Raw genomic sequence first — 56,036 nt, 5'->3', positions numbered from 1 at the left:
TGGCGACGAAGCCTGTCACGGGGCCGGTCGCGGTCTCGCCCGCATCGCCCGATACGGTGACGGTGGGCAGCGCCCTGCGGGGCTCGCCGGCTTCGTCCTTTTCTTCGGCATAGGCCGCTGGTACGGCGGCGCTCAGCGCCACGGCGGTGGCCGCGAGCGTGGCGCGGCGGGTGTGCGAAAGGCGCCACGTCGGGCGGTGATGCTTCTTCAATGTCATGTGCAGCTTCTCCTGGTCCTGCAGTAAGGGGAGTGGCTGCGGCACGCGGCGGGGGCGTGCCATGGCTTCTCGGATTCGGTTCAATCCGGACGAGCGCAACCGGCGGCTCGCTCAATTCAGGCTGGCGGCCGGTGGGTGTTGTGGATTTTTCTTGCGTCGTCGGGGGCAGCCGTTGCGGCTGCGGTCTTCGTTCCTTCGAAGACGGCTGGCGCGCCCGTGGCGGGCGGCTGGCTGAGCGGCGGAATTATAGGAAGAAAGACATCAGCGCCCCGCGAGAAACTGCGTCATGCGCTGCAGTTCATCGTCGAGCGCCTCGCGGAAAGTCGCGTCGCGCGGCTTCTTGTCGGCATAGCCGAAGGCTGGTTGCAGTCGGCCCTCGGGCGCACTGACGTTGGCCCAGCCGATCACGCGGTCGTGCCACAGCATCGGCAGCGCGTAGTAGCCGAACTGGCGCTTGGGCGCGGGGGTGTAGGCCTCGAACTTGTACGTCCAGTCCCAGAGCAGTTCGAAGCGGCGGCGGTCCCACACGACGGGGTCGAAGGGCGCGAGCAGGCGCACCGCGTCGTCGGGTGCGTGTCGGCGCGAGGCCGGGTTCTCGTCGGCGGGCCAATACCAGGTCGTGCCGTCGATGCGGCAGCTCGCGAGCAGTTCTTCGCGGGCGATGCGCAAGGCGGCTTGCGTCTGCGCGGAGAGATGCGGCGCGCCATAACCGAGCAGGCGCACGAGGTAGGTGAGGCTCGCGGCCGGCAGTGGCGCATATTTGCGCACCACCAGCTCGATCAGCGCGGCGGCGCGTTGCGCGCGGCCGGCGGGGCTGTCGTCGGCGGGCTGGTGCGTCACGGCTTCATAGACGCGCGTGCCGCTGTCGCGCCGCACCACGCGCAGCATGCCGCGGTAATGCATCTCGTCGAGCAGATGCGTGGTCGCGTTGCTCGAGCCACCCCAGTAGTTCTTGATGCGGCCGTGCGCGAAGTGCTGCTCGACCTGTCGTGGATGCACCGGGCCGTGTTCCTGCACGTAGGCGAGCACATCGGCCGCCTTGCGCCGCGTGTCGGCATCCCACGCGCGCTTGGCTTCGCGCGGGTGCATCAGCGTCAGGTGTTCGCGCGGCAGGAAGCCGTAGTTGACGAGGCAGTCTTCCTCGACGGCGAGGCGGGTGTAGCGGCTTTCGAGATCGCCCGCGCGGTAGTCCTTCACGCGGTGGCGCAGCGTGAGGTCTTGCGCGCGAGCGGGGGCGCGGATCGGGTCGGCCTGTACGAAGCCCAGGTGCCGGATCGCGGCGGGCAGCGTCGTGGGCTTGAAAAGGGTGCGCGCCACCGCGTAGCGGCGCAGGTCGTCGAGGGTCGGGGCAGGCATCTGCGGATTGCAGCACAGGCGGCGGACTTTCGCTTTGCTGCGTTGTGCGTTGGGCTCTGTTGTCGTTCAGGGCGCGCTCACGCCGACGGGGTACCTTGCTCCGCGAATGTCCTCCGCCCTTCGGGCTCCCCCTTTATTTCGCTGCGTAAGGCACCCCATCGGCGTGAGCGTTCAGCGCCGCTGCGGAAGCTGTATTTGTTGGCAGTCTCCGCGACTTCGTGCTGTAGCAGCGGCTACTTTGCCGGGTTCTTCTCTAGAGTGAATGCCCCTGTCACTCAACACCCCACCAAGGGGAGAAGAAAGGCGCAACACACCCGAGTCACTCAGATGTTTGAAGGCTGCTTGCCTCGCGGCAGGTCGTCGGTGCGAAAGCAGCGATGCAGATGCGAGGTATCAAAAGGCGACGGCCGAGGTGTTATCAGCACCCCGACCGTCTAACCAAGTTCGTGCACCACCTTGGAAGGAACCGCACAAAAATGGCTACCAAGACTATAGCCCGGCCTCGCACGCCGGTAGCTTCCGAAGACAACGCCCAAGACCCGGCGGATCTTCTCGAAAACACCCTCTCTCAGCTCGAGGCTCTACTGTGGGTCTGCCACGGGGAAGACATCGACTGGTGCAGCGGTGATGGGCCTCGACGGCTGGACAACCTGCTTTGGCTCGCTGCTGAGCTTGCTCGCAAGGCCGGAGAACTGTTTCAGATGAGCGAGAAGGCACGACGTGGGGCGCCTGAGGCCGGCGGCTAGCGGCCGGTCCGCGGGCTGCGGATTTCGCGGCTCGCCCGGGACGGGGCTTTGGAGCGTCCGTCTCCGTGATGGAGCGAATTCGGTTCAGGAGCGCCCAGTACGTCGGCATCCGCTACACCGAGCGGCCGACTGAGGTTGGCATCGAGCCGTCCGTGGGCAGCAAGAGCGAAAGCTATGACAACGCCTTGGCTGAGACCATCAACGGCTTGTACAAGGCCGAGTTGATTCACCGCTGGGCGCTAGGAAATCTAAAGAAGCTCTCGAGTTCACCACGCTCGAATATGTGTTGGGGCTCAACCACCAGCGCCTGTTCGAACCCACCGGCTATATCCGACCTACAGAGGCCGAGGCAAACGACTACCGGCAACTCGCCAATCAGGTCACAGTGGTGGCGAGCTGACTTAGGCCAAGCAGTCTCCGCGAAATCTCGGGTAGTTCACTCCTTTTTACTCAGACCCAGAGATAGCATTGCTCGACGAAACGCGGTCATGTTTATGCTGCTTCGACGATTCGTCGACAATTAAGGAGGAGTGGATGGAAACAAGCATTTTCACGCCAGACATCGAGCGCCTCGGCAAATTGAAAATCCAGGAGGCAACGGAAGTATTTGGACGTCTTCTTTGGTGCGAAGCGGCGCGGCTAGGCCTAGTCAACATCGTTGTTTCGGGCGATGTCAATTCTGCGGACGGCGGCATTGATGCCAAAGCAGAACTGGTTGGCGGCAAGGGCGGTCACTCATTTCACTATCAGATCAAGACAGGCACTTCCTTCAAGCCATGGCAGCCCGCCGCCATCACGAAGGAGCTCTTCGGAGATGCCAGAGCGAGACCTTCACGATCAGGGCTTGGTCCCGCAGTACGGCGCTGCATGAACAATGGCGGGACCTATGTGATGCTCGCGTTGGGTCACGACCTGCTTGCGGAGAATCACTCCCTCGCCGTGGAGTTGATCTCGGAGTCGTTCAAAAAATGCGGGTACAAGAACCCGCGTGTCCAGGTTTGGGGTTCGCGACAAGTGGCAAACATGCTGGAGCGATATCCATCTCTATGTCTTGACCTCGGCGCGATGGGCGACCTTCGGTTTCAGACCGTATCGTCTTGGGCCATGAACGGCGACATGACGCCCAAATTGTCACTTGGCGAGATGCAAGAGCAATTCATTACTAGACTGCAGACCTTACTCACAGGTCCTGACGTCCAGCATGCACGCGTTGTCGGCGAGCCAGGCATCGGAAAGACGCGGCTAGTTCTAGAAGCCATCCAGAAACTGCGTACATTGGCTGCTAAAGCCATCTATGTCCCATCCGCAGAACTGTTTCAAACGAGCAGGTTGTTCTTCGAGTTGCTAAAGGAGGACCGCGAGTATTCCGCTGTTTTGGTCGTTGACGAATGTGATGACGATGAGCGCGCTTCGATATTCAGAGCCTTGAAGGGCAGAACGCGCATCAAACTGGTCACGATCGACCACGGTCCTGAGACTTCAGCTGATTCGCTCATGGAGGTGTTGAAATTCCCGCCGCTTGAAGATGCGCAGATCGAAGCGATTCTTCGTCAGTACATCGGAAAGTCTGTCCATGCACGCAACTGGGTCTCCTGGTGTGAAGGTTCTGCTCGCGTGGCTCATGCCGTCGGCGACAACCTGAAGCGAAATCCGGGTGACATCCTAAAGTCCCCTGCAGTGGTTCCGATCTGGGAACGGTTTGTCCTGGGCTACAGCAAGGCGAGGGGGGAGGCCGCCGATCGACTTATGACGATCGTGAGGCACATTGCCCTCTTTCGCAAGTTCGGCGCCAGGAGGCCTGTTGCTGCCGAAGCAGACTACATCGCACAGCTGGCTGGACGTATCGATCCGGCCATCACCAAGAGCGCGTTTGATCTCGCAGTCGATAAGCTTGCAGAACGCCGCATCCTGCAAGGCAGTCATACCCTGCGGTTGGTCCCGAGAGCCTTACATGTCCACCTCTGGAAGCAATGGTGGCAAATCCATGGTTCCAGAGTCGACCTGGCAGCCCTCATGGACGAGATGCCAGAGACCCTGCGCAAGTGGTTTCTGGACATGATGATTTATTCAAATGGGGTTCCGTCTGCTCAAGCGGCCATCAAAGAAGTACTGAGTGCTAAGGATGGGCCATTTACCTCGATGGAATTCGTCGCTACCAATAGTGGCTCTAGGTTTCTCACAGTCATGGCGGAAGCCGATCCAGCCGCTACTCTGGCGGTACTGCAGCGGACAGTCGGCGCCGCGTCGCGGGCGGAGGTCAGGCGCTTTGGTGACGGCAGACAGAATCTTATTCATGCGCTGGAAAAGATCGCGGTCTGGTCGCAACATTTCGCTCCAGCAGTCAGGTTGCTTGCACATCTGTGCTTTGGCGAATCAACTACCTATTCCAACAATGCAAAAGGAACACTTATTGGCTTGTTCGTCTTAAGAGGTGGCGCCACCCAGGCCAATCCTCTTGACCGCCTTGCCTTCGCGCAGGAGTTAGTCAACGATGCGGATGACTTCAACCGCCGTCTCGGGCTGGAACTTCTCAAAGCCTTCCTGACCGATAAATCGAGAACACGCATCATCGGTGTTGAATACCAAGGGCTTGCTCCCGAGATCGAATTTTGGGAGCCGAAGTTGTGGAGTGACCTTTTCGATCCAAGAAAGATGGCTTTACGCGGGTTGCTTGCCTCCTCCAAGCCAAAGGACCCGGAATGGCAAGCGGCCCTTTCCGAAGTCATCATTGAAGGTGCTGATGACCTCCTTCGATCCAAGGAGGCTTCAGACTGGGCAATATCTGTTCTGCGTGAGCATCTGAACTTCCCCGGTGGCAACCGCGAGGTGCTGACCAGAATGCTCATCAACCGGGTCAAACGTCCTTACAGTGGCACTCCGCCGAATGTCACCGAGGCGTTAAGCGCTATCCTGGATGCGACCGAGACGGGTTCGTTCTCAAGCCGCTTTGATCGCTTTGTCACATACGATATCCACGAGGAGAACTACAGCGTTAGTTCGTCAGGCGAGTACATTGAGTCGGATGTGCCCACCAAGCGCGTAGAGGCACTCGCCAGGGAGTTCGTCGGCTCACCGGCAATTAGGCGCGAGAGCTTAGAGACGGTCATGCGCTCTCCAGGTCCACGCGCCAGTTCATTTGGGCGATTCGTTGCGCAGATGTCCTCTGAGGTAGTCAACCTCGACGATGAGATCTTCACCTGCGCGGAAATCCTGCAAGACGACGTTGGCAACTTCTTCCTGAGCGGTTACCTAGAGGAGATCAAGGGCTCTGACCGTGTGCGGTGGGAAGTTCACGCATTGCGATTGCTCGCAGACGAGAAACCGGCTACATGGAAAATCCGCGCCGTTGTATTCAGCGGTCTGTCGCCGAAAGTTACTGAGAGGTTGCTGGACCTGTTTGCTACTGGCTCAGTCCATGCATTCTATTTCCAGAACATCGGCTGGAATTTCGGTGAGACCGACCTTACCTCTGACCAGGTTCAATCGATCTGCTCTCGCCTTGAGAAGAGTGGCGACCCCGAAGCAGCACGGGCAGCAGTGCAAATCGTCTCGTCACGCTTTGCACGCAAGCAGACAGATTGCTCAGCTGAACTTCTGTGGTCACTGCTGATGAATCCCAAGGTCTTCGAGCGGCACGACGACCATATGACGTCCTACTACTGGAAGACCTTGGCTACAGCGTTCAGGACGCGCCATCCCGAGCGCGATCTTGAGTTATTGGCAGGGATTCTTACAGTTCACTGCAACTCGTACAGCACTCACTCTTACGGTGGCGTCTTCGAGACGGTCGCCGAGATTAGCGAGGCGCGCCCCAAGGATTGTTGGCCACTGGTAGGCCAAGCGCTAGAGACCAGCGAGGCAAGTTGGACGATTGCCCATTGGCTCGGCGAAAACTATCGTAGGGAAAATTCACCTAAAGGGGCGACTCGTCCACTTCTTCCGATTGATGCCTTTGATCCTGAACAGATTCTCTGCTGGCTTTCCGAAAAACCTTCACGCTCCGAACTAATCATGGAGGCGATTCCCAGATCCCTGGAGCCCGGCGCGGGCGGCGAACTGGCGCGGGGCTTCATCGATTTCTTTGGTGCGCGGAGCAAGGAAGCGCGCAGCCTGATGGGGTATTTCGAGAGTGGCACACGCTGGGGCCCAGATTCAGCTTACTACGCCAAACGACGCGACAGCGCTCGTATCTGGATCGAGGCGGCCTCGCCTGCTGTACGTGAGTGGATCGGTGAGTGGATCGACTATCTTTCGAATCGCATTGAACAGGCTCGCATCGCCGAAGAGCGAGAGTTTTGAAGCAATCGATACTTCGGTCTCAAAATTAGGCGGCGCCGAACATTTCGGATTTTGGCCTGAGCTGCCAGTTCTCGACGGCGCCTGGCAGGCGCCCCTCAGCGCGAGTGGGCGCCTCAAGCTGATGGCTGGCAACGGCTGGCGCCCTGACTGCTCGTAAGCCTATCCTGCGAGTCCCCCAACTCAATAGGAGACCATCGTGGAACCACGGGCAATGTTGCTCATCGTGAGCCGCGAAACGAGGGCAAGCTGCGCCGGGCAGCCGCACTCACCGTGCACAGGCCGTCGGGTGCTCCCCGCAGCGAAATAAAGGAGGAGCCCGAAGGGCGGGGGACATTCGCGGAGGGGAGTACCCGATGGCCTGTGCACGCGCCCCGAAACAACGCGAACACAGAGCAGCTCTAGACCGCCTGCTTGTGCCGCTCGATGCAGACGTCCAGCGTCTCAGCGCCAGGCCGCTGCCACCAGTCGAGATTCGAGAAGATCTCCACCTCGCTGAACCCGGCGAAGCCCGCGTCTTCAACCCAGCCTCGGATCTTCTTTAGTTCGACCACGCCATCACCCATCATTCCGCGATCGCTCAGCAGATCGCGTGTGGGCGTGAGCCAGTCACAGACGTGGTACGCCAGCAGGCGCTCGCGGCCGGCGCGGGCAATCTGCTGTTGCAGCTTCGGGTCCCACCACACGTGGTAGATGTCGAGGGCCACGCCGAGCATGCCGCTTCTGCCTGCGTCGAGTTCATCGCAGAGGTCGAGTGCGTGCTCCAGCGTGTTGATGCATGCGCGGTCGGCCGCCTGCATCGGGTGCAGGGGTTCGATGGCGAGCGGCATGCCGACTTCGCGGGCGTATTCGAGCGATGCGGCGATGCCGTCACGCACCTCGCTGCGTGCGCGGCCGATGTCCTTGTAGGCGACCTTGCCTTCGAGCGCGCCGGGCAGGGCGCCGACCACCAGCACGAGGCAAGGTGCATCGAGCGTCTTTGCCTCGTCGATGGCGCGGCGGTTGTCGTCGAGTGCGGCCTTCAGGCCTGCCGCATCGGGCGCGGGGAAGAAGCCGCCTCGGCAGTAGCCCGAGAGGCCGATGCCGTGCGCTTTCAACTGCCTCGCGATCTTGTCGAGGCCTATAGCCGCCACTTGGTCGCGCCAGGGACTGATCGCGCGGATGCCGCGCTCGGCGCACTGATCGATGATGCGGTCGAGCGGCACCTCGACGCCCGACTGCTTGCGCACCGTGGCGGTGTTGATCGACAGCCAGTCGTGGTTCTGCGAGAAGTCGCGCATGAGTTGCTTCAGCCTTCCACGCCGTGCAGGGCCAGAAGGGTCTTCATGCGCTGAACCGCCAGCTCCGGCTGTTCAAGCAGGTTGGCCGCATCAGCCAGTCGGAACAGTTCGGCGAAGTGCTGCAGCGAGCGAGTGCTCTGTTGCCCGCCCACCATCGTGAAATGCTTCTGGTGGCCGTTGAGCCAGGCCATGAACACCACGCCGGTCTTGTAGAAGCGCGTGGGCGCCGCGAAGATGTGACGCGACAGCGGCACCGTGGGGCCGAGGATCGCGTGGAATTTCTCGGTGTTGCCTTGCGCCAGCGCGCCAAGCGCGGCGCTCGCGGCGGGGGCGATGGCGTCGAAGATGCCCAGCAGCGCATCGCTCTTGCCGTGCGTCGGCTCGCTGCCGAAGCCATCACCGGCAATCAGCTCGGCGTAGTTGAAGTCGTCGCCCGTGTACATGCGAACACCCGGCGGCAGGCGGCGCCGCATCGCAATTTCCTTGTCCTTGTCGAGCAGCGAGATCTTGATGCCGTCGACCTTCTCCGGATGCGCCGCGATGATGCCCAGCGCCGTGTCCATGGCCGCATCGACATCCTTCGTTCCCCAGTAGCCCGCCAGCGCTGGGTCGAACATGTCGCCCAGCCAATGCAACACCACCGGCTGCTTCGCCTGGCTCAGGATGCGGTCGTACACGCGCTCGTAGTCGGCCGGGCTCTTCGCCACGCGGGCCAGCGCGCGGCTTGCCATCACGATCAGCTTGCCGCCGAGTGCTTCGATGGCGGCCATCTGTTCTTCGTAGCCGCGGATCACGTCGTCGACGCTCTTCACGCTGTCGATGTCCAGGTGATCGGTGCCGCAGCCCGAGGCGACCAGCGCGCCGGGTACGTCCTTCGCGGCGTCGAGCGAGCGGCGGATCAGCTCCAGCGAGGTCGGCCAGTCCAGCCCCATGCCGCGCTGCGCGGTGTCCATGGCCTCGGCCACGCCCAGTCCCAGCGAGAACAGGTGGCGGCGGTAGGCGATGGTGGTGTCCCAGTCGACCGCGCATTGCAGCCACGGGTCGATGACGGCCAGCGGATCGGCCACGACGTGTGCGGCCGAATAGGCGATGCGGTTGAACTTGACGCCCGCATCGGGCTTCACCGGCGCGGTGCCGCACAGGGCGTAGGGCGCGAGCGTGCCGCTCGCGGTGGGAAGGGTCAGCGAAAGAGCCATGCTGTCTGCCTCAGACCTTCAGCGCAGGCACGTCGACCCAGCGGCGGTCTTTCCACGATTCGAGCGCGGCCTCGACCAGCTGCACACCCTTGGCGCCTTCAGGCAGCGTCCATTTGTACGGCTCGTTCTCAACCACGTGGCGGATGAAGTGCTCCCACTGGATCTTGAAGCCGTTGTCGTAGACCTGCGAGTCCGGAATCTCCTGCCACTGGTCGAAGAAATTCATCATCTGCTTCTCGTCGGGGTTCCACACCGGGCGCGGCGTGGCCACGCGCGACTGGGCGCGGCAGCTCGACAAGCCCGCCACGGCCGAGCCGTCGGTGCCGTCGACGTGGAAGGTCACGAGATCGTCGCGGCGCACGCGCGTGACCCAGCTCATGTTGATCTGCGCGATGACGGGTTCGCCGTTGTGGCCGGTGAGTTCGCAGGTGGCGTAGGCCGCGTCGTCGGCGGTGGCTTCATACGGCTTGCCAGCTTCGTCCCAGCGCTTGGGAATGTGCGTGGCACCGATGCACGACACCGACTTCACCTCGCCGAACAGGTTGTCCAGCACATAGCGCCAGTGGCACATCATGTCGAGGATCATGCCGCCGCCGTCTTCCTTGCGGTAGTTCCAGCTCGGGCGCTGGATGGGCTGCAGGTCACCCTCGAACACCCAGTAGCCGAATTCGAGGCGCACGCTGAGCATGCGGCCGAAGAAACCGGCGCGGCGCAGCATGTCGAGCTTGCGCAGGCCGGGCAGGAAGAGCTTGTCTTGCACGGCGCCGTGCTTCAGGCCAGAGCCCTCGGCCAGGCGGGCGATCTCGACCGCTTCGTTGAGATTGGTGGCAATCGGCTTCTCGCAGTACACGTGCTTGCCGGCGCGGATGGCCTTGGCCAGCAGCGTGGGGCGCATCTGCGTGGTGCCGGCGTCGAAGAAGATGGTGTCGTCCTTGTTCTCCAGCGCCTTGTCGAGGTCGGTGCCCCAGCGCGCGATGTTGTGAGCCTTGGCGAGCGCTTCCATCTTCTCGGCGTTGCGGCCGATGAGGATCGGGTCGGGCATGACCTTGTCGCCATTCGACAGCGTGACGCCGCCTTGCGCGCGGATGGCGCAGATCGAGCGGATCAGATGCTGGTTCATGCCCATGCGGCCGGTGACGCCGTGCATGATGATTCCTAGACGTTGGGTGGCCATCGTTTTCTTCCTTGAGATGCGAGAGAGATTGCAGATCGAAGCGGGGGGCTTCAGTAGACGGAACGCATGGCGTCCCACGAGATGCCGGCGCCGGGTTTGCCGGTGGCAAAGCCGGGCGCGGTGGCGAGCGAGGACAGGTCGAGCTGCCCGTCGCGGATGGCGAGGCGCACGGCGCCGTCGCTCGGTTCGTAAAGGTCCGGATGAGCGTGCAGCAGGGCTTGCTGTTCAGCCTCGGGAGCCGCGGCAAGACCGTTGACGTAATGGTGGCCGTTGCGCTCCACGTGCGAGAGGCCGAGCCACGAGACCAGCGCCAGGTCTTGTTGCACGCCGAGGCCGGCCTGCATGGTGAGGTCTTCGCCGGAGAGGAAGTAGCGCGGTTTTTCCTCGGAGGCATTCCAATGCGCGCAACGCGCCGCATTGATGACCGACTTGTAGAAGCCCTTGCAGCTCTTGCTCGACACGCCGGTATAGCCGAGCGCACGGGCCTGCACGAAGGCGTCGAGCGTGGCGTCGGATTCGTCGATGAGTAGCGGGATGCGCTTGCCCAGCGCGGACACGTCGCGCTGCAGGGCTGCGTCGCGGCGGATCGGCTGTTCCACGAAGACCGTCTTCTGCGCGAGCTTCCACAGCACGGGGGTGGACAGCATGCGGTCAAGGAAGACGCCGAAGTCGTCCGCATCGGCGTATTGCTCGTTGCCGTCGAGCGTCACGAGCTGCGCGTGGCCGTCGATCACGCGGGCGATGTGCTGGAGCCGGTCAATGTCCTGCGTGGTGTTGCCGCACAGCTTGAGCTTGAAGTGTGTGAGACCGTAGCGGCGCACGGCGGCTGCAAGAGTCGTGGGCAGGCCGTCGTTGGGGGCGTCGGGCAGCGTGTCGCTGTCGTCGATGGCATCGGCCAGTCCGACCGTATGGCGCACCGCGATGCGCGTGCGCGGCGACTGCCTCGCCAGGAAGCCGGGCATATCGAAGCCGGCAAGGTCATCGGCCAGACCGCTGCCTGCGATGTCGATGCCGCTCAGGTTGCCGCTCATCGCCGTAGCGAAGCTCACGCCGCTGTGCAGGCACAGCGCGTCGAGCAGGGCACGGTCGATCAGCGCCGGGCCATAGCTGGCCACCAGCGGTTGCAGGCCGTTGGCCTTGGCGCGCGCCTGCAGCGCGGCGTAGTTCGATGCGAAGTGCGTCCAGGCGGTCTGTGCGTCAGGCTCGGCGGAGTAGGCCTCGCGCGCATCGCGCAGGGCGAAGCGCAGTTGCTCGAAGTTCTGTTCGTTGGTGAGGGCCGGGTTCTTGTCGAACCACTTGGGCACCATCATCTCGGCGGCGCAGCCCTCGGCCGTGCGGCCGTCCGCAAAGCGGATGCGGGCCTTCACGTAGACCTGCGGGCAGGCCGTGACAGTGGCGGCGCCGAAGCGGAACGGCAGCCGCAGCTTGACGTTGCGCTCGGCGAAGCGGATCTCCTCGACGTGAAAACGGATGGCATCCATGGCTGGCGCTTTCAGTGGTCCAGGATGCCCTGCGAGAAGAAATGCGCGCGCACCAGCTTCGTGTACGCGCCGAACTCGGGCGAGGCCATCATGTCGAGCGTGCGCGGGCGCGGCAGGTCGATGTCGTACACCGCGGCGATGGAGCCGGGCCGCTCGCTCATCACGATCACGCGGTCCGACAGGAAGATGGCCTCCGGAATGCTGTGGGTGATGAGCATCACCGTCTTCTTCGACGCCATCCAGATGCGCTGCAGCTCCAGGTTCATCTTCTCGCGCGTCATCGCGTCGAGTGCGCCGAAGGGCTCGTCCATCAGCAGCACCGACGGGTCGTGCAGCAGCGCGCGGCAGATCGATGCGCGTTGCTGCATCCCGCCCGAGAGCTGCCAGGGGTACTTGCCCTCGAAGCCCTTCAGGCCGGCCATTTCCATGAGCTGACGCGCGCGGTCCTTCGAGGCGGCCTTCGGCAGATGACGCATCTCAGCCTGCAGCAGGATGTTGTCTTCCACGCTGCGCCACGGCAGCAGCACCGCGCTCTGGAACACGATGCCCACGTCCTTCTGCGGACCCTTGATCGGCTTGCCGGCCAGCGTGAGGCTGCCGCCGCTGATGGGCAGCAGGCCTGCCACCATCTTCAGCAGCGTGCTCTTGCCGCAGCCCGAGGGGCCGACGACGGAGACGAACTCGCCTTCCTTGATGGCGAAATCGAGTGGCTTCAGCGACTCGACCGGGCCGTCCTTGCTTTGGTAGATCTTCGAGACGCCGCGCGCTTCGATCAGGTTGACTTGGGACATTGAATGCGTGAGAGGTAGCGGCAGCGAAAGGCGCGCGAGTTCGAAGGCAGCGATCGGTCAGGGCAGGAAGTCGAGGGTCACGTAGTCTTCGGGCTTGCCGCGCGTCGATGCGTCCATGCCGCCGTACTGCACCAGCAGGTCGAGCGAGTCACTCACGTTCTTCATTGCCACGCGGTACGGACGTTGGTTGGCCGTTTCCTTCGTGTGATAGAGCGCCACGCTCTGCTTCATGCCGACGATCAGCGTGTCGCGCACGCCGGCCTTGGGGTTGGCCTTGAGCATCGCGTCCACTGCCGCTTCGGGGCTCTTCTCGGCGGCTTCGGCGGCCTTGGTGGAGGCGCGCATGAAGCGCTTCACCAGGTCGGGGTTTTCGGTCAGCAGGTTCTTGTTGGTGATGATCCCGGAGCTGATCTGGTTCACGCCGGAGTCGGCGAAACGGATCGGCGTCACGGGCTTGCCGGTGGCGTCCTGCAGCTTGATGGCCTGGTCCATCACGTAGCCCAGCAACAGGTCGGCCTGACCGTTGGTCACGGCATTGAGCTTGGTCTGGCCGTCGCCCGAGACGATCTTCACCTGATCGGCCGTGATGTTGTTGACCTTGAGGAACAGCGGCCACATCTGCGACATCGAGTCGCCCGGCGTGACGGCCACCGTCTTGCCGATGATGTCCTTCGGCGTCTTGATGTTCTTCTCGGTGAAGCCCATGACCGACATCGGGCTCACCTGGAACAGCACGCCGGTCGACTTCAGCGGCGCGCCCTTGGCGGCCGCCTTGATCATGGTCGTGACGTCGATGTAGCCGAAGGTGGCCGACTTGGCGGCCACCGCCTGTGCGGTGACGGCGGAGCCGCGGCCTTCCTGGATGTCGAGGTCAATGCCTTCCTCGGCGTAGAAGCCTTTTTCCTTGCCGAGGAAGAAGGGCGCGTGCTCGCTGTACAGGTACCAGTTGAGCATCAGCGTGACCTTGTCCTTGGGCTTGTCGCCCTGGGCGTGCGCAGGAGCGATGGCGAAGGTGGCGAGCGCTGCGGCGGCGAGCAGCGAGGGAAGCAGTTTCTTCATGGTCTTGTCTCCGGGAGTTGTTGGCTTTGCGAAGGAACTTGAAACAGAAAACTCAGTTCGCGTGGCGCTGCGAGGCGTGCCAGGGAATCATCACGCGCTCGACCAGGTCGACCGCGACGAAGAGGATCACGCCGATGCTCGACAGCACCACCAGCGCGGCGAACATCAATGGCAAGTCGAAGTTGCCGTTGGCAACCTGCAGCACGTAGCCGATGCCCGAGTTGGAGCCGACGAACTCGCCGACCACCGCACCGACCACGGCCAGCGTGACCGACACCTTCAGGCCACTGAAGATCGAAGGCAGTGCCTGCGGCAGGCTGATCTTGAGAAAGGTCTGCAGGCGGCTCGCACCCATCGAGCGCGAGAGGTCGAGCATGTCGGGCTCGACCGACTTGAAACCCATCACCGTGGACACCACCACCGGAAAGAAGCCCAGCAGGAAGGCGCTGATCACCTTCGGAAAGATGCCGAAGCCGAACCACACCACGAACAGCGGCGCGATCGCCACCTTGGGAATGCTCTGCGAGAACACCAGCAGCGGATAGACGTACGACTCGACGACGCGCGAGTAGGCGATGACCATCGCGATCGGAATGCCGATCAGGATCGTCAGGCCGAAGCCGCCCAGCGTGGCGAGCGTGGTCTTCCAGCTCTCGGCGAGCAGGCGCGGCCATTCGGCGACGAGCTGCTTCACCACTTCCCACGGCGGGGGAATCAGGTAGGCCGGAATCTTGAAGAGGCGGATCGCCAGATCCCACAGCACCAGCAGTAGCAAGATGAGGATGAAAGGGCGCAGGGCCGGGGAGAGCAGGAGCTTGCGGAGCATGGCGAGGGCCGGGGCTTTCAGGGGGCTTGCTTACTGTTGAACCGAGAGCCCGGCCGCCTTCACGAGCTGCGCGTTGCTCGCGATCTCTTCCTTGATGTAGGCGTCGAACTGCTCGGGCTTGAGCGTCCAGGCGTCGGCGCCGAGCTTGGCGAAGCGCTCCTTCACCTCGGGCGTGGCCAGCGCCTTCGCCACCTCGGCGTGCAGGCGCTCGACGATGTCGCGCGGCGTCTTGGCGGGCGCCATCATCCCGATCCAGAAGTTGAACTCGGAGCCGGGCACGCCGGCCTCGGTGGTGGTGGGTACGTCGGGCAGGGCGGCGGCGCGCTTGGGCGAGCCGACGGCCAGCGCCAGCAACTGGCCTTCCTTGATCTGGCCGATGACCGGCGCGATGGGCGAGAAGTAGTAGTCGACGCGGCCGGCGAGCACTTCAGTGACGGCCTCGCCCGATCCCTTGAAGGGGATGTTGGTGGCGTCGATCTTGGCGGCCATCTTGAACTTCTCGGCGTTCAGGTGCGTGGCGCTGCCCTGGCCGGCGGAGGCGAAGTTCATGCTGCCGGGCTTGGCGCGCGCGGCGGCCAGCAGTTGGGGCAGCGTCTTGATGTTCTTGCTGGGCGAGATCACCAGCGCGTTGGGCAGCGACGAGATCGGCGTGACACCCGCGAAGTCGTGCATCGTGTCGAAGGGCAGCTTGGCGAAGGTGGAGGGGCTGACCGTGTGCGACGACGAATGGATCATCACCGTGTAGCCGTCGGGCGCAGCCGTGGCCACCGCCTGCTGGCCGATGGTGCCGCTGGCGCCGCCGCGGTTGTCGATTACCAGCGTCTGGCCCATGCTGGCGCTCATTTTGTCGGTGATGGCGCGGGCAATGATGTCGGTGGTGCTGCCGGCCGCGAAGGGAACGATCACGCGAATGGGCTTGGTCGGGTAGCCGTTCTGCGCGGCGGCCAGGCCCGGCAGCAGTGCAGCGATGCAGGTCAGCGAGGCAACATAGGTTGTGCGTGCGATGCTGGCAAAGAGCTTCATGGATGTCTCCGCGCGGTCGGGCCGCTTTCTTGAATCGATCAATTCACCATTGAGTGAATTATCGATTGTAGGAACGGCTGCGCCGCAGCGTCAACGGCCGCTGCCTAGTAGATACCCGGAGAGTGCGAGGGCGCGCTGATGAAGCTCAGTGCAGGACGTAGCCCAGCACGAGGTCGGTCATGTGCGAGAGGCGCTGCGCCATCGCCTTGGGCGCGCGCAGGTCGCGGCCGAAGATGGCCGAGAGCGTGTGGTTGTTCGAGAGATAGAAGTAGCAGAGCGACGCGATGGAGATGTAGAGCTGCACCGGGTCCACGCCGGCGCGGAACAGGTTGTCGCGGCGGCCGCGCTCCAGCACAGTGTCGAGCAGCTGTACCAGCGGCGAGTTCATCTCCTGGATGCGATCGGAGCGCTTGAGGTGCGCCGCGCAATGCAGGTTCTCGCTGTTGAGCAGCGTGATGAACTCGGGGTGCTCCAGGTAGTAGTGCCAGGTGAACGAGACCAGCTGGCGGATGGCCTCGACCGGCTCGATCTCGTCGAGGTGCAGGCGCTGCTCGGCCTCGCGGATGTCGGCGTAGGTGCGCTCCAGCACTGCGAGGAACAGGTCGTCCTTGCTGCCGAAGTAGTAGTAGATGAGGCGCTTGTTGAGGCCTGCGCGCTCGGCGATGCTGTCCATGCGCGCGCCGGCGAGGCCGCGCGCGGAGAACTCGTCGCGCGCCGACGCGAGGATGGCGAGCTGCGAGCGGTCGGCGTCGCGCGAGCGGGGCTCGATCACTTCGGCGGCGTCGGGTGAGGGGTCCTTGGAGGCCTTCATGGCGCGAATTTAACCAATTGGGGAATTAACGCAAGGCGTCTGGAGCGGGCGCACATAATTGCCGAAGACATTTGCAGCTGAGGTTCTACTTCTCATGAGTACATCACAACCCGCGGGCCACCTGATCGTCGAGTGCCTGGTCGAACAGGGCATGGAAATGGCGTTCGGTGTGCCGGGCGAAAGCTTCCTGGCGGTGCTCGACGGCTTCCATGCCTACCGCGATCGCACGCGCTTCATCGTCAACCGGCAGGAGGGTGGCGCGGCCTTCATGGCCGAGGCGCACGGCAAGCTCACCGGGCGGCCGGGCGTTTGCTTCGTCACCCGCGGGCCCGGTGCGACCAATGCGTCGATCGGCGTGCACAACGCGTTCCAGGATTCGACGCCGATGGTGCTGTTCGTCGGCGACGTCGGCAGCGACTTCCGCGACCGCGAGGCTTTCCAGGAGGTCGACTACGGCAGCTTCTTCGGACCAAGCACCAAGGGCTTTGCCAAGCGCGTGGAGCGCATCGACGATGCGAACCGCATCCCCGAATACATCGCGCGCGCCTTCGCCACCGCAATGAACGGGCGGCCGGGGCCGGTGGTGCTGGTCTTGCCAGAGGACATGCTGCGCAGCGAGACCGCCGCACGGCCGTTGAAGCGCGTGGAGGCAGTCGAGCCCTGGAGCGACCCGGGCGCGCTGCGCACCTTGCGCGAGCTGCTGCTGAAGTCGCAACGCCCGCTGGTGATTGCCGGTGGTGGCGGTTGGACGACGCAGGCCGCACAGGCGCTACAGCGCTTTGCGGAGAACTGGCGGCTGCCGGTCGCGAACGCCTTCCGCTTTCAAGACACTTTCGACAACCACCATCCGCTGTATGCGGGCGACGTCGGCATCGCGATTAACCCGAAGCTCGCGCAGCGCGTGAAGGATGCTGACCTGATCCTGGCCATCGGCCCGCGCCTGGGCGAGATGACGACCGGCGGCTACACGCTGCTCGAAGCACCGAAGGCGAAGCAGACGCTGGTGCACATCCATGCGAGCGCCGAAGAGCTCAACCGCGTCTATCAGGCCGACTTGGCCATCAACGCCGGCATGAGCGCGGCGGCTCGCAGCCTGGAGGTGCTGAGCGCGCCGCCGACGCTGCCGTGGGAGGAATGGACGCTTCAGGCCCATGCCGACTACGAGGCCAACCTCGTGCCGCAGCCGCTGGCAGGCATGCCCGCCGAGACGCCGCGTGGGCCGGTCGACATGGCGGAGGTCGTCGCGCTGCTGCAGAAGCACCTGCCGGCGGATGCGGCCATTACCAATGGTGCGGGCAACTTCGCAAGCTGGGTGCACCGCTACTTCCGCTATCACGGGCTCACGAAGGGCGCGAAGACGCAGCTGGCGCCGACCAGCGGAGCGATGGGCTATGGCGTGCCGGCTGGCATCGCGGCCAACCTCGCGACGGGGCGCGTGGCCTTCACCATCGCGGGCGATGGCGATTTTCTGATGACGGGGCAGGAGCTCGCGACGGCTGCGCAGCACGGCGGCAAGAGCATCGTCGTGCTGCTCAACAACGGCATGTTCGGCACCATCCGAATGCACCAGGAGCGCGAGTACCCGGAACGCACCAGCGGCACTGCGCTGCGCAACCCTGACTTCTGCGGCCTCGCGCGCGCCTACGGCTATGCGGCCGAGCGTGTGACGGAAACAGCGCAGTTCGAGGCCGCGCTGCTGCGCGCGCTGGCGGCCGACACCGGCACGCTGATCGAGATTCCGCTCGACCCCGAAGTGATTACCACGCGCGGCACGCTGGCGTCGATCACGCGTTCGGCGAAGCAGCAGCAGGCGCAGGGCTGAGCGCGGCACGATGACGTGCCACCTCGTCGCGCAAGGACGGCGAGCGCAGTTCGAACACGTCGAACAGGCCGAGCGCGTCGAGGGCGGGGATCAGGGAGACCAGGTCTTGCTCGGCGGCTTGTCTGTTCGCGGCCGACGTGCCTGCATCCTCGAGGATGCGAACGTTGGCGAGGAAGGCGCCGACCGATCCCTTGCGCAATGTGCGGCCGTTCACGACGGTGAAGTCTGCGCCGTCGGGCAGTACGTCTTGGGCTTTCATGGAGGCTCCTTGGATGGGTTGGTGAAGATGAACTCGATGCTAGGCAGCGGCGCGCGTTCGGGCTTGCGGCGCGGGGCCAATCGATACCTCCGGCGGGCCAACCATGGCTGCTGAGGCCCCTGTGAAGCTCTGGATCAACGCCTACGAGGCGCCGCGCGTCACGGGCTACCACGCGCATGAAACCGGCCAGCTGTTCGCGCTGCGCGAGGGTTTGCAGGTCATCGAGACGCCTTCAGGCCGTTGGGTGCAGCCGCCGGGCTGGATCGGCTGGATCGCGCCGCGCTGCGCCCATGCGGCGCAGAGCTTTGGTGCGACGGCGGGCTGGAGTCTGCACATCGACCCGCTGATGGCAGCATCCTTGCCGGACGGGCCGCATGTGTTTGCCGTCACGCCGCTGGTGCAGGGGCTGGTGGATCGACTGACGTCGATGGATGCCATCGAGCCCCTGCTGGAGCCGCGCCGTGCGCGTCTGGTGGGCGTGCTGATCGATGAGCTCGCGGCGAGCGCCAGGCCGTCGCTGCACCTGCCGATGCCGAAGGACAAGCGCCTTGCTGCGATGGCTGCGGCGCTGGCCAACGATCCGGCGCTGCCGAACGGCATCGACGAATGGGCCGATCGCATCGGCATGGCGCGCAGGACACTCACTCGCCGCTTCGCCGTGGAGACGGGCCTGAGCTTCGCGCAATGGCGCCAGCAGGCGCGGTTGCTGAAGGCCGTCGAGCTGCTGAGCCTGAAGGAGCCGGTGACGGTGGTGGCGTTGACGGTGGGCTACAGCTCTGTGAGCGCCTTCATCGAGGCCTTTCGAAAGCACTTCGGCCGCACGCCGGCGCGCTTCTTCGAAGAGGGCGTGGCCCTGCCGCAGGCGAAAAAAAAGCCCGCATGAAGCGGGCTTTTTGATTCAGGAGCGCGAGGCCCCTGAGCGCTTACTTGACGTGCTTGCCGATCAGCGCGGCCAGTTCGAACATCGACACTTGGGTCTTGCCGAAGATTTCCTTCAGCTTGGCGTCGGCGTTGATGTTGCGCTTGTTGGCCTTGTCTTGAAGGTTGTTCTTCTTGATGTAGTCCCACAGCTTGCTCACGACAGCGGTACGCGGCAGCGGCGTCGAGCCGACCACAGCGGCGAGTGCCGGGCTGGGGGTCAGGGCCTTCATGAACGCGGCGTTGGGCGTGCGCTTCTTGGCGGGAGCAGCCTTCTTTGCGGGAGCGGCCTTCTTTGCAGGAGCCTTCTTCGCCGGAGCAGCCTTCTTAGCAGGAGCAGCGGCCTTCTTGGCCGGTGCTGCCTTCTTCGCAGGAGCCGCCGCCTTCTTTGCGGGAGCGGCCTTCTTTGCCGGAGCTTTCTTGGCCGGAGCCTTCTTTGCAGTTGCCATGGTTGATTTCCTTTTTTGGTTGAACACTCACCAATGAAAAACTTGCGTCTCCAGTGGCAATGCGGATGCTAAATGAGAAAAAACGCGTTTCCAAGGGAAAAAGCGCTTTTTTCATTGGGAGTTGTTGTTTTTTCAGAGGGGAGAAGCCCTGTTTTTCACGTTCGGCGCCCGGGCCATGTCGCAAGCACCACGCCCGCGAGGGCAATGACAAACGCAACGAGCTGTGGCGAAGAGAGGTTTTCGCCCAGCACGAGCACGCCCACGAGAGCCGCGCTCACGGGCAGCATCACGGCGAAAACACCCGCCTGTGCGGCTGGTACGTGGCGAAGTCCGGTCATCCATAGCCACACCGTCCAGATGCTTGCAGCGAGCGCGTAGACCACGAGCAGCGCCCAAGTGCCGAAGCGCACCGCGGTGAAGTCGAACTGCAGCGCGAACCAGATGCCGAAGGGCAGCGAGAGCACGAAGCCCCACAGGTTGATGAGCGAGGCGATGCGCTTGGGTCCCAGTCGTCCCGTGAGCGACTTGCCGATCACCGCATAGGCCGTCTCGCAGAGCACCGCGCAGAACACCAGCAGGTTGCCGAGCCAGGGCATTGATGTCGATGAGGCAGCGGGCGATGCCGGTGCGTGCGCAGGCGACAGCGCCAGCAGGCCGATGCCGAGCGCAGCGCAGGCGATGGCCAAGCCGATGCGCACGGTGATGCGCTCGCGCAGGAACAGCCAACTCGCCACGGCCACGCACGCGGGGATCGACGCCATGATCACGCCCGCCGACACCGCGCTCGTGAGGCTCACGCCGAACAGCATGCAGATCGAGAACATGAAGTTGCCGAGAAACGACTCGAGGAACACCAGCCAGCGCGTGCGCGCGGTCATCGGCGGTTCGTCGGGCGTGCGCTTGAGCCAATGCGGCATGGCCAGCGCGGCGATGCCGAAGCGCAGCCATGCGAGCAGCAGCACCGGAAAGGCGGCGACGAGGGGCTTGGAGAGGGCGACGTAGCCGCCGACGAGCGACATGCTCAGGGCCAGGCAGCCATAGGCCACGAGGCGGCCTGATGCGGGGGCAGCGGAGTTCAATAGACTGAAGTTCTGTAGTTGCGGAGAAGGCGGTTTCGATGATGCCCCACGTTTTTGTTTACGGCACGCTGCGCCGCGGCGGGCGCAACGACATCGCGCGATATCGGCCCGCGCCGGTGTGGGTGGGTGCGGCGAGCATTGCCGGCACGCTGTATGACCTGGGTGCCTATCCGGGTGCCTATCCGGGTGCCTATCCGGGTGTCGTGCTGGGTGGAGTGGGGCGCGTGAAGGGCGAGGTCTACGTCGTCGAGCCCGCAGTCGAGGCAGCGCTCGATGTGCTCGAGGAAGTGGCCGACGACGACTCGGGCGAGTACATCAAGCGCCGGGTGCGCGTGGATGTTGGCGGGCAGTCGTTCGATTGCCTGGTCTACGAGATCCATCCGACGCGCATCGCGGGTCGCCGCGTGATCGAAAGCGGTGACTGGATCGCGCACGCGGCACGAAGTAATGCCTCGTTTTCACAACCGAAAGATTGATTGCGCATTGCGAAATTGACGACTGCTGCGCCGCAATATTTTTTCTCGATATGAGAAAAATAATTTTGCATTGAGAAATATCTCCGTAAGTCTTTGATTTTGTTGATTGAAAAATATGTCTTCTATAAGACATAAGAGTCTGCAGTCCGATTACAGTAACTCCACGGCCGCAGCGCCCAACCTTCAATCAACCTCACGGAGTGACCATGCCCCAGACCCTCACAGAACAACTCAGCCGCGAACAGCAGATTGCCGCCCTCGAAAAGGAATGGGCCACCGATCCGCGCTGGAAGGGCGTCAAGCGCGGCTATAGCGCGGCCGACGTGGTGCGTCTGCGCGGCTCGTTCCCCATCGAGCACACGCTGGCCAAGCGCGGTGCCGAGAAGCTCTGGGACAAGATCAACGGCGGCTCCAAGAAGGGCTACGTGAACGCGTTCGGCGCCATCTCTGCCGGTCAGGCCATGCAGCAGGCCAAGGCTGGCCTGGAAGCCGTGTACCTGTCGGGCTGGCAAGTCGCCGCCGACGGCAACAGCTCCGAAACGATGTACCCCGACCAGTCGCTGTACGCCTACGACTCGGTGCCGACGATGGTCCGTCGCATTAACAACACCTTCCGCCGCGCCGATGAAATCCAGTGGGGCCGCGGTGTTAACCCGGGCGACAAGGAGTTCATCGACTACTTCCTGCCCATCGTGGCCGACGCGGAAGCCGGTTTCGGCGGCGTGCTCAACGCCTTCGAACTGATGAAGAACATGATCACGGCCGGCGCGGCCGGCGTGCACTTCGAAGACCAACTGGCTGCCGTGAAGAAATGCGGCCACATGGGTGGCAAGGTGCTCGTGCCGACGCATGAAGCCTGCGAGAAGCTGATTGCAGCGCGTTTCGCAGCCGACGTGCTGGGCGTGCCCACCATCGTGCTGGCCCGCACCGATGCTGAAGCCGCGAACCTGATCACGTCTGATCACGACGCCAACGACAAGCCCTTCCTGACGGGCGAGCGCACGCAAGAAGGCTTCTACCGCGTGAAGAACGGCCTGGAGCAAGCCATCAGCCGCGGCGTGGCCTATGCGCCCTACGCCGATCTGGTGTGGTGCGAAACCGGCGTGCCGGACATCGGCTTCGCCCGCGAATTCGCACAAGCCGTGCACGCCGCCTGCCCCGGCAAGCTGCTGTCGTACAACTGCTCGCCTTCCTTCAACTGGAAGAAGAACCTCGACGACAAGCAGATCGCCTCGTTCCAGGAAGACCTGTCGGACCTGGGCTACAAGTACCAGTTCATCACGCTGGCCGGCATCCACGTCAACTGGTTCAACACCTTCCAGTTCGCCCACGCCTACGCCCGCGGCGAAGGCATGAAGCACTACGTCAACATGGTGCAGGAACCCGAGTTCGCTGCGCGCGACAAGGGCTACACCTTCGTGTCGCACCAGCAGGAAGTTGGCGCCGGCTACTTCGACGACGTGACCACCGTGATCCAGGGCGGTTCGTCCAGCGTGAAGGCGCTGTCGGGCTCGACCGAGGAAGAACAGTTCCACTGATCGGGTGATCGACCCTCGCGGGTCGGTCTTTCGACAGACAGATATTTCGCTGTCACTTTCAGCCCGGCCGCGTGCCGGGCTTTTTTGCGTCCGTTGAGCGCTCAGGCTTCGAGGCGCACCTCGCGCACGCCGCGGCCCAGGCGCTGGCGCAGCAGGGTGCGTAGCGTGACACCGTCGGCGTAGCCCACCATGCCGGCAATCTGCTCGAGGCTCTTGTCGCTGGTCTTGAGCAGGTGCACAGCGCGCTCCACGCGCAGGTCTTGCACGTACGAGAGAGGGCTCTTGCCCAGCACCTGCTGCATGCGGCGGGCCAGCGTGCGTTTGCTGGTGCCCGCTGCCTGTGCCGCCTCGTCGAGCGAGAAGCCATCGGCCAGCCGCCCGCGCGCCCAGCGCTCGAAGCGCTCCACCAGCGGGTCGGAATGCGAGAGGTGGTCGGAGATCACGTAGGCCGACTGCGATGGCCGCGAGTCGACGATCAGGTAGCGCGCGACCAGCGTGGCGAGCTCGGGGCTTGCCTGGCGCACGATCCACAGCGCCATGTCGACATGGCTCAGCGCCGCGCCGGCCGTGACCAGATGGCCTGAACTGACCAGCATGCGCGAGTCTTCCAGTTGCACGGCGGGGTAGCGCTGGCGGAACAGCGTGGCCAGCCACCAGGTTGTGGTCGCCTTCTGGCGATCGAGCACGCCCGATTCGGCGAGCACGAAGGTGCCGATGCAGGCGGCGGCCATGCTGGCGCCTTCGCTTGCGCGTTCCTGCAATGCGGCGCAGGCGTCGCGCACGTCAGGGCGACGCAGGGCAGGCTCCAGTGTTTCGGGCATCTTGCAGCCGAGCGCGGGAACGATCAGCCAATCTGCGGTGCTGGCGTCGAGCGTGCGGGCCACCGGCACGGTGAGGCCCTGTGCGGTTCTCACGCGCTTGCGAACGCCCGTCACCGTGACTTCGAACGGCGCTACGTCGAGCCGCAGCATGGCTGCGAGTTCGTTGGCGGTGGTGAACACGTCGAGCACCGTGGACAGGCCGGTGTCGAACACGCCATCGAGAGCGAGTACGTCGAGCTTCATGGCCATAACGATATCAAAGATGTCAAAAATGCCAATAGCTCCAGAGGCGATGGCTGCCTAGAGTCCATGCCAACGCCGTGCAATGTCGCGCGCCGTTCAACTCAGGAGATGACACATGATCAAGTACGCACTGTTCGTCCGACTCGAAGCCAAGCCGGGCAAGGAAGGCGATGTAGAGAAGTTCCTCGAAGCCGGCCTTGCGATGGCGCGCGACGAGAAGACCACGCCGATCTGGTTTGCGCTGCGTCTGTCGCCGAGCACTTTCGGCGTGTTCGACGCGTTCGAAGACGAAGCCGGGCGCCAGGCCCATCTGACCGGCCCGATCGCCCAGGCGCTGATGGCGAAGGCCCCCGAGCTGTTCGCCAAGCCGCCGTCGATCGAGCCCATTGAAGTGCTGGGGCTCAAGAATGCGGCGCCCGCGTCCTGAGCGGGCAGCGGCTAGAATCGCCGACTCTGCACTCAACAAGAGCGAGAAAGGCACCTTGGTTATGACACCGCGAACTACTCCGCAAGGATTCAGCGGCTTTTTCTTCACTGAAGGAAAAGGCCGGTAGCCCCGCGCTCGCTGGCTTCTGCCAGCTTCACAACCAAGCAAAGCGCGGCATCCACCGCGCTTTTTTGTTTTTCTCCCCGAGGTTTTCAAATGATCCAGATCACGCTCCCCGACAACTCGCGCCGCGAGTTCCCCGGCCCGGTTTCGGTGGCCGAAGTCGCCCAGTCCATCGGGCCCGGCCTGGCCAAGATGACGGTGGCCGGCAAGGTCGACGGCAGGCTCGTCGATGCCAGCGACGTTATCGACCATGACGCCAGGCTGCAGATCATCACGCCCAAGGACGACGAAGGCCTGGAAATCATCCGCCACTCGACGGCCCACCTGGTCGGCCACGCGGTGAAGCAGCTCTACCCGACGGCCAAGATGGTGATCGGGCCTGTGATCGACGAGGGCTTCTATTACGACATCTCGTACGAACGCCCGTTCACGCCCGAGGACATGGCCGCCATCGAGGCGCGCATGCGCGAGCTGATCGCGCAGGACTACGACGTGATCAAGAAGATGACGCCGCGTGCCGAAGTCATCGAAGTCTTCAAGTCGCGCGGCGAGGACTACAAGCTGCGCCTCGTCGAGGACATGCCCGACGAGCAGGCCATGGGCCTGTACTACCACCAGGAATACGTCGACATGTGCCGCGGCCCGCACGTGCCGAACACGCGTTTCCTGAAGGTCTTCAAGCTCACGAAGCTGGCCGGCGCCTATTGGCGCGGCGACGCCAAGAACGAGCAATTGCAGCGCATCTACGGCACGGCCTGGGCTGACAAGAAGCAGCTCGACCAGTACATCCAGCGCATCGAGGAAGCCGAGAAGCGCGACCACCGCAAGCTCGGCAAGGAACTCGACCTGTTCCACATCGACGAAGTGGCGCCTGGCGTGGTGTTCTGGCACCCCAAGGGCTGGGCCGTGTGGCAGGCCGTGGAGCAGTACATGCGCGGCATCTACCGCGACACGGGCTATTGGGAGGTGAAGGGCCCGCAGATCCTCGACAAGAGCCTGTGGGAGAAAACGGGCCACTGGCAGAACTACCGCGACAACATGTTCACGACGGAGTCGGAGAAGCGCGAGTACGCGCTGAAGCCGATGAACTGCCCGGGCCACGTGCTGATCTTCAAGAGCGACCTGCGCAGCTACCGCGACCTGCCGCTGCGCTACGGCGAGTTCGGCCAGTGCCACCGTAACGAGCCCAGCGGTGCGCTGCACGGCATCATGCGCGTGCGCGGCTTCACGCAGGACGACGGCCACATCTTCTGCACGGAAGACCAGATCCTCGACGAGTGCATTGCGTACACGGAGCAACTGCAAAAGGTCTATGCCGACTTCGGCTTCACGGACATCCTTTACAAGGTTGCCACGCGGCCCGAGAACCGCGTCGGCTCCGACGAACTGTGGGACAAGGCCGAGCATGCGGTGATGGAATCGCTGCGCCGTTCGGGCGTCGACTTTGTCATTGCACCGGGCGACGGTGCCTTCTACGGCCCCAAGATCGAGTACACGCTGCGCGACGCCATCGGCCGCCAGTGGCAGTGCGGCACCATGCAGGTCGACTTCAACACGGCCGAGCGCCTGGGCGGCGAATACGTGACGGAATCGAGCGGCCGCGCACACCCTGTGATGCTGCACCGCGCGATCGTCGGCAGCCTCGAGCGCTTCATCGGCATGCTGATCGAACACCACTCGGGCGCGCTGCCCGCATGGCTCGCCCCGGTGCAGGTGGCGGTGCTCAATATCAGTGAAGGACAGGCCGATTACGCCGCGCAAGTTGCGAAAGCGCTGCAAAATCAAGGGCTTAGGGTTCAGCTTGACCTGCACAACGAGAAGATTACGTATAAAATACGGAAGCATTCGTTGCAAAAGCTCCCTTATATCGTTGTCGTAGGCGACAAGGAAAAGGAAGCAGGTGCCGTTGCAGTGCGCGCCCGGGGCAATCAAGACCTCGGTGCAATGTCCCTCGAATCGTTCGTGCAACGGCTCGTCCAGGACATTGCCGACAAGCGTTGATTTGTCTTCGGAACACCCCATATGTTTTCCAGCCAAATCATGCCGCTTGTCCGCGAGGACTGTTCGGTGTTCGCTACAGATTTTGTAGCAAATTTTGAAGGATTCTGACCATCGCTACTGCATTCCGCGACCGCCGCCACCGCGAGGAACGCCAACACCGCCTGAACCGGGAAATCATGGCCCCGGAAGTCCGCCTGATCGGCCCGGATAACGAGCAATTGGGTGTCGTGAGTCTTGCCGAGGCTCTGCGCCTTGCCGGTGAGCAGGACGTGGACCTGGTGGAGGTCGTTGCGGCGGCCAACCCGCCCGTGTGCCGCCTGATCGAGTACGGCAAGTTCAAGTACCACGAGCAGAAGAAGGCAGCCGAGGCGAAGTCGAAGCAGAAGGTCATCGAGGTCAAGGAAATCAAGTTCCGGCCCGGTACCGACGATGGCGACTACAACATCAAGATGCGCAACATCAAGCGCTTTCTTGATGAGGGCGACAAATGCAAGATCACGCTGCGCTTTCGCGGCCGCGAGATCACGCACCAGGAGCTCGGTCTGGCATTGCTGCAGCGTATTCGTGACGAGCTGGGCGACCTGATCATGGTCGAGCAGTTCCCGAAGCTCGAAGGCCGGCAGATGATCATGATGATCGCGCCGGGCCGCAAGAAGGCTGGTGGCGCTGCGCCGAAGCCGGCAGCAGATGCCGCAGCTGCACCGGCAGCGTCGCCCGCAACAGCCTGAACGTCAGGGTTGCAGTAGAGAAGAGAAGGTTCGAAGGGATTTCGCCTTTGCCAGCGCCTCGCAAGAGATGCCGGCAGGGGCGGGATAAAGAAGTGTCTCGGGGCCAACAAGTCCGTGGAGCATCCATGGCGCCTCACGAGCACAAACTAAAGGAGCATTCACATGCCCAAAATGAAGACCAAGAGCAGCGCGAAAAAACGTTTCCGCGTTCGTCCCGGTGGCACCGTCAAGCGCGGTCAAGCCTTCAAGCGTCACATCTTGACGAAGAAGACCACCAAGAACAAGCGTCACCTCCGTGGTGCAGTCGCAGTGCATGAGACCAACATGGTTTCTGTCGCCGCCATGCTGCCCGGCCGTGGCATTTAACTCAGACGAACAAGGAGTACACACATGCCTCGCGTCAAACGTGGTGTAACGGCTCGCGCCCGCCACAAGAAAGTTCTCGCACTCGCCAAGGGTTTCCGCGGTCGCCGCGGCAATGTCTTCCGCGTCGCCAAACAGGCGGTGATGAAGGCAGGCCAATACGCCTACCGTGACCGCCGTACCAAGAAGCGCGTGTTCCGTCAGCTGTGGATCGCGCGTATCAACGCCGCCTCGCGTGAACTGGGCCTGACCTACAGCCAGTTCGCCAACGGCATCCGCAAGGCCGGTATCGAGATCGACCGCAAGATGCTTGCGGACATCGCCGTGCACGACAAGGCCGCTTTTGCCGGCATCGTGGAGCAGGTCAAGGCCAAGCTGGCTGCTTGATTCTGCACAGCAGGGGTGCTGCTTCCGGGCAGCTTCCTGCGCCCACGGCTCAAGGGCTGGCGCTTGAAAAGGCTCCAGCTCTTTTTTATTTCCCCTCGAAGATTTTTGTTGCTATGAACGAGTTGGACTCCCTGGTCGACACCGCACGCGCCGCCTTCGCCGAAGCGAAAACGCCCGCCGAGCTCGAAAACGCCAAGGCCCAGTTCCTCGGCAAGTCGGGCCGCATCACCGAGCTGATGAAGGGCATGGCTGCGCTGAGTGTCGAAGAGAAGAAGTCCCGCGGCGCGGCGATCAACGTCGCCAAGCAGGCCATCGAGGCCGCATTGACCGACCGCCGTCAGCAACTGGCCGACGAAGAACTCTCGCTGCAACTGCGCGCCGAAGCGCTCGACGTGAGCCTGCCCGGCCGTCGCCGCATTACCGGCGGGCTGCACCCCGTGAGCCGCACCCTGGAGCGCATCGAGGAGATCTTCTCGAGCATGGGCTTCGACGTGGCCGACGGCCCCGAAGTCGAGAGCGACTGGCACAGCTTCACCTCGCTGAACAACCCGCCGAACCATCCGGCGCGGTCGATGCAAGACACCTTCTACGTCGACATCAACGGCGACGACGGCATTCCCTACAACCTGCGTCCGCACACCAGCCCGATGCAGGTGCGCTATGCGCATCAGCACATCAAGAAGTACGCCGCCGAGTTCGCGGCCGCCGCAGCCGACACCACCGGCACAGTGAAGGCGCCCGAGATCCGCGTGATCGCCCCGGGCCGTACCTACCGCGTCGACAGCGACGCCACCCACTCGCCCATGTTCCACCAGTGCGAAGGCCTGTGGCTCGGCGAGAACGTGAGCTTCAAGGATCTGAAGGTCGTCTTCACCGACTTCTGCCGCACCTTCTTCGAGCGCGACGACCTCGTGCTGCGCTTCCGCCCGAGCTTCTTCCCGTTCACCGAACCGAGCGCCGAGATCGACATCCAGTTCGCAAGCGGACCTCTGGCCGGCCGCTGGCTCGAGGTGTCGGGTTCGGGCCAGGTGCATCCGAACGTGGTGCGCAACATGGGCCTCGACCCTGAGCGCTACATCGGCTTTGCCTTCGGCATGGGCCCCGACCGGCTCACGATGCTGCGCTACGGCGTGAACGACCTGCGCCTCTTCTTCGACGGCGACCTGCGTTTTCTCTCGCAGTTCCAGTAAGCACCCCTCCATAGAAAAACCAGATCGAGATCGAAGAGATGCAATTCCCGGAATCCTGGCTGCGCGAGTTCTGCAACCCGCCCCTCGACAGCGCCGCACTGGCCGAAACGCTCACCATGGGCGGTTTCGAGGTCGAAGAGCGCCGACCGGTGGCGCCGCCTTTCACGCGCATCGTGGTCGGCGAAATCAAGGAAGCCGAACAGCACCCGAATGCCGATCGCCTGCGCGTGTGCCAGGTCGACGCGGGGCAGGGCGCCTTGCTGAACATTGTGTGCGGCGCGCCCAATGCGCGCGTCGGCATCAAGGTGCCTTGCGCACTCGTCGGCGCCGAACTGCCGCCGGGTGAAGACGGCAAGCCCTTCCTCATCAAGCTCGGCAAGTTGCGTGGCGTCGAGAGCCAGGGCATGCTGTGCTCGGCGCGTGAACTGGGTCTGAACGAAGACCACGGCGGTCTGCTCGAACTCGATGCCGACGCACCCATCGGCGCCGACGTGCGCGACGTGCTCAAGCTCGACGACGCGCTGCTCACGCTCAAGCTCACACCCAACCTGGCGCACGGCCTCAGCGTCTACGGCGTGGCGCGCGAGCTCGCCGCGCTCACCGGTGCGCCGCTCAAGACCCCAGCCATCGCGCCGGTGGCGACGTCTTTCGCCGACGTGCTACCGGTCAAGGTCGAGGCGCCCGATCTGTGCGGCCGCTTCTCGGGCCGCATCGTGCGCGGCGTCAACACCAAGGTTGCCACGCCGGCGTGGATGGTCGAGCGCCTTGCGCGCTGCGGCCAGCGCAGCGTGACGCCGCTGGTCGACATCTCGAACTACGTGATGTTCGAGTACGGCCAGCCCAGCCACATCTTCGACCTCGACAAGATCCACGGCGGCCTCACGGTGCGCTGGGGCAAGGCGGGCGAACAGCTCAAGCTCCTCAACGGCACGACCATCACCGTCGACGAGAAGGTCGGCGTGATCGCCGACGACCGCGAAGTCGAATCGCTCGCCGGCATCATGGGGGGCGACGCCACCTCGGTGTCCGACGACACGCGCAACATCTACGTCGAGGCCGCTTTCTGGTGGCCCGAGGCCGTGCAGGGCCGCTCGCGTCGCTTCAACTTCTCGACCGATGCGGGTCACCGCTACGAGCGCGGCGTCGATCCGAGCCGCACTGTGCAGATCATCGAGCGCATCACGCAGCTGATCGTCGAAATCTGCGGCGGCGAGGCCGGCAGGATGGACGACCAGACGCTGAGCGTGCCCAAGGCCGTGCCCGTCACGCTGCGCGTCGCGCGTGCGGCGCGTGTGATCGGCATGCCGCTGACGCAGGCGCAATGCGCCGATGCGCTGAACCGTCTCGGCTTCGCGATCACAGAAGGCGAGGGCACATTGACCGTGACCCCGCCGCCGCACCGCTTCGACCTGCTGATCGAAGAAGACCTGATCGAGGAGGTCGCGCGCCTGATCGGCTTCAACAATTTGCCGACCACAGCGCCGCTCGCTCCCATCACCGCCCGCGTGCGGCCCGAGGCGCAGCGCAGCCGCTTCGCGGTGCGCCGCAGCGTCGCGGCGCTGGGGTATCAGGAGACGATCAATTTCAGTTTCGTCGAAGCGCATTGGGAACAAGACCTCGCAGGCAATGCCAACCCGATCAAGCTGCTGAACCCCATCGCCAGCCAGATGAGCGTGATGCGCTCGTCGTTGTTGGGCTCGCTGCTGCAGGTGCTCAAGTTCAACCTCGACCGCAAGGCGCCTCGCGTGCGCGTGTTCGAAATGGGCCGCGTGTTCATGCGCGACGACAGCGTTGCCACCACCGACAGCACCGTGCGCGGCGTGAACCAGCCAATGCGCGTGGCGGGTCTCGCCTGGGGCGACGCCGACGAGTCGCGCTGGGACGGCAAGCCGCAGCGCGTCGACTTCTACGACGTCAAGGGCGACGTTGAAGCACTGCTCGCACCGCTGGTGCCCAGCTTCGAGGTGGCCGAGCACCCGGCCCTGCACCCGGGCCGTTCGGCACGCGTGCTGATCGACGGCAAGGCCATCGGCTTCGTCGGCGAACTGCATCCGCGCTGGCGCCAGAAGTGGGACTTCGCACAGGCGCCCGTGCTGTTCGAACTCGACCTCGACGCCGTCACGGCGCGCCCTGTGCCAGTTGCGCAGCCGGTGCCCAAGCACCAGGCCGTGGAGCGCGACCTCGCCGTGGTTGTGGCCGAAGCCGTCACGCACGATGCACTGGTGCAGGCCATTCGCGCGACGACGGCTGCGCAGGGACTGCTGCGCGACGTGACGCTGTTCGACATCTATCGCCCGCAGCCGCTGCGCGATGGTGCCGTGGCCGCGCCGGGTGCACTGGCGCAAGGCGAGAAGAGCATGGCGGTTCGTCTCAGTTTCCAGAGCGACAACGCCACCCTGACGGACGAGCAGGTCGAGCCCGCGGTCCGTGCAATCGTCGAACAACTGGACGCCAAGCTCGGCGGCCGCTTGAGGGGATGATGAGAATGAACGCTGCCGAATTCACGCTCGAGGCTCTCGAAACGCCTGCTCTCACCAAGGCGCATCTGGCCGACCTGCTGTTCGAGCAGATCGGCCTGAACAAGCGCGAGTCCAAGGACATGGTCGAGGCGTTCTTCGAACTCGTGGCCAACAGTCTCGTCGAAGGCACGGACGTGAAGATCTCGGGCTTCGGCAACTTCCAGATCCGCGTGAAGGCGCCCCGGCCGGGCCGCAACCCGCGCACCGGCGAGGCCATTCCGATCGGCGAGCGCCGCGTGGCCACGTTCCACGCGAGTGCGAAGCTCAAGGAGCAGATTCACGGAAGCATCGATCAGAACGGCGCATCCGAAGTCGAGTGGAGCCTGGGCGCCGAATAGTGCTTGGTGCTGCGCGCCTGCGTAGAGTAATCTCTCAGGTTTCCCGCGCACAGTCTTGATTTCAATGGAGAAAACGCTCCCTCCGATTCCCGTAAAACGCTACTTCACCATTGGTGAGGTCGGCGAACTGTGCGGCGTCAAGCCGCACGTGCTGCGTTATTGGGAGCAGGAGTTCACGCAGCTGCGGCCTATGAAGCGGCGCGGCAACCGCCGCTACTACCAGCACCACGAGGTGCTCATGATCCGCCGCATCCGCGATCTGCTCTACGACCAGGGCTTCACGATCAGCGGCGCGCGCAACAAGCTGCAGGAACTCGTGCAGGGCGAACGCGACCGCCGCAAGGCGGGCGAGGTGCCACTCGAAGGCATGGAGGCCATCGAGATCGACCAAGAAGAATTCGATGCCGCCGTGGTGCAGGATTCGCCTGCGTCGTCTGCCGCGCAGACAGTCGACCTGTCGCAGTTGTTGCACCTGCGGCGCGAACTCTTTGAAATTCGTGAGCTGCTGACCCTCGGACGCTGAATTTCAACCGCTATAATCGAGAGCTTCGGTGTGTGGCGCAGCCTGGTAGCGCACTTGCATGGGGTGCAAGGGGTCGAAGGTTCGAATCCTTTCACACCGACCAACATAACGTCCAAGGGCGTCCGGTTTCATCCACCGGACGCCCTTTTTCATTGGGGAACTGGGCGAATCGCGTCCGCCGGCATACACTGAAATCTGGTGACTGCCAGCCCCAAGTGGGGGTACAAAAGGGGGTACAAACCTCCTGAACCCCCTGGTACGGCGGTTTTGTACCCCCACCCCCTGGATGTACCCCATGCCGTTGACCGATGCCGCATGCCGCAACGCCTCCTGTCCACCTGACCGAAAGCAGGCACGCTACGCCGACGCGGGCGGCCTCTATCTGGAGGTTTCGGCCTCGGGTTCTCGTCGGTGGTTCTGGAAGTTCAGGATCGTGGGGGTCGAGAAAAAATTCGCCTTGGGCTCCTATCCCGACGTGAGCCTTGCGGCGGCGAGGAAGGCCCGTGACGCTGCCAAAGCCCAGAAGGCTTCCGGAATCAATCCCATACAGGCGCGCCAGGTCGTCAAGCTCAAGTCGGCTGTGAACACCGGCGACACCTTTCGAGAGACCGCGCTCGAATGGTTCGACAAGCACTATGCGCGGTGGAGCGGCCACTACGCGACACGCGAGAAGCGGAACCTGGAAAAGGATCTGTTTCCGTACTTCGCTGCTCGTCGCATCAGCGAAATCGAGGCCATCGAGTTGTTGGCAGCCCTGCGCCGTGTCGAGGAGCGTGGCGCTCTCGACGTGGCCGGCCGCGTGCTGATGACAGCACGCGCGGTGTGGCGCTACGCGGTCGCCACCGCGCGGGCGCCGCGCGATATCACGGCGGATCTCAAGGGGGCACTCACGCCCCACAAGAAGCGGCACTTCGCGGCGATCACCGATCCGGCCCAACTGGGGACGCTGATACGCGTCATCCGGGGTTACCAAGGCGGAGCGATCGTGCGTACGGCGCTTCAACTGGCGCCCATGCTTTTTCAACGCCCGAACGAACTGCGAGCGGCGGCCTGGGCCGAGATCGATCTCGACGGGGCGCTCTGGACCGTGCCCGCTGCGCGGATGAAGCGGCGCATCGACGGCAAGCAACATGGTGATCCGCACTTGGTGCCTCTGCCCAGGCAGGCTGTGGGGTTGCTGCGCAAGCTGCATCCCATTACGGGCCACAGCACGCTGGTCTTCCCGGGCGAGCGTAGTCATGAGCGGCCGATCTCGGACAACACTCTGCGTGCAGCGCTTCTGACCCTGGGGTACGGCCCGACCGTGCAGACGGTTCATGGCTTCCGGGCGACAGCCCGGACCCTGTTGGCGGAAGTGCTGGAGATCGATCCGCTGGTGATCGAAGCCCAATTGGCGCACGCCGTCAAGGATGCCAATGGGCGCGCCTACAACCGTACCCAGTACCTCAAGCAGCGCGCCGTGATGCTCCAGCGATGGGCGGACTATCTGGACGTGCTGGCTACCAAAGTGGGTTCTCCAGCGGTTGCGTTGAAAGCGGCCGCATGAGAACTGCCCCGTCGGGTGTTAGTACGGCCCTCCCGATCTGCTGTAGAGCGTCGCCGACGACCGCTCTTTGCCGAGGGCGTCGCGCGCCACCGCGGCCCTTCGCCAATCCGATCCAGGGGCGAGCATCAGCTTCCTGGCGTTGGAGAGAACGGGAAGTCCCGGGCCAGGAGCGGTATGCTAGCCGTGGTTAGCGGAAGGCCGCTTGAGACTGACTGCCGACGTTCAATTTCAAGCATCGAATGGCTGCTTGAACTCATGAAGCGGAAGTTGCGCAGTGACGGGGAGATGTCGCCTGAGGCTGTGAGGACCCGGAGCTCACCCCGCCCCACCCCGACGCAATCTATTGGATGGAGCGAGCGTCGAACCCGTGGTCCAGCCGCAGGGGTTCACTCCATCCGAAATCTCTAACGCGTCATCCACTTCGATGCCCAGGTACCGGACTGTCGATTCGAGCTTCGAGCGGCCCAGCAGAAGCTGGACTGCGCGCAAGTTCTTCGTCCTTCGGTAGATCAGCGTTGCATTTGTCCGTCGCTCGGGTTGTGTGCCGTAGTCTGCATGCGTCAGGACCGAGCTCGACCACCTAGTGTTCAAGAACGCGGGCGTACTGACGGGTCCCAAGAAGCGGCGAGTTTTGGATCGGGCTTGGGAACAGGAAGTCCTCGGACTGCAGTCCAGCCAGCTTGATCCACTTCAGGAGGGCCCACGAGTACCGGCCGTGATTTCGAACTGCACGGGGTGCTGTGTCTTGTGCTGCTTGACGACTGTTCGAGAAGCGATCAGGTCACCCTGACTGACATCGCGCACCTTGAGTGAAACGAGATCGCCGTTCTTGAATGTGGTTTCCCCCACTTACGGTCTCTGACGGCGCGCTGCGCTTACGCCCAGATGCGACTCTCCTTCCACTGATCTCGCGCGATCGACTTCCGGGTGCGGCAGGTCAACTGCAAGAGTGATAAACGGCGATCAACTGCAGAGGGGCCTGACCGTCAGTTCGGCGTCTTACTGAGCAGACTTTCATTCGAGAACTGATCTAGAACGAATAACCAATGGTTATTCGCTGACCCACAACTCTTCATTTGCGGATGGAGCCTCCATGCCGAACAATCCGGCACAGTACCGACAACGAAGTCCACCACCGTCGAGGTAGGCAGGACGAAGAGAGACACCGAAATGAATCAGCGGAACCGCCGCACCTTCCTTTGCTCGCTGCGAGCCGCCGGCCTTGCCGCCCTCACCGCCAGCGTATGGATGTATTCCTCGACGGTGGCTCATGCGGCCGACGAGCCATGGCCCTCTCGGCCGATCCGTTTCGTCGTTCCCTTCGCCGCCGGCGGCGCAACCGACGCGATGGCGCGCCTGCTGGCGCAACGGATGGCGGCGGTCTGGAAGCAACCCGTCATCGTCGACAACAAGCCCGGCGCCGGCACGGTGCTCGGCACCGACGTCGTCGCCAAGGCCGCACCGGACGGCGCCACCTTCGGCATCGTCGTGTCGGCGCACGAGATCAATCCGAGCCTGCGGCCCAAGCTGCCCTACGACACGCTCAAGGATTTCGCGGCCGTCAGCGAAGTCGGCGTGCAGCACATGGTGATCGCGGCGCATCCGTCGTTCCCGGCCGACAACCTCGCGCAGCTGATCGCGCTCGCGAAGAAGGAGCCCGGCAAGATCAGCTATGCGAGTTCGGGCAGCGGCACCGCGCTGCATCTCGGCATGGAACTCCTGAAGACGCGGGCCGGGATCGACATGCTGCACGTGCCATACAAGGGCGGCGCGCCGGCCCAGCAGGACGTGATCGGCGGCCAGGTGCCGCTCTTGGTCGACATCTATCACAGCAGTTCGCCGTTCATCAAGGCGGGCAGGCTGAAGGCGATCGCGCTCTTCAGCCCGGAGCGGCCGAAGTCGATCGCGTCGATCCCGACCATCGCCGAGACCGTGCCCGGCGTCAGCGCCGTCAGCGTGCTGGGCGTGGTGGCGCCGGCCGCCACGCCGGCGGCCATCGTCGCCAAGGCCAGCGCCGACATGGCGACGGTGATCCGCTCACCCGAGTTCGCCGAGCAGCTGCAGGGCATGGGCGTCGAGGCCGTGGGTTCGACGCCGCAGGAATTCGATTCCATTATCCGCGCCGACATCCAGAAATGGGCGCCGGTGGTCAAGTCGTCCGGCGCGTTGCCGGACTGATCCTCTTCAACACACCAGGTCGCATCATGAGCAACGACTGTCTCCAACATCAATCGCAATCCTTCGCCTGGAAGGCCGCGTCCTTCCAGAGTTCGGCCGACTACAGCCTCAAGTTGAGCGACGCCGAACGCGCCGAGCTGCTCGCCGCCGTGCGTGCACTGCCCGACGTGCAGCGGCCACAGGGTTCCACCGCATCCGACTTCGCAATGGCTTCGCTCACGCCGCGCCTGAAGGCCGCGTACGAGGACGTGCGCAGCGGCCGCGGTTTCGTCGTGATCCGCGGCCTGCCGGTCGACAGCATGAGCAAGAACGAATTCGTCTCGGCCGTCTGGGGCATCGGCCAGCACTTCGGCGACGCGCTGTCGCAGAGCACCAGCGGTGACCTGATCGGCCACGTGGTCGACGCGACCGCCGAGGACGCGACGCCGCGCATGTACCGCAGCAACCTCGAATTGCGCCCGCACAACGACATCACCGCGATGATCTCGCTGGCCTGCTGGCACAAGTCTGAGACCGGCGGTGCGTCGGTGATCGTGAGCGCGGTCACGGTGCACGACGAACTGTGCAAGCACCACCCGGAAGTGCTGGCGCCGCTCTACCGCGGCTTCCATTACCACCAGGTCGGCGAAGAAGCGCCGGGCGAGCCGCCGGTCACGCGCCAGCGCGTGCCGCTCTTCGCGGTTCGCGACGGCCAGCTCAGTTCGCGCTATCTGCGCTCCAACCTGGTGGCCGGCCATCGCGCGCTCGACACGCCGCTGACTGAGGAGGACATCGCCGCGCTCAACACCTTCGATGCGGTCGCCACCGCGCCCGAGAACCGGCTGGCCTTCTTCCTCGAACGTGGCGACATGCTGGTGGTCAACAACTACACGGTCATGCATGCGCGCACCTCGTTCAAGAACTATCCGGAGCCCGAGCGCAAGCGTCATCTGGTGCGGCTGTGGATGGACGCCCCGGGCTTTCGCCAGGTGCCGGGCGAGTACATCTTCCATGAAGTCAACGGCGTGCCGAAGCGCGAAGGCAAGAGCGCGTCGCTCAACTTCAAGAAGCTCTACGCCGACGATCCGGTCGCGAGCGGCGGCGTGGCTGACCTCAAGGTGACGGACGAGATGGCGGCGAGCAACGGCTAGCCGCGGCCAGCGAAGGCTAGCAGGAAGCGCACAGCCTATCGGTTAGGGTTCGCCGCTCCTTCACCACCGATGAGACGACGACGTGAACCTGCGAGAGATGGAAGTGTTCCGTGCCGTGATGCTGAGCGGCACCGTCAAGGGCGCGGGCGCGCTCATGCACATCTCGCAGCCGGCCGCGAGCAAGCTGCTGGCGCTGGCCGAGCGGCATGCCGGCTTGCGCCTCTTCGAACGCGTGCGCGGCCGGCTCGTGCCGACGCCGGAAGCGCATCAGCTCTATCCCGAGATCGAGGCGGTCTGGAAGAGCATGGAAAAGGCGCGCTCGGTGTCGCGCGAACTCGCGGCGCCGCGCGGCGGCAGCCTGCGCATCGCGAGCACGGCGCGCTTCTGCACCTTCCTGTTGCCGCAGGCCGCGACCGCGCTCTACGCGGCGTTTCCCGAGCTGACGATCCACGTCGACATGGTCATGCCGCATCTGGTGAGCGACGCGGTCGCGCGCGGCATGTGCGACATCGGCATCGAGATGCTGCCGACTGCGCATCCCGAGCTCGAGATCGTCCGCACGCTGCAGTGCGGGCTGGTGTGCGTGGTGCCCGAAGACCATCACCTCGCGCGCAAGAAGGTCGTCAAGGCTGACGACCTGCGCGGCGAGCGGCTGATCGCGATCTCGCAGGCGCCACCCTTCGGCCATCTGCTGGAGCAGGTGTACGGCGGTCAGCTGCAAGGCATGCGGGTCGACCTGGAGGTGACGTCCGGCACGGTCGCCTGCTGGTTCGCGCAGGCCGGTGCTGGCATCGCGCTGCTCGATGCGCCGACGGCCGCAGGCGGCGCCTTCAAGGGCCTGGTCGTGCGGCCGTACGCGCCGAGCCCGCGCATTCCGGTGCAGATTCTGCGCGGCAAGCACCGGTCGATGACGCCGGCGGCGCGCGAATTCTGCGATGGCTTCGAGCGGCTGTGGAAGCAGCACGTCGTGCCGAAGCGAAGCTGAAAGGCAGGCCGGCCGAAGGCCAGGAGGTTGGCCGCGACAGGAGTCATTGGTTCGACCTTCGGGTTTCCCCTTTGTTGACGAATCATTTAATGCGAAATCACAATTGGCACCATGAAAGCCAGTGAACTCTTCAACGTCGAAGGACGCATCGTCGCCATCACCGGCGGTGCCGGCGGTATCGGTCTCGCCTATGCCGAAGTCATGGCCGCCAACGGCGCCAAGGTCAACCTCATCGACGTCGACCGCGCGTCGCTCGAAGCTGCCGTGGAGCGCCTCAAGGCCGAGGGTGGCGACGTGCACGGCGAGGTCGCTGACGTGACGAAGCCCGACACCGTGCGCCAGGCTTTCGCTCACATCGTCGGGCGCCATGGCCGGCTCGACATTGTCTTCGCCAATGCCGGCATCAGCGGCGGCCCGGGCTTCCTCAACGGCGCCGGAGAGCGCAATCCGGCCGGCGCGATCGAGAACCTCTCGCTCGAAGTGTGGGAGCGCGTCATCGCGACCAACACGACCTCGGTCTTCCTGACATTGCAGACCGTCGTGCCGTACATGAAGAAGCAGGGCGGCGGCCGCATCATCGTCACGAGCTCGATCTCGGCGTCGAAGACCGAGACGCTGGTCAGCTCGATCTATGCGACCTCGAAGGCGGCTGTCGGCTACCTCGTGCGGCAGGCCGCGCACGAGCTCGCCAAGTACGACATCCTTGTCAATGCGATCTCGCCCGGCCCGGTCATCACCAACATCGGCGGCGGCCGGCTCAAGGATGCCGACGCGCGCAAGCCCTTCGAACGCGCCGCACCGCTCGGCCGCATCGCGACGACGCAAGACCTGCAAGGCGCGGCCTTGTATCTCGCATCGCCGGCGTCCAGCCTGGTGACGGGCGCGCAGATCCTGATCGACGGCGGCACCGCGCTCGGCCCGGCGGATTGAGGGAAGACCCCATGACCCAGCCCGGCTTCATCAAGATCACTTCGCCCGACGGCCATGCCTTCGACTGCTGGTCGTCGCCCGCCGAAGGCCACTCGCGCGGCGCGGTCGTTGTGCTGCAGGAGATCTTCGGCGTCAACCCGCACATCCAGTCGGTCTGCGCACGGCTCGCGAAGGAAGGCTACGACGCCTACGCGCCCGCGCTCTTCGACCGGTTGCAGCCCGGCTTCACCTCAGGCTACAGCAAGGAAGAGGTCGCGGAAGCGCTCAAGCTGCTGCCGCGCATCGACTGGAAAGCGATGGTCGTCGACACGCTCGCGACGGCCGACCTTGCACGCCGCACGCAAGGCTCGGTCGCGCTGATGGGCTTCTGCCTCGGCGCTTCGGTCGCTTGGATGGCTGCTCAGTCGCGGCCCGGCATCGCGGCGGTGGTCGGCTACTACGGTGGCCAGATCGTCGAGCATCTCGAGCGCCCCGCGCAGAGCCCGACCTTGCTGCACTACGGCGAGACCGACCACACGATCCCGATGGTCGGCGTCGAGCGCACCCGCGCCGAGCGCCCCGAGGTCGAGCTGCACGTGTACCCCGCGGGCCACGGCTTCAACTGCGATGCACGCGCTTCGTACGAGCCGGCATCCGCCCAGCTCGCCTGGGAACGTTCGTTGCGCTGGCTCGCGGCGCACAGGGCGGCCTGACGATGGCTGGCAAGAGGGCGACTTCATCCGGCTCGGTCAGCAAGGCCAGCACGGCCGGCACGCCGTGCGATCGGGCTGCGGATCCACTGGCCTCGTTGGCCGCACCGATCGCGCCGCTGGCCGAGGAATACATCGCCGTGCTGGTGATGAGCCTGGCCGGCCGCCTGAACCGCGGCGCGTCGAGCCACTACCAGAAACACTTCGAACTGAGCATGGCCGACTACCGGATCGTGCTGGCGCTCGGGCTCGCCAAGAACCTGAACATCAGCGCGGTCGCGAGTTCGGCCGACGTCGACAAGGCCGCCGCCAGCCGCAGCCTGCGTGCGCTGGAACAGCGCGGCATCGTCGAGCTCGAGCAGACCGCCACGCGCGGCCGCGCCGCCATCGTCCACCTCACCGAAACGGGCCGCGAGCTCGAGCGGCAGATCAGGAAATCGTCGCGCCAGCGGGAGCGGCGCTTCATCGCCGCGCTGTCGGAAGACGAGCGCCAACAGGCCGTCGCGCTGCTGAAGAAGCTCATCGCCGGCGTGCCGCACATGAACAAGGATTGAACCGACCGTGACTGCCATCTACGACAACCCCCTCAAGTTCAAGCGGATCGACGTCCGCCCGATGAACAGCACCATCGGCGCAGAGATCCACGGCGTCGACCTGACGCGCCCGCTCGATGACGAGACCTGGCAGGAGGTGCGGCAAGCCTTCGCCGACTACCTTGTCGTCTACTTCCCGAACCAGCCGCTGACGCATGACCAGCACCTGGCTTTCAGCGAGCGCTTCGGCCCGCTGATGGCGATGCCGCAGCTGCTGTCGGTCGAAGGCCACGAGCAGATCCACATCATCAAGCGCGATGCCGACGACAACAGCCGCGTGATCGGCGAGAGCTGGCATGCCGACAGCACCTACTTCGAGTCGCCGCCGGCCGCCGTGATCATGAAGTCGGTGACGGTGCCGGAGTTCGGCGGCGACACCGGCTTCCTCAGCATGTACGCCGCGTACGAGACGCTGTCGCCCAAGCTGCGCGAGATCCTGGACGGGCTCAACGTCGTGCACAGCGCGACGCGCATCTACGGCTCGGCCTACCACGCGCAGAAGAAGAAGTTCAGCTCGGTCAATGCGCGCACCGATCTCGACATCGAGGCCGGCGACCGCGAGCAGCTGCATCCGGCGGTGTGCACGCATCCGGTGTCGGGCCGGCGCTTCCTGTACCTGAACCAGGTCTACGTGCAGCGCTTCGAAGGCATGACCGAGGCCGAGAGCCTGCCGCTGCTGCGCTTCCTGTACGAGCACTGCGCCCGCTTCGAGAACACCTGCCGCGTGCGCTGGCAGAAGGACCAGGTGCTGATCTGGGATAACCGCTGCGCGATGCACAAGGCCATCCCGGACTACATCGGCCGCGCCCGCTTCATGACGCGCACGACCATCGTCGGCGAACCGCCGCGCTGAACCCCATTCACCGATCCAGCCAGCCAGCAACCAACGAGGAGACATCATGAAAGCCAGCATCTTCCGCAGAACCTTCACCAGCGCGGCCGCCCTTGCCGTCGCAGCCGTCCTGACCGGCACCAGCCTGCTGTCGGCCGGCCCCGCGATGGCGCAGGCCGCGCCCGCGCTCACCACCGTCAACGCCGGCTTCGTGCCGGTGACCGACGTGGCCGCGCTCTACCTCGGCGAGGAGGTCGGCATATGGAAGAAGCACGGCCTGCAGTTGAAGGCCAACATTGCCTCGACCGGCGCCGTGCCGGCCGTGATGAGCGGCGAATACCACTTCGGCTTCACCGCGCTGGTCAACGTGCTGCAGGCGCGCGACAAGGGCCTGCCGCTCAAGATCATCTCGGCCGGGTCGAGCTCGACCGGCGTCAAGGGCGCGGACGTGACGATGATCCACGCCGGCCCGGCCAGCAGCATCAAGTCGGCCAAGGACCTCGAAGGCAAGACCGTCAGCGTGAACGCGCTCAACGGCCTGCTGCAGATGATGGGCAAGGCGGCCGTCAAGTCCGACGGCGGCGATCCGGCCAAGGTGCGCTTCATCGAGCTCGGCTTCGCCGAAGCGCTGGCCGCGCTGCAGGCCGGCAAGATCGACGCGATGGTCGGCGCCGAGCCCTTCGGAACGGCCGCCATCGCCGCGGGCTTTCCGCCGATCGCGTCGCCGTACCAGGCGATGTCGACCAAGAGCATGCTGACCTCGTCGTACTTCACGAGCGAGCCGCAGCTGAAGGCCAACCCTGAGCTGTTCAAGAAGATCCGCACCGCCATCAACGAATCGCTGGAATACGCGCAGGGCCATCCGGACGAAGTGCGGAAGCAGCTGCCCAAGTTCACCAAGCTCGGCCCCGACGTCGCGGCCAAGCTGATCCTGCCGAAGTACCTGGTCGACATCCCGCGCGAGTCGGTCGACATGTTCTCCAAGTCGGGCAACGAGTTCGGCATGCTGACCAAGCCGGCCGTGTACGACGTCGTCGTCTGGACCGAAGGCAAGTGATCGTGGCCGCGAGCAACGGACTGGTGGGCAGGGCGGTGCGCACGACCCCGGCCACCCGCACCTTCGACGCGTCCGCCATCGCAAGATGGCTGGGCAGGATGGTCGGCATCCTGCTGCTCGCGGCCCTCTGGGAAGCCGCGCCGCGCGCCGGCTGGGTCAACCGCGACTTCTTCCCGCCGCTGTCGGTCGTGCTCGGGCGCCTGTCGGTGCTCGTCACCACCGGGGAGTTCTGGGGATTCGTCGCCTGCACGGTGCGCACCTGCGTGCTGGGCCTCGCGATCGCGACGGTGGCCGGCGTGCTCGTCGGCCTGGCCGTCGGGCTCACGCCCGGCGCGCGCAAGTACACGCACTCGACCATCGAGTTCCTGCGGCCGATTCCGTCGGTCGCGCTGATTCCCGGCGTGATCCTGCTCTTCGGTTCGCGCTACCACTCGGGCGTGGTGCTCATCACTTATGCCGCTTTCTGGCAGGTGCTGCTGCAGATGCTCTATGGACTGAACGACATCGACAGCGTCGCGCGCGACACCGCACGCACCTTCCGCTTCAGCCGCTTCGGCTATGTGCGGCATGTGGCGTGGCCGACCTTGCTGCCCTATCTGTTCACCGGCGTGCGGCTCGCGGCGGCGATAGCGCTGGTGCTGGCCGTGACGGCCGAGATGGTGATCGGCAGCCAGGGCGTCGGCCGCGGCATCGTGGTGGCCCAGGCCTCCAACGCGACGCCAGAGGCCTACGCCTACGTGCTCGTGGCCGGGCTGATGGGCGTGGCGATCAACATGGCCGCGCGCCTGCTCGAACGCCGGCTTCTCAAATGGCATCCGAGCGTTCGCAATGCCGGAGGTACACGTTGATTCCGTCCTTCGCCCGCAAGCTGGTGGTCGAGTTGGCGCTGCCGCTGATCCTGTTCGGCCTGCTCTATGCGCTGAGCGCCGACTCGACCAACTTCTACTTCCCGTCGCTCGCGGCGGTGCTCGACAAGTTCAACGGCCTGTGGCTCGGCCCGCGCTTCTTCACCGACGTGATACCGAGCTTCCAGCGCCTGATGGCCGGCTACGTGCTCGCGACGATTCTCGGCACCGCCATCGGCATCGTCATCGGCAGCCATGCCGGCGTGCGCCGCGCGGCCGAGCCGGTGCTGGAGTTCTTCCGCGCCGTGCCGCCGGTGGCGCTGATCCCGCTGCTGATCGTGAGCATGGGTTTCGGCGACGCGATGAAGATCACGGTCATCGTGGCCGGCGCGGTCTGGCCGATCCTGCTGAACACGGTCGAAGGCGTGAAGGCCGTCGACTCCGTGCTCGACGACACCTGCCGCACCTACCAGATCAAGGGCTTCGCGCGCCTCTGGCACTTCATCCTGCCGGCCGCGTCGCCGCAGATCATCGTCGGCATGCGGCTGGGCCTGTCGATCGGCATCGTGCTGATGGTGATCAGCGAGATGTTCGCCGCGCTCGACGGGCTGGGCTCGGCCATCATCTATTTCCAGCGCAGCTACGAGATCCCGCAGATGTGGAGCGGCGTGCTGATGCTCGGCCTCTTCGGCTTCGCGCTGTCGATGGTCTTCAGGCTGTTCGAGCATCACGTGCTCGGCTGGTACTACGGAATGCGCGATCTCGAAAGAAAGAGCTGAACCATGAGCGCTGTCATGAACAACGAACAATCTTCCACCCAGCCGGTGGTGTCGGTCCAGCATCTGCAAAAGGTTTACGAGTCGAAGGAACGGCGTGTCGAGGCCATCGGCGACCTGAGCTTCGACGTGCGGCACGGCGACTTCACCTGCATTGTCGGCCCTTCAGGAGCCGGCAAAACGACCCTGCTCAAGTGCCTGTCGGGCCTGCTGGCGCCCACGCGCGGCATCATCCACGTGAACCGGCACGACGTGACGTCGCCGCCCGAGGAGATGGCGATCGTGTTCCAGGAATACGGCCGCAGCTTGTTCCCGTGGAAGACCGTGCGCGAGAACGTCGAGCTGCCCTTGCGTGAGCGCAAGGTGCCCAAGGACAAGCGCAAGAACATGGTCGATGCGGCGCTCGAAGCCGTGGCGCTGGCCGGCGTCGGCGACTCGTATTCGTGGCAGCTCTCGGGTGGCATGCAGCAGCGCGTGGCCATCGCGCGCGCCGTCGCGTACCAACCCAAGGTGATGGTGCTCGACGAGCCGTTCGCCGCGGTCGATGCGCAGACGCGCGCCGACCTCGAAGACCTGATGCTGCGCCTCTGGAGCGAGCTCGACCTGACCGTGATCTTCGTCACGCACGACATCGACGAGGCCGTGTACTTGGGCCAGCGCGTGCTCGTGTTGTCGTCGTCGCCCACAAGAGTGCTCGACGACGTGCCAGTCGACATCCCGGGCCCGCGCACACAAGCTTTGACGCGCGTCGAGCCTTTGTTCGCTGAACTGCGAACGCGCGTCTACAGGGGCATCCAGGCCGCGAAGGCCGCCAAGACTGTGGCGGTGCAGCCATGAAGCGGCGGACGCTGCTCGAGATGATGGGCGTCGTGGCGTTGTCGATGTCGAGCGCCGCCAGCGCGTGGGCGCAGACAGCCGTCTTCCCCAAGCCCGGCAAAGTGGTCCGCATCATCGTCGGCTTCGCGCCCGGCGGCCCGACCGACACGCAGGCGCGCGTGCTGGCGCTCGAGATGTCGAAGTCGCTCGGCACCTCGGTCATCGTCGAAAACAAGCCGGGCGCGAGCGGCGGCATCGGCGCCATGGAAGTGGCACGCGCCGAGCCCGACGGCCATACGTTGATGTACATCTCCGACGGTGTCGTCACGCAGAACCCGCACACGCTGAAGTCGGTGCAGTACGACACCTTCAAGGACTTCACGCCCATCGCGCAGACCACCGCCGGCGGCGTGGTCCTGGTGATGGCGCCGACGCTACCGGTGTCGAACGTCAAGGAACTGATCGCCTACGGCAAGGCGCACCCGGGCACGCTGGCCTATGCCTCGTTCGGCACCGGTACCGTCTCGCACATCTACGGCGAAGTGCTGCGGCAGACCACGGGCATGGACCTTGTCCACGTCCCGTACAAGGGCAGCGCCGACGCGCTGAAGGACCTGCTCACCGGCCGCGTGCAGCTGATGTTCGACTCGCCCTCGACCGCGGCGCAGTACGCCAAGGACGGCCGCCTCAAGATCCTCGGCAGCGCCGGCGAGAAGCGGCGCGCGCTGATGCCCGACATCCCCACCTTGCTCGAGCTCGGCCTGCCGGGCTTCGAGATCCGCGGCTGGAATGGGCTCTTCGGACCAGCGAAGCTGAGCGACGCCGTGCTGCGACCGCTGTACGCCGGTGTCGCGACGGCGATCCGCACCAAGGCCTTCCAGGACACCTTGCTAACGATGGCCTTTGACCCAGTCAACGAGACGCCGGCGCAGTTCGCCAATGTCGTGAAGCGCGATCACGACCGTTGGGGCGTCTATGTGCGACAGGCGAAGATCGCGCGCGAGTAGACCTCTCCCCGATCCGGCAGCCTGTGGACGGCTTCTCCGTACACGTTGCCTGAAAATCGGCGGTATCGGACGTCATCGGGACCCTCATGAAAGTCAATGTGCGGGCATGTCCATGTTTGGATGGCGCCGGCAACGCGAGCGTCGGCGACGGGCTATGTCTGCACCACCCTGGACCAGTCGTCGATTTCGAGATCCTCGTCGCACCTGAATGACCGCAACCGGCATTGCAGCGTGAGTTCCCCGAGCGGTCGGGAAGGACGGCAAACGTGCTGCAGTGCTGACGTTCAGGCTGTCGAGATGAAGGCCTGCTTTGGGTCGGCAGCACCAATTCCCTGCGAGGAGGAGCAGTCGCCGGGAGGGGCCTGTCCGCTGGTGTGAAGGATGCGCTGTCCTAACCGCTTGCCAAGAGCAGGTTCGCGCCGTCCGGGCGGCTCGGTTCGGCTTATCGAATCAAGTCGTGCGCCCGTTCATGCGCTCCGCGATCCACGATTGCACGGTGCTCTCCGGCCATGCCGCAGTGCGCTGTCCAGCTTTCACCGAGCGCGGAAAGATGCCCCTGCGCATTTGTTCGTAGATGGCTGACCTGCGCAGGCCGGTGAGGCGCTCGACTTCAGGCAGTCTCAGAAGCCTGTCGGGGGCGCGCCTGATTGTCTGCGCCAGCGGCATCGTTGAGTCGGAGCAAAGGAGCGTGAGCGCCTCCTGCAGCAGACGAGCCGCCTGCATGGCTCGTTGAGCGGTAGGGTCTGCGGCGACAAACGCGCTCGATTCATGGTTGGTTTGGGCTCGCATGGGTATTGCCTTTCGGTTCTTCCGCAGCGCATCCAATGCTGTTGCGGGACGTCCATAGGTTGCCGGGGATGTCTGCTGAGACCAACTCGCTGTAGCAATGCGAAGCGTACTGGAGCGGGACGTGCGAATCGGAAAGGGCGTTCAGCACATGCCGAACCTTCGTGCACTCTGAACCAAAGTGGGTGTGGGCCGATACCCTTCAATTTCCTCCCTTCTTTCTTTGCAGCAGAAACGCCTTGCGTTCGGCTCGTGCTTCGGCGGCTTGCTTCAGTTCAGTGTAGGACTTTGCGTCGATAACCGCTCCGCTGGGATTCTTCGCAGTCGGGTTCAAGACCACGGCGAAGTAGCCGGGCGGCGATTTTTGCCCAGCCTCGCGATAAATCTGAACCTGCATGCCGCTGTGCATGTACTCTTCGACGACCTGATCATGGTCCGAGGGTTCCGAGTGTGGAATCTGTGCCTTCACATGACGCGCTCCATCTACCGCGGCGATCGGATAGACGTTCAACTCCAGAACCTGGGCATTCAACCCCACCTGAATTGCCGATCGCAGTGCGGCCTTGGTGGCCTCCGCGCCCTGGCCCGCGAGCGGGTTCATCTCGATGAGAACGTGCGCAAGGATTCGGCGGTTTTCGGCCATGTCGGGTTCCGATCGTTTCTGCGAAGGTTGATGAAGATGTGGTCTGGGTCGCGCCTCATTCCGGCCACCAAAGCGGCCGCGTTGGTTGCGCCGCTTCGGCACGCAACGCGTCGGCCAGTTCATGCACGGAGTCCTTGAGACCGCTTCGCACGAGTGCGACCCATGTACGCAATGCGTCATCCTCGGGTTGATCGCCGGCGATCCCCTCCTCCAGGCGCGACAGGACGTCCAGGACACCGTGATAGGTCGTCAGGGATTGGCCGACCTCCACGGCGCGAGGCAGCTGATTCGCCCGCGCCTCCCGGCGCTGCGCATGCGCCTGCGCTGCGGCCTTCGCGATGTTGTGTGCCCGGGCTGCTTCCTGCTCTTGCTTTCGTCGGATAGCGGCTTCCTCGGCCAGCAGCTTGGACCTGAGTGCTTCGGCTTCCGGGAATGCGATCAGAGCGCGCGTGATCTCCGGGAGTTGCTGCTCCAGTTGTTCGCGGCTGCCTGTCCACTGGCGGGCGATGACGTGCCAGTCTCTCTCCAACTTCAGCTTGTAGCCATCGAGGGCCCTGTACTCATCTCGATGAAAGAGGAAATCCTGACGCTTGGGTTGAGCAATCTTCTCCACCTGTTCGGAGAAGTTCAGCCTGATGGCGCCGCCCGCGCGCCGGATCTCAACCGTGTTCGATGCGTCTCCCCGGCCAGTGACAACCTGGCAGCCTCCGGCAAGCAGTCCCCGGATGAGCGCTTCGTGGAAACGGAGAATCCAGTCGATGTGGGTCAGCGTTGCGGTGATGCGCAGGCAGCCGCTGCCGGAGGTGTACCGGCCCGAGGTCATTCTGTGGCTCGACATGGCGCCGAAAAAGGGCTTGCGCAGTCGTCTGGCTTCTTCCGCCTCCACCGCCAACTTCGCCTCATCGCGCTCGATGGACTGGAAGAAGCGGGCGGTCTTCGCCACCAGTGGGGGGCAGTGGTCGAGTGAGGGCGGTACATCGATGGGCTGCAGCACAACGGCATCCCTGGCCCGGGAAAGCGCTTGCTGGACCTGCTGGATCCTCGTGGCGTCGGAAGAGCGGGCCGCCGTGGTGTCTTTCTCCGGCAAGTGGACTTCGTGATCGACGTCGGAAGGCGGCAGCGGGGTCTGCACGCAGATCTTGCCGACCGCGAGACGGGTCCAATAGCCGACGGGTGGAACAGGGATGTTGTATCGGCGGCAGAGCTTGGAGAGTCCGACATCGGACAGGCCGAGATTCGGCCCCAAATGGCGAAGCGGTGTTTGCCAGACCAACGCGTACAGTTCGGATCGCTTCACGTACATCTCCACGGTCAAGTAAAAAGAAGGCTCAGGTCAAGCGCGGCTTGGGTATCTCGAAGAGCTATGCGGCGTGTTCCGCAACAACCTTCATGATTCCTCTTCCAAAAAAGCATCCTCTGGGCTCGAATAAGAAACTGCGCGCCGCCACTGCCGAAAATCTGGGAGGAGGCGGACATCGAGTCCAGGCTCCGCTACAGTTTTTCGGCCGCACAGCCCGCTACCGATTCAAACTTCGAGGGATTGGGTTTTCAAGTCAGCCTCTATGCAAATACTAAGATATTTGCGTTTCCTCTTCCCGGCTGCGCACCGTGCGACATCTGAGAGCACCGTCAACTCGTGGCCAGAATCCGTCGGTTCTAGCACTGCGCATGCTCCCCCGGTATCGAGTCTGCCGGGCGTGGATACTCCAGCTACGTACTGGCCGGCATCTCTCATGCACCTCGCCCTCCCATACGATAAGCCGGGAGCCGAGTACGTCACGATCGGTGAAATCTCAGACGCAACCATCGGAGGGTTCGCCGGGTACAAGAAGGTCAACGCCGCGCTTGTTCCTCTTTCCATGCTGACGGAAGTCTTGCAATCCACCGCGCCCACGGGGCACGAGGTCCAATCGCACGGCCCTTTGCCAATCGTGGGCGATGAAGGGCCGGCACATCGCAGTGGATTCTGGATCGAGGGAATTGAACGCGAGACCCAATTTGAGCCCTTGGTCAACAACTGGCACGGTAGTGACACAGAGGTCGTCGTTCCCGACAACAGCCTGCTGATGGTGTTCGGACTCGTGCCTCGGCAGACCGGAGAGTCGGAGTTGTCGTGGGATGACCCTCACGGCCCCGTGTACGACGTGGTGCGTGTGTCGGCGGTATGGGACCATCAACGACCGAAGGAGGCGCGCCCGGGCGCTTTCGTCGAGGTCCAGCGTGACTATTTGCTCGAGTATTGCCGCATCAAGCAGGCCGCCGTCGTCGCCTTTTACTATGAACAACGATGGTCCACGGTGACGCGTCGTTCGACCGCGTGATGGCGCACCGGGATGGCGAAGACTTTCATCTACCGGGCCGACTGCTCAATCTCCAAGTTCATCGTGATGACGTGGATGGTCGTGGCCACCAATTCGCGCAGGTCTGGGGTCGTAGAGTCGTCTTGGCTCGAGGTGAGCGCCGCGTGATCGCAGTCGATAAGCCCGCACTGATCTGGCCCGACTACACCGGATCGATGACGATGCAGCGTGCGGGCCGTGAGCATCTGATGGCTTACCTGAGTGATCAGGTCTTGCGCGACTACGAGGGCCGGCCGGAGTTTCAAGTTCATCCACCATCCGGCGGCGTTTCATACCGAGGCCAATGGTCAGTAAGCTACTGCCATCGCGTAGGACGAAGCCATATTGCGGTCGAGATTGCAAAGCTCTATGAAGGCAGTCCACCTGCCGTCATTGAGCACTGGCACCGATTTGCAGTTCCGCAGGCGATGGCTTACGCCGATCGGGACAGCAGTGGCGGGAGGAACATAGCGCTTCGCGCGCAGGAGCTCGTGGAAGCACATCTCGCGATGACACGCACGTTAACGCAACTGGCCGAGCGCCTCGGTCTCAGCTTCCTCCAATCCGAGATCGGTGGCTACGACAGCGCAGACGTCGAGCATCGCGGATGGTGGCGCATCGAGGGGCTCTCGTCGCTTGCCAACGTGGTGCCATTGAGCATCACGCTCGACGTCTTCCTCGATCGCGCAGTCGACCTGGTGATTCTGTGGGAGTCCGTTCAGCAACCGCCGCTGCGAAACATGGTCCTCAAGATGGGCGTCGACAGAAAGCAACTGGCAGAACTCAAGAGTATGAAGTTGCTCGGCGCCTTGTGCCAGCTAGCGACTCTCTGCAAGGGCGCGGGCCACCGATGGCCCGAAGATTCCATGCACATCGTCGCTGAGTGGGACAAGGACGTACGCATTCCGGCACTACGGCGGTTGTTCGCGGTGAATCAACTTCGGCAGAAGGCTGCGCATCGGACAGGAGCTGGTTTTTCCGCGTCGCTTGCGACTGATCTGGATGCGTTTGGCATCCAGGCTGCAGCGCACGTTGCCGGCTGGGGAGCGGCCGTGGACCGTCTCTACGACGGTTTGATCGAGGACTTCAACATCATCTCGGCCTTGCTAACTCCGGGCGAGTGATCACTGTCGCCTGCCGTCGCGATGGTCATTGCTGACAGGGAACGACCCATCGGATGTTGGGCCGGTCTCATTCTGGTCATCAAAGCGGATTCTTCAGCAGGCCACTTCGGCGTGCAACGCATTCTGCAAGCTCATGCACGGGGTCGTTGATACTGCTTCGAAGGAAGGGTGACCCACGTGTGATGTGTCCTTGCCGGACTTTTCGCTGGAGCTACCCGCCAGGCAGCAACGCACATTTCATGCGCGCGGTCCGTCGGCTTCTGCTGCACCCTCGGCCTTGGGCAGCAGGCTTACCGACCAGTGGCCGCCTTCCTCCTGCTGTGGTGTCAGTAGGTCGTAGGTCTTGACCATGTTCAGCAGTCCCGAGTGGCCGTAGGTCTGGGGTGAGAAGGCAGGGTCGGTGCGCTTGAGGTACTGGCCCAAGACCCCCAGGCCCACCTTGCCTTCGGACGTGTCGCTGGCCAGCAGCGCCACGGCTTCGACCAGGAAGCGTGGCCGGCGCTTCGGCGCCGGCCTGGGTGGTTCCAGCTTCGGCGGCTCGGCCTTGACCAGTTCCGCTTTCGCGGTGGTCTTCGGTGCAGCCTCGATGGCTGCTTCCGCTGGCGGCTCGGGACGCGCCCATTCGAAGAATTGGTCGCTGGCGTTGCGCAGCGCGTCGGGGGTCTTGGGCTCGCCGACGATGCAGACCGTGGCGCCGCGCTCGCGTAGCTTGCGGCACAGGTAGGCGAAGTCGGAGTCGCTGGTGACCAGGCAGAAGGTGTCGGCCCGTTGGTCGAAGAGCGCTTCCAGCGCGTCCAGCGCCAGAGCGATGTCGGCGGTGTTCTTGCCGGCGGCGTACTGGTACTGCAGACAGGGGGTGAAGGCCAAGCGCACCAAAGCGTCCTGCCATTTGTTGGCCAGCGTGCTCTGGTTGCCGTAGCCGCGGCGCAGAACGACGCGGCCAAATTGCGCCACCATGCGCAGCGCATGTTCGAGGATGTCGGGCGGCACGTTGTCGCAGTCGACCAGGACGGCCACGCGTGTCTCTGTTGTCGTTAAGGCGGTGCTCATCCGGAGTTCTGTCTTTTTGGGTTGAACGGTCCCTCACAGTAGCCGATTCCGGGCGTCTCCGGCCAAGCGGACATGGCCGGCCGCGTGCGCATCGAGCCGCCCTTGGCGTCTCGCCCCATCCGGGCCTCCATCGTTCCCTCGCTCCGCTCGGCTGACGCCTACGACCCGGCTCTTTGATCCGGGCCTGCGCGCTTCGCTTGCGTGGGGTCGGCGAAGAAGGCGGCAGTTGCCTGTCCAGCCATCTTTCCTTCTCTCATCACCTTGTCCGCGACCGTAGCCCGCACCCGGGCACCGTCAAGGCGCGCCAGGCCGTGTCCTCGCCTGTGGCTGCGGGCCGCACCACCCCTGGCGCTTCTTCCTTGACGGCGCCCGGGCGCGCGCTCCTGTTGGCCGCGGGCGATGAACTCAGGAAAGACGGTGGCAACGAGGCCAACCGGGTTCTTCGTGCCGACCCCACCGGAAGACCCGAAGAGGGCTCCGAATCTAGGAATCCGGTGGGGGTTGTTCAACAGCCAACCTTGTCAGGAGAAAGACCATGCAACTTGCATCCCGTTTCGCCAACCACTCGCCGGCGCTGCGCTCGGAACATCCCTTGTCGGATGAGCAGATACGGACCGTGGCCCCGTCCATCTTCGCGCAGGCTCCGCACGGCAGCCGCTCGGAGCGCTACAGCTACATCCCCACGGCCACCGTGCTGCGGGAGCTGAGAGGGGAAGGCTTCCAGCCTTTCATGGTGTGCCAGACCCGCGTGCGGCAGGAGGGGCGGCGCGACTTCACCAAGCACTTGATCCGGCTGCGCCATGCGAGCCAGATCAACGGCCGCGAGGCCAACGAAATCATCCTGCTGAACTCCCATGACGGGACCAGCAGCTACCAGATGCTGGCGGGTATGTTCCGCTTCGTCTGCCAGAACGGGCTGGTGTGCGGCGACACCGTGGCGGACGTGCGCGTACCCCACAAGGGCGATGTGGCGGGCCACGTCATCGAAGGCGCCTATGAAGTCTTGAGCGGCTTCGACCGGGCGCAGGAGTCGCGCGAAGTCATGCAGACGGTCACGCTGGACGCCGGAGAGTCGGAGGTGTTCGCCCGCGCCGCGCTGACCCTCAAGTACGACGACCCGGACAGGCCCGCACCCGTCACGGAAACCCAAATCCTGATGTCGCGCCGCACGGACGACGCCCGCAGCGACCTGTGGAGCGTGTTCAACCGCACGCAGGAAAACCTCATCAAGGGCGGCCTGCGCGCCCGCGCCGCCAACGGTCGCCGCCAGAGCACGCGACCCGTGCAGGGTATCGACCAGAACCTCCGGCTGAACCGCGCCCTGTGGTTGCTGGCCGATGGCATGCGCCAGCTCAAGGCCTGAGCCCCAAGTCCGGAGGGCGCGCAGTCCCTCCATCCATTCCCCATTTTCTTCATCTTGTCCCGATAGGAGCTACACCATGAACACCGCTACCTTTCAAGAAACCAATGCCATCGACGCAGCCGCCTCCATCGCTGCGGGCGCTGCCACCGTCGCGGCTTCGCAGGAACTTCTGCTGATCCCGCTGTCCAAGCTGCGGCCTTCGAGTCGCAACGTGCGCAAGAGCGGCGGCACCTCGATTCGCGAACTGGCCGCGAGCATCGCGCGCGTGGGACTGCTGCAAAACCTCACCGTGGTGGCCGCGTCCGACGGCGAGCACTACGACGTGGTGGCCGGGCGGCGGCGTCTGGCCGCGTTGAAGCTGCTGGTCAAGCGCCGCAAGCTGGCAAAGGACCATGAGGTGCATTGCCTGCTGGTGCAGGACGATGCGGCCCGCACCGTCAGCCTGACGGAAAACGTGCAGCGCGAGGCCATGTCGCCCATCGAGGAACTGTTCGCCTGGAAAGACCTCGTGGCCGAAGGCCGACCCGTGGACGACATTGCCGCCGATTTCGGCGTGACGCCCTTGGTGGTACAGCGGCGCCTGAAGCTCGCCAACGTCTCGCCGCGCCTGTTGGCAGACTTCGAAACGCAGGTCGTGACGCTGGAGCAGTTGATGGCGCTGGCCATCACCGACGACCATGCGGCGCAGGAAGTAGCGTTCTACGAATCGCCGCAATGGCAGCGCAGCCCGGAGGCGCTGCGCGAACACCTGACGAGTGACGAGATCGACGCAGGCCGCGATGCGGTGGCGCGCTTCGTCGGGCTGGAGGTCTACGAGCAGGCGGGCGGCGGTGTGCGCCGCGACCTGTTCGCGGACGAGCAGAACGGCATCTTCCTGACCGATGGTGCGCTACTGGAAGCGCTGGCGCGGGACAAGCTCGCGCCGGTGGCCGAGCAGGTGCGGGCCGAGGGCTGGGCATGGGTGGATGCCGCGCCGCGCGCCACGTCCTCCGACCTGTATCAGTTCCAGCGGGCGCGCAGCACGCGCCGTGAACCCGGCAAGGCCGAGGCCAAGCGCATCGCCAAGCTGGAAGACCAGCAGGCGAAGCTGCAGGACCGGCTGGACGACGAGAACGAGGACACGACCGATGAGCAGGCGCAGGCGCTGCAGGCGGAGATGGACGACCTCGGCAACGAACTGGAAGCCATCGAACGCAGGCTGGTCGAATACCCTCCCGCTGTGGTGGCGCTGGCCGGGGCCGTGGTGTCGGTCGATCACATGGGCGGCGTGGTCGTGTATCGTGGTTTGCTGCGCGAGGAGCAGGCCAAGGCGTTGCGGGAACAGGCGCGGCAGGAGGAGGGCGGGGAGGGCTGCAGCCCGGACGCCGGCGCCGACGAGCGCGCCAAGCCCGGTATTTCGGAGAAGCTGGCGAAGCGCTTGAGCGCGCACCGCACGGCGGCCTTGCAGGCCGAGGTGGCGCGGCACCCGCAGGTCGCGCTGGTGGCATTGGTGCATCGCCTCGCGCTGCGCGTGATCGTGGACAGCTATGGCTCGGGCGGCTCGCCTGTCGATATCAGCGCCACGCCGCAGGATGGGCTCGGGCTGCATGCGCCGGACATGGGCGAGGCAGCGGCGGCAGTGGGCATGCGCAAGGTTCGGAAGGCGTGGGCCGACCGCCTGCCCCAAGACCCGGATGCGTTGTTCGCCGAAATGCTGGCCTTCCCGCAGCAGGAACTGCTGTCGCTGCTGGCAGTGTGCGTAGCCTCGACGGTCAGCGTGCTGGCCTCGCATGAAGAGGAAGTACCCGCCGCTGCACTGGCGCGGGCGGTGAACCTCGACATGCACGACTGGTGGACGCCGACCGCTGCGGGCTATTTCGAGCATGTTTCGAAAGCCAAGGCACTGCAAGCGGTGCAGGCGTTCGCGCCCGATCAGGTGAACCGGCTGGGCAAGCTCAAGAAGGCCGAGATCGCGAGCGAGGCCGAGCGGCTGGCGGCGGGGACGGGGTGGCTGCCTGTGATGTTCAGGGGCGAGGCAGAGCCGAGCCCTGAAACGCCAAGATCGTCGGGGACCGTAGCAGCGGAAGAGGCAGGGGTGGGCGAACTCACGGCCGAGGTCGAGGACCGCAAGGAACTCGCGGCAGCCGCATAGGCATGAGGCCCCGGTGAAGCCGGGGCCTTGGGTTGCGAGCCAAAAAACGCGCGCGGCAGGTGTGCCGCGCGCGTTATTGTTTGCGACGAGGAGAGGGCGATGGACGCGCAGTGGTGGCGCATGTGTCTCAAGCAATCGGGATCGGCTACGCCGTGGTACGCCCCGGTATGCCGCGTTCGGTTGGCAGCGCCAGCACATCGCGTGAGCATCGTGAGAGCTCCGATCCAGATGCGTACGCATCTCTCTCGGGTTCGGAGAGCTCGACGATTTCACCTCTCACATCCTCATGAATCAACAAGGCGTCAGCGAAATCTGCTTCGAAGAAACCTACGCGGTGCCGAAGGAGCAGACAGCGCGATCACTGTTTGCGAGACTGCCGCATGGCAGTGACTACGCGCAGACGCTGATCGAATGCCTGGCGACCGGGTACCTGGTCGCGGTTGTCGAATCCATCTGCATCCGCGAGATGCAGCTGCATGTCGACTCGATGGTGGAGGTGGTCGTGGGCCGCACCGTGCATATCGAGCATCGCGACCCCGTTCCACCGACGACACGCTTGCGCCTGCGGGGATGGGTCGAGGGCCTGGGTGAACGCAGTGCGACGTTCCATGTCCAGGCCCATGACGATCACGAACGCGTGTTCGACGGGACCGTCACGCTGGTGGCGGCGCATCGGGCCAGCATCGAATCGCGTATCGCAACGAAGGTCGATGCGCTTGAGACGGCCCGCGGCGCCGGGCAGCGGGTCTGACGGTC

The 56,036-nt window shown here is 64.3% G+C and carries 52 protein-coding genes, 1 tRNA gene and 2 pseudogenes (1 of these 55 only partly in view); 35 read left to right on the top strand and 20 right to left on the bottom strand.

All coding sequences use genetic code 11. The annotated features are described in order from the left end of the window. Positions 1–217 carry the 5' end (the start) of a TonB-dependent siderophore receptor gene (locus ACSFBF_RS27390; protein WP_435472812.1) on the bottom strand. It extends 1,973 nt beyond the left edge of the window, so only the first 217 of its 2,190 coding nucleotides appear in the window; its start codon is at positions 215–217; the stop codon falls past the left edge of the window. 261 nt (positions 218–478) lie between these two features. Continuing rightward, the gene (locus tag ACSFBF_RS27385; RefSeq protein ID WP_435472464.1) at positions 479–1,573 is read right to left on the bottom strand and encodes a DNA glycosylase AlkZ-like family protein; all 1,095 of its coding nucleotides are present in this window, start codon (positions 1,571–1,573) and stop codon (positions 479–481) included. A 476-nt stretch (positions 1,574–2,049) separates the two neighbouring features. Between ACSFBF_RS27385 and ACSFBF_RS27380 the strand changes: the two genes are divergently transcribed. The 3 genes and pseudogenes from ACSFBF_RS27380 to ACSFBF_RS27370 all read left to right on the top strand — a co-directional run bounded on the left by ACSFBF_RS27380 (position 2,050) and on the right by ACSFBF_RS27370 (position 6,618). Continuing rightward, positions 2,050–2,319, top strand: coding sequence for a hypothetical protein (locus tag ACSFBF_RS27380; protein ID WP_435472462.1), 270 nt, complete (start codon positions 2,050–2,052; stop codon positions 2,317–2,319). A gap of 86 nt (positions 2,320–2,405) precedes the next feature. Continuing rightward, positions 2,406–2,719: pseudogene (locus ACSFBF_RS27375) on the top strand (IS3 family transposase); the annotation flags it as partial. 134 nt (positions 2,720–2,853) lie between these two features. After that, complete coding sequence (locus ACSFBF_RS27370; protein WP_435472460.1) at positions 2,854–6,618, top strand: hypothetical protein; 3,765 nt, start codon at positions 2,854–2,856, stop codon at positions 6,616–6,618. Positions 6,619–7,016: 398 nt separating this feature from the next. Here the strand turns inward: ACSFBF_RS27370 and ACSFBF_RS27365 are convergent, their stop codons facing one another. The 9 genes from ACSFBF_RS27365 to ACSFBF_RS27325 form a co-directional block, all read right to left on the bottom strand. Next, positions 7,017–7,895, bottom strand: a complete 879-nt coding sequence (locus ACSFBF_RS27365; RefSeq protein ID WP_435472458.1) for a sugar phosphate isomerase/epimerase family protein — start codon at positions 7,893–7,895, stop codon at positions 7,017–7,019. A gap of 8 nt (positions 7,896–7,903) precedes the next feature. Beyond that, positions 7,904–9,091, bottom strand: coding sequence for a dihydrodipicolinate synthase family protein (locus ACSFBF_RS27360; protein WP_435472456.1), 1,188 nt, complete (start codon positions 9,089–9,091; stop codon positions 7,904–7,906). Positions 9,092–9,101: 10 nt separating this feature from the next. Then, on the bottom strand, positions 9,102–10,265 hold the full coding sequence (locus ACSFBF_RS27355; RefSeq protein WP_206174280.1) for a Gfo/Idh/MocA family protein: 1,164 nt from the start codon (positions 10,263–10,265) through the stop codon (positions 9,102–9,104). A 50-nt stretch (positions 10,266–10,315) separates the two neighbouring features. Then, entirely contained in the window at positions 10,316–11,746 is a 1,431-nt protein-coding gene (locus ACSFBF_RS27350) for an enolase C-terminal domain-like protein (RefSeq protein ID WP_435472453.1), read from the bottom strand. Positions 11,747–11,757: 11 nt separating this feature from the next. Beyond that, a complete protein-coding gene (locus tag ACSFBF_RS27345; protein ID WP_435460638.1) occupies positions 11,758–12,537 on the bottom strand; it encodes an ABC transporter ATP-binding protein in 780 nt (259 codons plus the stop codon). Between the two features lie 57 nt (positions 12,538–12,594). Further along, the gene (locus ACSFBF_RS27340; RefSeq protein WP_435472451.1) at positions 12,595–13,596 is read right to left on the bottom strand and encodes an ABC transporter substrate-binding protein; all 1,002 of its coding nucleotides are present in this window, start codon (positions 13,594–13,596) and stop codon (positions 12,595–12,597) included. 52 nt (positions 13,597–13,648) lie between these two features. Further along, on the bottom strand, positions 13,649–14,422 hold the full coding sequence (locus tag ACSFBF_RS27335; protein WP_435472449.1) for an ABC transporter permease: 774 nt from the start codon (positions 14,420–14,422) through the stop codon (positions 13,649–13,651). Positions 14,423–14,452: 30 nt separating this feature from the next. Continuing rightward, positions 14,453–15,445: a tripartite tricarboxylate transporter substrate binding protein gene (locus ACSFBF_RS27330; protein WP_435472447.1), complete on the bottom strand. Its 993-nt coding sequence runs from the start codon at positions 15,443–15,445 to the stop codon at positions 14,453–14,455. 145 nt (positions 15,446–15,590) lie between these two features. After that, positions 15,591–16,256: a TetR/AcrR family transcriptional regulator gene (locus ACSFBF_RS27325; RefSeq protein ID WP_435472445.1), complete on the bottom strand. Its 666-nt coding sequence runs from the start codon at positions 16,254–16,256 to the stop codon at positions 15,591–15,593. Positions 16,257–16,350: 94 nt separating this feature from the next. Here ACSFBF_RS27325 and ACSFBF_RS27320 point away from each other — a divergent pair, with 94 nt between their 5' ends. Further along, positions 16,351–18,078, top strand: a complete 1,728-nt coding sequence (locus ACSFBF_RS27320; protein WP_435472443.1) for a thiamine pyrophosphate-binding protein — start codon at positions 16,351–16,353, stop codon at positions 18,076–18,078. Here ACSFBF_RS27320 and ACSFBF_RS27315 read toward each other — a convergent pair. Then, positions 18,041–18,337 carry a hypothetical protein gene (locus ACSFBF_RS27315; protein WP_435472441.1) on the bottom strand — a complete coding sequence of 99 codons (297 nt, stop codon included), beginning with the start codon at positions 18,335–18,337 and terminating at the stop codon, positions 18,041–18,043. The two genes, ACSFBF_RS27320 and ACSFBF_RS27315, sit on opposite strands and share 38 nt — an antisense overlap. Before the next feature lie 103 nt (positions 18,338–18,440). Here ACSFBF_RS27315 and ACSFBF_RS27310 point away from each other — a divergent pair, with 103 nt between their 5' ends. After that, a complete protein-coding gene (locus tag ACSFBF_RS27310; protein WP_435472439.1) occupies positions 18,441–19,220 on the top strand; it encodes an AraC family transcriptional regulator in 780 nt (259 codons plus the stop codon). Between the two features lie 40 nt (positions 19,221–19,260). Here ACSFBF_RS27310 and ACSFBF_RS27305 read toward each other — a convergent pair whose 3' ends face one another. Both ACSFBF_RS27305 and ACSFBF_RS27300 read right to left on the bottom strand, forming a co-directional pair. Next, on the bottom strand, positions 19,261–19,704 hold the full coding sequence (locus tag ACSFBF_RS27305) for an SWIB/MDM2 domain-containing protein (RefSeq protein WP_435472437.1): 444 nt from the start codon (positions 19,702–19,704) through the stop codon (positions 19,261–19,263). A gap of 155 nt (positions 19,705–19,859) precedes the next feature. Beyond that, positions 19,860–20,783 carry a DMT family transporter gene (locus ACSFBF_RS27300; protein ID WP_435472435.1) on the bottom strand — a complete coding sequence of 308 codons (924 nt, stop codon included), beginning with the start codon at positions 20,781–20,783 and terminating at the stop codon, positions 19,860–19,862. A 38-nt stretch (positions 20,784–20,821) separates the two neighbouring features. Between ACSFBF_RS27300 and ACSFBF_RS27295 the strand changes: the two genes are divergently transcribed. Both ACSFBF_RS27295 and aceA read left to right on the top strand, forming a co-directional pair. Then, positions 20,822–21,259, top strand: coding sequence for a gamma-glutamylcyclotransferase family protein (locus ACSFBF_RS27295; protein ID WP_435472433.1), 438 nt, complete (start codon positions 20,822–20,824; stop codon positions 21,257–21,259). Between the two features lie 206 nt (positions 21,260–21,465). After that, positions 21,466–22,797, top strand: a complete 1,332-nt coding sequence (gene aceA / locus ACSFBF_RS27290) for an isocitrate lyase (protein WP_435472431.1) — start codon at positions 21,466–21,468, stop codon at positions 22,795–22,797. Positions 22,798–22,898: 101 nt separating this feature from the next. Here aceA and ACSFBF_RS27285 read toward each other — a convergent pair whose 3' ends face one another. Next, positions 22,899–23,861 (bottom strand): GlxA family transcriptional regulator, encoded by a 963-nt coding sequence (locus ACSFBF_RS27285; protein ID WP_435472429.1) that lies wholly within the window; start codon positions 23,859–23,861, stop codon positions 22,899–22,901. A 115-nt stretch (positions 23,862–23,976) separates the two neighbouring features. Between ACSFBF_RS27285 and ACSFBF_RS27280 the strand changes: the two genes are divergently transcribed. From ACSFBF_RS27280 to ACSFBF_RS27230, 11 genes are all read left to right on the top strand, one after another. After that, positions 23,977–24,288, top strand: coding sequence for a putative quinol monooxygenase (locus ACSFBF_RS27280; RefSeq protein WP_435472427.1), 312 nt, complete (start codon positions 23,977–23,979; stop codon positions 24,286–24,288). Between the two features lie 216 nt (positions 24,289–24,504). Then, positions 24,505–26,412, top strand: a complete 1,908-nt coding sequence (gene thrS / locus ACSFBF_RS27275) for a threonine--tRNA ligase (protein WP_435472425.1) — start codon at positions 24,505–24,507, stop codon at positions 26,410–26,412. Between the two features lie 101 nt (positions 26,413–26,513). After that, positions 26,514–27,140 carry a translation initiation factor IF-3 gene (gene infC / locus ACSFBF_RS27270; protein WP_093081664.1) on the top strand — a complete coding sequence of 209 codons (627 nt, stop codon included), beginning with the start codon at positions 26,514–26,516 and terminating at the stop codon, positions 27,138–27,140. A 162-nt stretch (positions 27,141–27,302) separates the two neighbouring features. Further along, positions 27,303–27,506, top strand: coding sequence for a 50S ribosomal protein L35 (rpmI, locus tag ACSFBF_RS27265; RefSeq protein ID WP_007832497.1), 204 nt, complete (start codon positions 27,303–27,305; stop codon positions 27,504–27,506). A gap of 24 nt (positions 27,507–27,530) precedes the next feature. Beyond that, entirely contained in the window at positions 27,531–27,890 is a 360-nt protein-coding gene (gene rplT, locus ACSFBF_RS27260) for a 50S ribosomal protein L20 (protein WP_007832499.1), read from the top strand. A 113-nt stretch (positions 27,891–28,003) separates the two neighbouring features. After that, complete coding sequence (pheS, locus tag ACSFBF_RS27255; RefSeq protein ID WP_435472422.1) at positions 28,004–29,080, top strand: phenylalanine--tRNA ligase subunit alpha; 1,077 nt, start codon at positions 28,004–28,006, stop codon at positions 29,078–29,080. A 38-nt stretch (positions 29,081–29,118) separates the two neighbouring features. Next, complete coding sequence (gene pheT / locus ACSFBF_RS27250; protein WP_435472420.1) at positions 29,119–31,560, top strand: phenylalanine--tRNA ligase subunit beta; 2,442 nt, start codon at positions 29,119–29,121, stop codon at positions 31,558–31,560. 5 nt (positions 31,561–31,565) lie between these two features. Next, a complete protein-coding gene (locus ACSFBF_RS27245; protein WP_435472418.1) occupies positions 31,566–31,937 on the top strand; it encodes an integration host factor subunit alpha in 372 nt (123 codons plus the stop codon). 64 nt (positions 31,938–32,001) lie between these two features. Beyond that, positions 32,002–32,460, top strand: a complete 459-nt coding sequence (locus tag ACSFBF_RS27240) for a MerR family transcriptional regulator (RefSeq protein ID WP_435472416.1) — start codon at positions 32,002–32,004, stop codon at positions 32,458–32,460. 26 nt (positions 32,461–32,486) lie between these two features. Continuing rightward, positions 32,487–32,563: transfer RNA gene (locus ACSFBF_RS27235), tRNA-Pro, on the top strand. 192 nt (positions 32,564–32,755) lie between these two features. After that, complete coding sequence (locus tag ACSFBF_RS27230) at positions 32,756–34,006, top strand: tyrosine-type recombinase/integrase (RefSeq protein WP_435460630.1); 1,251 nt, start codon at positions 32,756–32,758, stop codon at positions 34,004–34,006. Positions 34,007–34,399: 393 nt separating this feature from the next. On the opposite strand, the pseudogene ACSFBF_RS27225 reads toward ACSFBF_RS27230, so the two are convergent. Then, positions 34,400–34,831 (bottom strand): annotated as a pseudogene (locus ACSFBF_RS27225) (tyrosine-type recombinase/integrase); the annotation flags it as partial. A 345-nt stretch (positions 34,832–35,176) separates the two neighbouring features. Here ACSFBF_RS27225 and ACSFBF_RS27220 point away from each other — a divergent pair. From ACSFBF_RS27220 to ACSFBF_RS27165, 12 genes are all read left to right on the top strand, one after another. Continuing rightward, a complete protein-coding gene (locus ACSFBF_RS27220) occupies positions 35,177–36,184 on the top strand; it encodes a tripartite tricarboxylate transporter substrate binding protein (RefSeq protein ID WP_435460628.1) in 1,008 nt (335 codons plus the stop codon). Between the two features lie 26 nt (positions 36,185–36,210). Next, positions 36,211–37,314 (top strand): TauD/TfdA family dioxygenase, encoded by a 1,104-nt coding sequence (locus ACSFBF_RS27215; protein ID WP_435460627.1) that lies wholly within the window; start codon positions 36,211–36,213, stop codon positions 37,312–37,314. A gap of 82 nt (positions 37,315–37,396) precedes the next feature. Continuing rightward, positions 37,397–38,299, top strand: a complete 903-nt coding sequence (locus tag ACSFBF_RS27210) for a LysR family transcriptional regulator (RefSeq protein WP_435460626.1) — start codon at positions 37,397–37,399, stop codon at positions 38,297–38,299. 111 nt (positions 38,300–38,410) lie between these two features. Further along, on the top strand, positions 38,411–39,229 hold the full coding sequence (locus tag ACSFBF_RS27205; protein ID WP_435460625.1) for an SDR family NAD(P)-dependent oxidoreductase: 819 nt from the start codon (positions 38,411–38,413) through the stop codon (positions 39,227–39,229). Positions 39,230–39,240: 11 nt separating this feature from the next. Continuing rightward, a complete protein-coding gene (locus ACSFBF_RS27200) occupies positions 39,241–39,921 on the top strand; it encodes a dienelactone hydrolase family protein (RefSeq protein WP_435460624.1) in 681 nt (226 codons plus the stop codon). Positions 39,922–39,923: 2 nt separating this feature from the next. After that, positions 39,924–40,472: a MarR family winged helix-turn-helix transcriptional regulator gene (locus tag ACSFBF_RS27195; RefSeq protein ID WP_435460623.1), complete on the top strand. Its 549-nt coding sequence runs from the start codon at positions 39,924–39,926 to the stop codon at positions 40,470–40,472. A gap of 7 nt (positions 40,473–40,479) precedes the next feature. Next, positions 40,480–41,364 carry a TauD/TfdA dioxygenase family protein gene (locus ACSFBF_RS27190; RefSeq protein WP_435460622.1) on the top strand — a complete coding sequence of 295 codons (885 nt, stop codon included), beginning with the start codon at positions 40,480–40,482 and terminating at the stop codon, positions 41,362–41,364. A gap of 46 nt (positions 41,365–41,410) precedes the next feature. Beyond that, positions 41,411–42,400 carry an ABC transporter substrate-binding protein gene (locus tag ACSFBF_RS27185; RefSeq protein ID WP_435460621.1) on the top strand — a complete coding sequence of 330 codons (990 nt, stop codon included), beginning with the start codon at positions 41,411–41,413 and terminating at the stop codon, positions 42,398–42,400. Positions 42,401–42,402: 2 nt separating this feature from the next. After that, positions 42,403–43,248, top strand: a complete 846-nt coding sequence (locus ACSFBF_RS27180) for an ABC transporter permease (protein WP_435460620.1) — start codon at positions 42,403–42,405, stop codon at positions 43,246–43,248. Then, positions 43,245–44,024 (top strand): ABC transporter permease, encoded by a 780-nt coding sequence (locus ACSFBF_RS27175; RefSeq protein ID WP_435460619.1) that lies wholly within the window; start codon positions 43,245–43,247, stop codon positions 44,022–44,024. Before ACSFBF_RS27180 ends, ACSFBF_RS27175 begins: the two co-directional genes overlap by 4 nt. Before the next feature lie 15 nt (positions 44,025–44,039). Continuing rightward, a complete protein-coding gene (locus tag ACSFBF_RS27170; RefSeq protein WP_435460618.1) occupies positions 44,040–44,858 on the top strand; it encodes an ABC transporter ATP-binding protein in 819 nt (272 codons plus the stop codon). Continuing rightward, positions 44,855–45,844, top strand: coding sequence for a Bug family tripartite tricarboxylate transporter substrate binding protein (locus tag ACSFBF_RS27165; RefSeq protein WP_435460617.1), 990 nt, complete (start codon positions 44,855–44,857; stop codon positions 45,842–45,844). The genes ACSFBF_RS27170 and ACSFBF_RS27165 overlap by 4 nt, the downstream gene beginning before the upstream one ends. A gap of 450 nt (positions 45,845–46,294) precedes the next feature. On the opposite strand, the gene ACSFBF_RS27160 is transcribed toward ACSFBF_RS27165, so the two are convergent. From ACSFBF_RS27160 to ACSFBF_RS27150, 3 genes are all read right to left on the bottom strand, one after another. Further along, a complete protein-coding gene (locus ACSFBF_RS27160) occupies positions 46,295–46,633 on the bottom strand; it encodes a helix-turn-helix transcriptional regulator (protein WP_435460616.1) in 339 nt (112 codons plus the stop codon). A gap of 199 nt (positions 46,634–46,832) precedes the next feature. Next, positions 46,833–47,273: a hypothetical protein gene (locus ACSFBF_RS27155; RefSeq protein WP_435460615.1), complete on the bottom strand. Its 441-nt coding sequence runs from the start codon at positions 47,271–47,273 to the stop codon at positions 46,833–46,835. 55 nt (positions 47,274–47,328) lie between these two features. Beyond that, on the bottom strand, positions 47,329–48,570 hold the full coding sequence (locus ACSFBF_RS27150) for a hypothetical protein (RefSeq protein ID WP_435460614.1): 1,242 nt from the start codon (positions 48,568–48,570) through the stop codon (positions 47,329–47,331). A gap of 436 nt (positions 48,571–49,006) precedes the next feature. Between ACSFBF_RS27150 and ACSFBF_RS27145 the strand changes: the two genes are divergently transcribed. Both ACSFBF_RS27145 and ACSFBF_RS27140 read left to right on the top strand, forming a co-directional pair. Next, positions 49,007–49,594 (top strand): hypothetical protein, encoded by a 588-nt coding sequence (locus tag ACSFBF_RS27145; RefSeq protein ID WP_435460613.1) that lies wholly within the window; start codon positions 49,007–49,009, stop codon positions 49,592–49,594. Then, positions 49,561–50,736 (top strand): helix-turn-helix domain-containing protein, encoded by a 1,176-nt coding sequence (locus ACSFBF_RS27140; RefSeq protein WP_435460612.1) that lies wholly within the window; start codon positions 49,561–49,563, stop codon positions 50,734–50,736. Before ACSFBF_RS27145 ends, ACSFBF_RS27140 begins: the two co-directional genes overlap by 34 nt. Positions 50,737–50,973: 237 nt before the next feature. On the opposite strand, the gene ACSFBF_RS27135 is transcribed toward ACSFBF_RS27140, so the two are convergent. Next, the gene (locus ACSFBF_RS27135; protein ID WP_435460611.1) at positions 50,974–51,786 is read right to left on the bottom strand and encodes an NYN domain-containing protein; all 813 of its coding nucleotides are present in this window, start codon (positions 51,784–51,786) and stop codon (positions 50,974–50,976) included. Positions 51,787–52,321: 535 nt separating this feature from the next. On the opposite strand from ACSFBF_RS27135, the gene ACSFBF_RS27130 reads away from it, so the two are divergent. From ACSFBF_RS27130 to ACSFBF_RS27120, 3 genes are all read left to right on the top strand, one after another. Beyond that, a complete protein-coding gene (locus tag ACSFBF_RS27130) occupies positions 52,322–53,149 on the top strand; it encodes a DUF932 domain-containing protein (protein WP_435460610.1) in 828 nt (275 codons plus the stop codon). Positions 53,150–53,225: 76 nt separating this feature from the next. Continuing rightward, positions 53,226–55,280 carry a ParB/RepB/Spo0J family partition protein gene (locus ACSFBF_RS27125; protein WP_435460609.1) on the top strand — a complete coding sequence of 685 codons (2,055 nt, stop codon included), beginning with the start codon at positions 53,226–53,228 and terminating at the stop codon, positions 55,278–55,280. A 286-nt stretch (positions 55,281–55,566) separates the two neighbouring features. After that, the gene (locus ACSFBF_RS27120; RefSeq protein WP_435460608.1) at positions 55,567–56,031 is read left to right on the top strand and encodes a thioesterase family protein; all 465 of its coding nucleotides are present in this window, start codon (positions 55,567–55,569) and stop codon (positions 56,029–56,031) included. The last annotated feature ends 5 nt before the right edge of the window (positions 56,032–56,036 follow it).

The organism is Variovorax nivicola, from assembly GCF_051216475.1.
GTDB lineage: Bacteria > Pseudomonadota > Gammaproteobacteria > Burkholderiales > Burkholderiaceae_C > Variovorax.
This window is presented reverse-complemented; position numbering and strand designations above follow the sequence as displayed.

What these genes read in the sequence shown, in the direction of transcription:
- ACSFBF_RS27145 (WP_435460613.1), top strand. Translation starts at nt 49,007, where the DNA reads ATGCACCTCGCCCTCCCATACGATAAGCCGGGAGCCGAGTACGTCACG.
- ACSFBF_RS27185 (WP_435460621.1), top strand. Translation starts at nt 41,411, where the DNA reads ATGAAAGCCAGCATCTTCCGCAGAACCTTCACCAGCGCGGCCGCCCTT.
- ACSFBF_RS27310 (WP_435472439.1), top strand. Translation starts at nt 18,441, where the DNA reads ATGGCTGCTGAGGCCCCTGTGAAGCTCTGGATCAACGCCTACGAGGCG.
- ACSFBF_RS27295 (WP_435472433.1), top strand. Translation starts at nt 20,822, where the DNA reads ATGATGCCCCACGTTTTTGTTTACGGCACGCTGCGCCGCGGCGGGCGC.
- ACSFBF_RS27330 (WP_435472447.1), bottom strand. Translation starts at nt 15,445, where the DNA reads ATGAAGCTCTTTGCCAGCATCGCACGCACAACCTATGTTGCCTCGCTG.
- ACSFBF_RS27160 (WP_435460616.1), bottom strand. Translation starts at nt 46,633, where the DNA reads ATGCGAGCCCAAACCAACCATGAATCGAGCGCGTTTGTCGCCGCAGAC.
- ACSFBF_RS27240 (WP_435472416.1), top strand. Translation starts at nt 32,002, where the DNA reads ATGGAGAAAACGCTCCCTCCGATTCCCGTAAAACGCTACTTCACCATT.
- ACSFBF_RS27195 (WP_435460623.1), top strand. Translation starts at nt 39,924, where the DNA reads ATGGCTGGCAAGAGGGCGACTTCATCCGGCTCGGTCAGCAAGGCCAGC.
- ACSFBF_RS27350 (WP_435472453.1), bottom strand. Translation starts at nt 11,746, where the DNA reads ATGGATGCCATCCGTTTTCACGTCGAGGAGATCCGCTTCGCCGAGCGC.
- ACSFBF_RS27170 (WP_435460618.1), top strand. Translation starts at nt 44,040, where the DNA reads ATGAACAACGAACAATCTTCCACCCAGCCGGTGGTGTCGGTCCAGCAT.
- ACSFBF_RS27365 (WP_435472458.1), bottom strand. Translation starts at nt 7,895, where the DNA reads ATGCGCGACTTCTCGCAGAACCACGACTGGCTGTCGATCAACACCGCC.
- rpmI (WP_007832497.1), top strand. Translation starts at nt 27,303, where the DNA reads ATGCCCAAAATGAAGACCAAGAGCAGCGCGAAAAAACGTTTCCGCGTT.
- ACSFBF_RS27325 (WP_435472445.1), bottom strand. Translation starts at nt 16,256, where the DNA reads ATGAAGGCCTCCAAGGACCCCTCACCCGACGCCGCCGAAGTGATCGAG.
- thrS (WP_435472425.1), top strand. Translation starts at nt 24,505, where the DNA reads ATGATCCAGATCACGCTCCCCGACAACTCGCGCCGCGAGTTCCCCGGC.
- ACSFBF_RS27140 (WP_435460612.1), top strand. Translation starts at nt 49,561, where the DNA reads ATGGTCCACGGTGACGCGTCGTTCGACCGCGTGATGGCGCACCGGGAT.
- ACSFBF_RS27215 (WP_435460627.1), top strand. Translation starts at nt 36,211, where the DNA reads ATGAGCAACGACTGTCTCCAACATCAATCGCAATCCTTCGCCTGGAAG.
- ACSFBF_RS27205 (WP_435460625.1), top strand. Translation starts at nt 38,411, where the DNA reads ATGAAAGCCAGTGAACTCTTCAACGTCGAAGGACGCATCGTCGCCATC.
- ACSFBF_RS27135 (WP_435460611.1), bottom strand. Translation starts at nt 51,786, where the DNA reads ATGAGCACCGCCTTAACGACAACAGAGACACGCGTGGCCGTCCTGGTC.
- ACSFBF_RS27120 (WP_435460608.1), top strand. Translation starts at nt 55,567, where the DNA reads ATGAATCAACAAGGCGTCAGCGAAATCTGCTTCGAAGAAACCTACGCG.
- ACSFBF_RS27320 (WP_435472443.1), top strand. Translation starts at nt 16,351, where the DNA reads ATGAGTACATCACAACCCGCGGGCCACCTGATCGTCGAGTGCCTGGTC.
- ACSFBF_RS27230 (WP_435460630.1), top strand. Translation starts at nt 32,756, where the DNA reads ATGCCGTTGACCGATGCCGCATGCCGCAACGCCTCCTGTCCACCTGAC.
- ACSFBF_RS27345 (WP_435460638.1), bottom strand. Translation starts at nt 12,537, where the DNA reads ATGTCCCAAGTCAACCTGATCGAAGCGCGCGGCGTCTCGAAGATCTAC.
- ACSFBF_RS27340 (WP_435472451.1), bottom strand. Translation starts at nt 13,596, where the DNA reads ATGAAGAAACTGCTTCCCTCGCTGCTCGCCGCCGCAGCGCTCGCCACC.
- rplT (WP_007832499.1), top strand. Translation starts at nt 27,531, where the DNA reads ATGCCTCGCGTCAAACGTGGTGTAACGGCTCGCGCCCGCCACAAGAAA.
- ACSFBF_RS27130 (WP_435460610.1), top strand. Translation starts at nt 52,322, where the DNA reads ATGCAACTTGCATCCCGTTTCGCCAACCACTCGCCGGCGCTGCGCTCG.
- ACSFBF_RS27305 (WP_435472437.1), bottom strand. Translation starts at nt 19,704, where the DNA reads ATGGCAACTGCAAAGAAGGCTCCGGCCAAGAAAGCTCCGGCAAAGAAG.
- ACSFBF_RS27155 (WP_435460615.1), bottom strand. Translation starts at nt 47,273, where the DNA reads ATGGCCGAAAACCGCCGAATCCTTGCGCACGTTCTCATCGAGATGAAC.
- ACSFBF_RS27335 (WP_435472449.1), bottom strand. Translation starts at nt 14,422, where the DNA reads ATGCTCCGCAAGCTCCTGCTCTCCCCGGCCCTGCGCCCTTTCATCCTC.
- ACSFBF_RS27245 (WP_435472418.1), top strand. Translation starts at nt 31,566, where the DNA reads ATGAACGCTGCCGAATTCACGCTCGAGGCTCTCGAAACGCCTGCTCTC.
- pheT (WP_435472420.1), top strand. Translation starts at nt 29,119, where the DNA reads ATGCAATTCCCGGAATCCTGGCTGCGCGAGTTCTGCAACCCGCCCCTC.
- ACSFBF_RS27200 (WP_435460624.1), top strand. Translation starts at nt 39,241, where the DNA reads ATGACCCAGCCCGGCTTCATCAAGATCACTTCGCCCGACGGCCATGCC.
- ACSFBF_RS27285 (WP_435472429.1), bottom strand. Translation starts at nt 23,861, where the DNA reads ATGAAGCTCGACGTACTCGCTCTCGATGGCGTGTTCGACACCGGCCTG.
- ACSFBF_RS27360 (WP_435472456.1), bottom strand. Translation starts at nt 9,091, where the DNA reads ATGGCTCTTTCGCTGACCCTTCCCACCGCGAGCGGCACGCTCGCGCCC.
- pheS (WP_435472422.1), top strand. Translation starts at nt 28,004, where the DNA reads ATGAACGAGTTGGACTCCCTGGTCGACACCGCACGCGCCGCCTTCGCC.
- ACSFBF_RS27220 (WP_435460628.1), top strand. Translation starts at nt 35,177, where the DNA reads ATGAATCAGCGGAACCGCCGCACCTTCCTTTGCTCGCTGCGAGCCGCC.
- ACSFBF_RS27280 (WP_435472427.1), top strand. Translation starts at nt 23,977, where the DNA reads ATGATCAAGTACGCACTGTTCGTCCGACTCGAAGCCAAGCCGGGCAAG.
- ACSFBF_RS27125 (WP_435460609.1), top strand. Translation starts at nt 53,226, where the DNA reads ATGAACACCGCTACCTTTCAAGAAACCAATGCCATCGACGCAGCCGCC.
- ACSFBF_RS27165 (WP_435460617.1), top strand. Translation starts at nt 44,855, where the DNA reads ATGAAGCGGCGGACGCTGCTCGAGATGATGGGCGTCGTGGCGTTGTCG.
- ACSFBF_RS27355 (WP_206174280.1), bottom strand. Translation starts at nt 10,265, where the DNA reads ATGGCCACCCAACGTCTAGGAATCATCATGCACGGCGTCACCGGCCGC.
- aceA (WP_435472431.1), top strand. Translation starts at nt 21,466, where the DNA reads ATGCCCCAGACCCTCACAGAACAACTCAGCCGCGAACAGCAGATTGCC.
- ACSFBF_RS27380 (WP_435472462.1), top strand. Translation starts at nt 2,050, where the DNA reads ATGGCTACCAAGACTATAGCCCGGCCTCGCACGCCGGTAGCTTCCGAA.
- ACSFBF_RS27370 (WP_435472460.1), top strand. Translation starts at nt 2,854, where the DNA reads ATGGAAACAAGCATTTTCACGCCAGACATCGAGCGCCTCGGCAAATTG.
- ACSFBF_RS27315 (WP_435472441.1), bottom strand. Translation starts at nt 18,337, where the DNA reads ATGAAAGCCCAAGACGTACTGCCCGACGGCGCAGACTTCACCGTCGTG.
- ACSFBF_RS27385 (WP_435472464.1), bottom strand. Translation starts at nt 1,573, where the DNA reads ATGCCTGCCCCGACCCTCGACGACCTGCGCCGCTACGCGGTGGCGCGC.